The following is a 57,671-nucleotide window of genomic DNA, read 5'->3' on the forward strand; positions in this document are numbered from 1 at the left end:
TCGTGCGGATCGCCGGCCTGCGCCTGCAGCCACGGAAGACGGGGAGCACGACGACAGCGGGCACGCCGCCGCGCAGGAACGCGGGGCCGGCCAGGAGGGGACGCGGTGTTTGACATTCGGGTACGGCTCGGCACGGTGTTGGAGATCAGCGCGGCCGAGCGGCTGATGCCGTCGGAGGGGCCGATCACGTTGTGGGTGACCGGGGTACGGCTGGTGGCCCACCGTCCACCGGACGACGAGTGGGTCTGGATCGAGGGAATCAGACTCGGCCGGTCCGGCCGGCGCGGCCGGCAGGCGCAGATCCTGGTCCGCGCGAACACGTTCTCGGCCCGGGAGCAGACCGCCGCCTGACATATCGACCGGAACCTGCGTCGGAGCGCTCCCACCGGAAAGGGACGACCCCCGTCGGGGGGAGACGGGGGTCGTCGGGAGGTTCGGCTCCGGGGGGGTTGAGCCGAACCGGCCCGGCGGTCACGGGGGGTGCGACCGCCGAGGGTCTGTCAGCTTTCCGGGACGTGAATAGTCGTCGTGCGGACAAGTCTGCCCGAGCGGAGTGTTCACGTCGAGTGTTCTCGACCCCACTCCGTGCGAAATTGTGACCGCAGCGTGTGACCGCGCTCACGTTGAGCATTGGTGGTGGAGGTGCTCCCGCAGGTCGGGTGGGGTGTTGACCCCGGGGCACCCGCCGACCCTAGACCATCGGGCTAGACTTGCGCGCCGTGGGCCGAAGTGCCGCTTTTTTCGATCTGGACAAGACCGTCATCGCCAAGTCGAGCGCCTTGGCGTTCGGTCGGCCGTTCTACCGGGACGGGCTGATCACCCGACGGGATGTCGTGAAGTCGGCGTACGCGCAGCTGATGTTCCGGCTGGGCGGCACCGACGAGCAGACCATGGCCAGGACCAGGGACTATCTCGCCGCCCTCTGCAAGGGCTGGCAGGTGGAACAGGTCCGCCAGATCGTCGCGGAGACGCTCCACGAGCTGATCAACCCCTACGTGTACGCCGAGGCCGCCGTGCTGATCGAGGAGCACCAGGCAGCCGGGCGGGACGTCGTGCTGGTCTCCGCCTCGGGTGAGGAGATGGTCCGCCCGATCGGCGTGCTGCTCGGGGTGACCGACGTGATCGCCACCCGGATGAGCGTCCAGGACGGCCGGTACAGCGGCGAGGTGGAGTTCTACGCGGCCGGCCCGAGCAAGGTCGAGGCGGTCAACGAGCTGGCCGCCGCCCGGGGCTACGACCTGGCCGACTCGTACGCCTACTCCGACTCGTACAGTGACCGGCCGTTGCTGGAGTGCGTGGGTCACCCGAGCGTGGTCAACCCGGACCGGGCGCTGCGCCGGCTGGCGGTGGAGAACTCCTGGCCGGTGCTGGAGTTCCGGCACCCGATCCCGCTGGGCCGGCGGCTGCGGGAGCGCCCGGCGGTCCCGGTGGCCGCCGCCGCGCTCGGCGTCGGGGTCGGAGTGGCGATCGGCATCGCCTGGTACGGCCGGCACCGCCGGACCCGCGCCACCCAGGTCGCCTGACCCACCAGCACCACCCAGGTCACCGACCGGCCCGCACCACGCAGGTCGCCTGACCCACCCGCGCCACGCAGGGACTCTGACCGGCCCGCCCACGCACGTCGCCCGACCAACCCGCCGGCCCGGCCAACCACGTCACCTACCAGGTCACGGTTCCGACCCAACCCGAGATTGAGCGATTGCTCAAACACGCCTATGCTCGATTTTGAGCACCCGCTCAAAACCAGGAGGCAGGCATGACCGAGCCGGACCGACCGCCCCGCCAGACCGCCGCGAACTGGATTCTCGCCGGCCTGATCGCCGCCTTCGGGCTGGTGGTCTTCGTCGTCACCGTGCGCGACGGGCGCGCCGACAGCGCCCTGCTCTTCGTGGCACTCCCGACGACCCTCGCCGCCGCTCTCGCCCTGCTGCCCGGCCGCACCGCGCACGGCCGGGTCTTCGTGGTCACCACGATCGCCCTGCTGCTGTCGGCGGTCGCGCTGCACGAGGGGGCGATCTGCGTCATCCTCGCCGCCCCGCTCGTCTACGCGGTCTCCCACGGGACCACCGCCCTGATCCGCGCGCTGCGCGACACCTCCCGCTCGTACGCCGTCCTCGCGGTGCCGCTGCTGCTCCTGCCAGGGCTGGAGGGCAGCGGACTGGCCCCCCGGCTCGCCCCCGACCAGTCCGTCGAGGTGGTACGGGTGGTGGCCCTGCCGGCCGACCAGGTGACCGCCCGGCTCGCCGCCGGTCCCCGCCCCACACCGGTCCGCTCGGTGCCGCTGCGGCTGCTCGGCGTACCCACCCCCGGCCAGGTGAGCGGGGACGGGCTCGACCCGGGTGACCGGTGGATGTTCGGCTACCACGGCAGCGCGCACGGCCCCGGTGGGCACCTGCTCGCCGAGGTGGAGACGGCGGACGCGGGGCGGATCGGCTTCCGGTTCGTCGAGGACAGCTCGATCACCGCCCGCTGGTTCAGGTGGCGGCACGCCGAGCTGAGCTGGCGGGCCGTCGACGAGCGGCACACCGAGGTGCGGATCCGGGTGGACTACACCCGGGGACTCGACCCCTCCTGGTACTTCGGGCCGATCCAGCAGGTGCTGCTCGGCGCGGGGACGGGACACCTGCTGGACATGATGACGCTGCGATGACCGCCGCCCGCTACCTCAGCCTGGCGGTGCCGTTGCTGGCCGTGCTCGCCGCCGCCCGGGTCGACCGGAGCCGCGCCGGCCGCTCGGCGGCGCTGCTGGCCTTCCTCGCCGCCGGCATCGGCATCGCCGCCCTCGGCGAGGTGGCCCGACGTACCGGTTGGTACGCGTTCGCCCCGGTGCGGGGGAGCTACCGGGGCATGCCGGTCGACCTGTGGATCGGCTGGGCCGCCCTCTGGGCTCCGCTGCCGGTGCTGCTCCGCCGGGTGCTGCCGCTGCCGGTGGCGCTGGGCCTGCTGCTCTGGGTCGACGCGGTGGCCATGCCCGCGCTGCACCCGCTGGTCAGCCTCGGCCCGAACTGGCTGGTCGGCGAGCTGGTCGGGCTGCTCGTGGTGGCCCTGCCGGCGCAACTGCTCGGTCGCTGGTGTGCCGACCGACGGCACCTGGTGGCGCGCACGCTGCTCCAGGTCGGGGTCTTCACCGCCCTGCTGCTGTGGCTGATCCCCAGCCTGGCCTTCGAGGTCGGCGACGGGTCGTGGGCGGCGGTGACCGGGCTGCCCCGGCCCACCCTGCTGCTCCTCGCCCAGGTGGCGCTGGTGCCGGCCGCCCCGGCGCTCGCCGCGGTCCGCGAGTTCGTCACCCACGGTGGCGGCACCCCGTACCCGTGGGATCCGCCCGTGCGGCTGGTCACCACCGGGCCGTACGCCTATCTCGCCAACCCGATGCAGGCCGGCGCGGTGGCCCTGGTGCTGCTCACCGCGGCGCTCACCCGCAGCTCCGCACTGGTGGCGGCCGCGGTGGTGGCGGTCGCCTTCAGCGTGGCGGTGGCCCGGCCGCACGAGGAACACGACCTGGCCGACGGGTACGGCGAGGCATGGCGCGCGTACCGGCGGCAGGTGCGGGACTGGTGGCCCCGTCGGCGGCCGTACCACGCGGGACCGGCGGCGGTCCTCCTGCTCGACGACGCCTGCGGTCCATGCGCCGCGACCTGGCGTTTCCTCGCCCGGCGCCGCCCGGTGGGCCTGCGGATCCTGCCCGCCAGCTCGGCCGGCCGGGTGCTGTGGCGGGCGGAGTACGACGACGGCGGCGGTCGGTCGGAACGGGGGGTGGCCGCCGTCGCCCGCACGCTGGTCCACCTCCATCTCGGCTGGGCCGTGGTCGGCTGGATCCTGCGGCTGCCCGGGATCGCCTGGCTGGCACAGCTGGTGACCGATGCGATGATCACACCGCCACACCCGGCCGGCCCCCGAGGAGGACGATGTCCGGCACCAAGCAACGTCTCCTGGACGGCGCCATCGCCGCCATCCGGACGCACGGCATCGCCGGCGTGTCCGCCCGCACCATCGCCGCCGCCGCCGGGGTGAACCAGGCGCTGGTCTTCTACCACTTCGGCACGGTCGACGACCTGCTCACGGCAGCCTGCCGGGCCAGCACCGCCGACCGGATCGGGCACTGGTCGACCCGGCTGACCGAGGTCAGCTCGCTGCGGGAACTGCTCGCCGTCGGGCAGGAACTGCACGAGCGGGAACGCGAGCTGGGCAACGTCTCCGTCCTGGCCCAGCTGCTGGCCGGGGCGCAGGCCGACGAGCGGCTCGCCGCGCCCACCGCCGCCGCGCTCCAGCTCTGGGTGGACGAGATCGAGTCGGTCCTGCGCCGGCTGCTCGCCGGCTCACCGTTCGCCGAGATCGCGGACGTGCCCGGTCTGGCCCGCGCCGTCTGCGCCGCGTTCGTCGGGCTGGAACTGTACGACGGGGTGGACCGGTCGGCGGCGCGGCAGGCGACGGCGGCGCTCGACCAGCTCGCCGTGCTCATCGAGATCGTCGACGACCTCGGACCGGTCGCCCGCCGGGCGCTGCGCTCCCGGGTGAACCGGGCTACCCGCCGGGACTGACCGCACACCACCGGCACCGCCCGGCCACGGGGCGGGACCGACCGTGCGCCACCGGGACCGACCGGCCACCGGACGGGTCGGGCCGCCCGGCCGACGGCACCAGCACCGGGCCGGTCAGCCGGCGGCGACGATCTCGTCGGCGACGACGACGAGCTGGTCCGCACCGACCTCGACGGCGCTCAGGTAGTGCCGCAACCAGGAGCGCAGCCCGTCCGGGGTGCCGGTGGCGAAGGCCCCGGCCGCGCCGACGTACTCCGGCTCCCGCTCCCGGTGGCCGACGTCGACGGCGACCAGGCCGCGCGGGTCGAACCCCCGGGACATCAGCACCAGCCGCGCGGCGGCGCGGGCGACCACCCCGGACGGGCCGGCGAAGGGTCGCAGGTTGAGCAGTTCGCCGTGCACCACGGCGGCGAGGACCAGCGGGGAGACCGTCGTCCCGCCGGCGACCAGCCCGGCCAACCCGTCGAGCCGGGCCGCAACCACCGGATCGGCGACCGGCCGCCCCAGCTCGGCCTCGGCGACGACGTCCCGGGCGGCGAGCACGTGCAACCGGGCCAGCGCCTGCCGGGGGGCCTTCGGCCACAGCTCGGTCAACCCGGGCAGCGCCCCGGCCACCCGCAGCGCCCCCTGGAGCACCGGCTCGGTGACGGTGCCGGCGCGGACCGCCTCGCGCTCGTGGTCGTACCCCTCCAGGGCGGCGCTGGCCACCGCGCAGCGCAGGCCCACCTCGGCCGCGACCCGGCCACCCTGGCGGCGCAGCGCGCGGTGCCGCATCGCCTGGTCGACCCGCTCGCGGGCGCGCTCGACAGCGGGGGCGATGTCGGCGAGCGCGAGCAGCGGCGCGAGCGGGTCGGTGGTCACCCCGCCACGCTAACGACCGGGTGACTCCGGGCGGACGCCACCCACCGACGCGGCGTCCCGACCGATCCTGATCAGGTCGGGGCAGGTCGGGCCGTCGAGCGCGCCGGGACGGCCGCTGAGCGCGCCGGCCGACACCGGGGGTGTCGCGGGCACCAGCTGCCCGGACTAACCTCGGCCGGGTAGGAGACGCAGGTCACCCGACGAAGGAGTCACCGCATGAGCGAGGCCTTGGCCAACCTGCTGAACGAGACGCGCCAGTTTCCGCCGCCGGCCGCACTCGCCGCGGAGGCCAACGTCACCGCCGGCTCGTACGACGAGGCCGGCGCGGACCGGCTCGCCTTCTGGGAGCGGCAGGCCGGCCGGTTGGCCTGGGCCAGGCCGTGGGACGAGGTGCTCGACTGGTCGAACCCGCCGTTCGCCAAGTGGTTCGTCGGCGGCCAGCTCAACGTGGCGTACAACTGCCTGGACCGGCACGTGGAGGCCGGCCTGGGCGACCGGGTGGCGATCCACTGGGAGGGCGAGCCGGGCGACACCCGCACCCTCACCTACGCCGACCTGCACCGGCTGACCTGCCAGGCGGCGAACGCGCTGACCGACCTGGGGGTGGTCGCCGGCGACCGGGTGGCGATCTACCTGCCGATGGTCCCCGAGGCGGCGGTGGCGATGCTGGCCTGCGCCCGGATCGGCGCCACCCACAGCGTGGTCTTCGGCGGTTTCTCCGCCGACGCGCTGGGCAACCGGATCCAGGACGCCAGCGCCAAGGTGGTGATCACCGCCGACGGCGGCTACCGCCGGGGCAAGCCGTCGGCGTTGAAGCCGACGGTGGACGAGGCGGTGGCGAACTGCCCGTCGATCGAGCACGTGCTGGTGGTCCGGCGCACCGGCGAGGAGGTCGCCTGGTCGGCGAAGGACCACTGGTGGCACGAGACGGTGGAGACGGCCCCGGCGGAGCACACCGCGCAGCCGTTCGACGCCGAGCACCCGCTGTTCATCCTGTACACCAGCGGCACCACCGCCCGGCCGAAGGGCATCCTGCACACCACCGGCGGCTACCTGACCCAGGCGGCGTGGACGGCGCACGCGGTGTTCGACCTCAAGCCTGCGACCGACGTCTACTGGTGCACCGCCGACATCGGCTGGGTCACCGGGCACTCCTACATCGTGTACGGGCCGCTGGCCAACGGCGCGACCCAGGTGATGTACGAGGGCACCCCGGACACCCCGCACAAGGGCCGGTTCTGGGAGATCGTCGACAAGTACAAGGTCAGCATCCTCTACACCGCACCGACGCTGATCCGCACCATGATGAAGTGGGGCGAGGACATCCCGGCGGGCTTCGACCTGTCGTCGCTGCGCCTGCTCGGCAGCGTCGGTGAGCCGATCAACCCGGAGGCGTGGATGTGGTACCGCCAGCACGTCGGCCGGGGCGAGCTGCCGATCGTGGACACCTGGTGGCAGACCGAGACCGGTTCGATCATGATCTCCCCGCTGCCCGGGGTCACCGCGACCAAGCCGGGTTCGGCGATGACCCCGCTGCCCGGCATCGCCGCCGACGTGGTGGACGACCAGGGCCGGTCGGTGCCGAACGGCGGCGGTGGTTACCTGGTGCTGCGCGAGCCGTGGCCGTCGATGCTGCGCACCATCTGGGGCGACGACAACCGGTTCATCGAGACGTACTGGTCCCGGTTCGAGGGGATGTACTTCGCCGGGGACGGGGCCAAGAAGGACGACGACGGGCACATCTGGCTGCTCGGCCGGGTCGACGACGTGATGCTGGTGTCCGGGCACAACATCTCCACCACCGAGGTGGAGTCGGCGCTGGTGTCCCACCCGGCGGTGGCCGAGGCGGCGGTGGTCGGCGCGACCGACCCGACCACCGGGCAGGCGATCGTCGCGTTCGCCATCCCGCGCGGCACCGCCGACACCTCGGGCGAGGCGGGCGAGCAGCTCATCACCGAGCTGCGCAACCACGTCGCCAAGACGCTCGGCCCGATCGCCAAGCCCCGGCAGATCATGCTGGTGCCGGAGCTGCCGAAGACCCGCTCCGGCAAGATCATGCGCCGGCTGCTGCGGGACGTGGCGGAGAACCGGTCGCTCGGTGACGTGACCACGCTCCAGGACTCCTCGGTGATGGAGCTGATCTCCTCCGGGCTCAGCGGCGGCAAGTCCGACGAGGACTGACGCCGGGCGTACCCCCGTCGGTGGGTGCCGGTCCGCGTGGACCGGCACCCACCGACCTTTTTCCGGGGGTACGGATGGGTCGGTAGGCCGAGGCCACTCGGGCTGAACGGGCAGAGGCGACGCTCGCCCCTTCCGGTCGCGAACCCTTCTCATCTAGGTTCAGCGACATCGACCGGATTCGACGCACGTCCCCCGGCGATCCCTCTCCCATGCCCGAGAAACGGAGTGGCATGAACATTCTCCCGTCCACCGCGGCGCGCCGACGCCTCCTCGTCGCGCTGCCCACCCTCGCGCTCGTCGCCACCTCGCTGACCGTGACCGGCAGCGCCGCGGCCCGGCCCGCCGGCCCGGCGGTGCCGACCCGGATCGGGGCCGACGAGCACTACCTCAACTACGCGGAGCCGGAGGTGCAGCCGGACACCCCGGGCAAGGAGGTGCGGGGCGCCGACGGGATCCTCGCCTCGCCCGCCGACGAGGCCCGCGCGTACGACCGGAAGTTCGCCGGTGGCAACCCGTTGGCCGCCCGGGAACTGGCCCGCAACGAGGCGCGGGCGATCCGGACCGGGCAGAGCCCCCGCGCGTTCAAGAAGGCCAAGAGCACCCAGACGGCCAAGCTGCTCACCCTGCTGGTCGAGTTCAACGACCGGGCCGACGACGACTTCACCGGGGTGATGGTCCCGAAGACGGTCTTCGAGGACCGCACCTGCGTGCCCGGCACCGTCCAGAACGGGCCGAAGCACAACAACATCCCGAACCCGGCGACCCTGCCGCACGAGGACAACAACTCGATGTGGGTGCCGGACTTCTCGCCCACCCACTACGACAAGATGCTCTACACCAAGCAGGGCATCACCGAGCGGGTCCGCAAGGACCTCAAGGGACCGGACGGCAGGAAGGGCATCGACCTGTCCGGCCGCACCATGCACAACATGTACCTGGAGATGTCCAAGGGCGCGTACACGGTGGACGGGCAGGCCAGCCCGTGGATCACGGTGCCGCACTCGGAGGGCTGGTACGCGGCCTCGCGCTGCTTCCAGGACGACAGCGGGGCCTGGGTCGCCGGCCGGGAGCAGGCGATGAACGGCCACCCGGACAACCCGCAGGGCGCGGGCCGGCTCGCCACCGACGCGATCGACGCGCTGGCCGCGGCCGACCCGAACTTCCCGTGGGCCGACTACGACATGGAGGACCAGGGCGACCGGGACGGTGACGGCAACGTCAACGAGCCGGACGGGGTGATCGACCACCTGGTGCTGGTGCACGCCGGGCAGGGCAAGTCCCGCGGCGGCGGCGACCAGGGCGTGTACGCCGTCTGGGCGCACTCCTCCACGGTGGCCGGCGGCTACACCATCCCCGGCACCAACCTGAAGGTGTCCAACTACATCGTGCAGCCGGAGGACGCCGGGGTCGGGGTCTTCGCCCACGAGTTCGGTCACGACCTGGGCCTGCCGGACCTCTACGACACCTCCGGCAACGCCGACTCGGACGTCGACTTCTGGGACCTGATGGCGTCCGGCTCGCACAGCGGCGAGATCTTCCAGGCGCTGCCGGTGCACATGGGCATCTGGGACAAGTGGGTGCTCGGCTGGGCCGACCCGCTGACCCTCGCCCCCGGCACCCGGACCCGGACGGCACCGCTCGGGCAGAGCTCGCGTACCCCGGTGGGCACCCAGGACGGCATCAAGATCGACCTGCCGGACAAGGTGGTCACCCTCGCCGAGCCGCACAGCGGCACCGGGATGTGGTACAGCGGCGCCGACCAGGCCTGGGCGGACGTCCGGCTCACCCGGCAGGTCGCCGTCCCGAACGCCACCGACGCGAAGTTCTGGATGTGGAACAACTACGTCATCGAGGAGGACTGGGACTACGGCTTCGTCGAGGTCTCCACCGACGGCGGGGCCACCTGGGCCGAGCAGAAGGTGTACGACGCGGCGGGCGCGCTGGTCTCCACGAACGACGGTTACGCCGACCCGAACGGCCGTATGGTCGACTTCGGCAACAAGAAGTACGGCCTGACCGGCGCCACCGACGGCTGGCGGCACGACTGGATCGACCTGTCGGCGTACGCCGGGACGACCGTGCAGGTGCGGCTGCGGTACGCCACCGACGAGGCGTTCCAGGAGCGGGGCTGGTTCGCCGACGACCTCTCGGTCACCGGCGGCGGGGCCACCACCTTCAGCGACGACGTGGAGGGCGGCGCGAACGGCTGGACGCCGACCGTCGGCACCTTCACCGACACCACCGGCGCGGGCTGGCACATCGACCCGGGCACCCAGGTCAAGGCGCAGTACTACCTGGCCGAGTGGCGCAACTTCGACGGCTTCGACAGGGGCCTGAAGTACGCCTACGACACCATCTACTCGCACGAGGCGTGGAAGGTCGACCGGATCTCGTACAACGCGCCGGGCATGCTGGTCTGGTACCGGGACACCATGCTGGGCGACGTCAACCACGTCACCGGGCAGATGACCGCGCTGCCCAGCTACGGGGCCAAGGGCGGGCTGCTGATCGTCGACTCGCACTACGACCCGCTGCGGCGGACCGGTGAGGCGGCGGCGAAGGACCCGTCGGTGCTGGACAACCTGCCGAGCCGGCCGCAGTCGTCCAACGCGGCGTTCTCGCTGAACAGGACGTACCCGTTCACCGAGTGCCTGGAGGCGGCGGACGAGCCCTACAGCGCATACTGCACCAAGTTCGCCGGGCAGCGCCCGATGTCCACGTTCACCGACGCCAAGGGCTGGTACCCGGGCATCGAGATGCGCGACGGCTCCCCGTACGCGCGGGACAACGACGCCTCGGTGGTCGTCCCGTCGCGGCGGAACAAGCCGTACACCACCCGGGTGGTGAACCCGGACGGCACGCCGGCCACCGAGTTCTACGGTGTGACGCTGGGCGGCGGGGCGATCGTGCTCGGCACCGGCAACCCGTCCGACGCCGGGGTCCGGCACGGGGTCTCGATCAAGATCCTGTCGGCCGCGCCGGACAACTCGTACGCGGTCGTCCAGATCGTCCCGGCGAAGAACTGAGTACCGTGTCGGCCACTCCCGGCGATGCGGTGGTAAAGGTCATCGACTGACAGATCGGTGAACAGTGGGCCGGTGGCGGAGAAGCTACCGGCCCGCTGTTTCACACATCGCGGCAATCCAATCGAAATACATCACTACGATTCCCGGGTGGGGCGTCCGCGCTGCTCATGACCGTTGGTGAACACCCGGTGTGTGACGGTGAAAAGCGTTCCCATCAAAATCTTGCAACAAATCGACGCGGACATCTTCCCACCCGTCCCGGCAGTGTCTATGTTCACCATGGGTCCCACTAGTGGGACGTCCCATGCCGGCCCGTACCCCCGTTGGGCCGGTTCCCTCACACCGGAGGTACCACGTGCGCAAAGTCGCAGTGGGTCTGCTCGGGCTCTCGCTGACGGCGACAGGTCTGGTGACGGGTACGTCCGCCAGCGCCGCGCCGACGCCGAAGCTCCCGACGGCCGCCCCGTCGATCGCGGAGCCCGCCAACGCGGACCACGATCTGCCCAACCCGCTCGAAACCAAGCGGCGGGCACTGCGCCAGGAGGGCCTCAGCGAGGTCATCTCGGGCAAGACCAAGGCGCAGAAGATCAACGGAAGCACGGTCGTCAAGGTCGGCAAGACCCAGGCTGCGGGGCGGAACGCCCGGACGACGACCTCGGGCGTCGCCCAGACGCAGGACCAGTACGTCGAACTGGGCCGGGAGAAGACGGACAAGATCTTCGTCATCCTCGCGGAGTTCGGCAACGAGCGGCACCCGAGCTACCCGGACCAGGACACGGCTCCGTCCGTTCCCGGCCCGACCCGGTTCGACGGACCGCTGCACAACGAGATCCCGGCGCCCAACCGGGCGGTGGACAACTCCACCGTCTGGCAGCCGGACTACAACGCCGACTACTACCGGAAGATCTACTTCGGCACCGGTCAGGGTGACGAGTCGCTGAAGCAGTACTACGAGGCCCAGTCCTCGGGTCGCTACAGCGTCGAGGGCGAGGTCACCGACTGGGTCAAGGTGAAGTACAACGAGGCCCGGTACGGCCGCTCCAACGGCTACCCCTGCGCCTCGAACGTCTGCAACAACACCTGGGCGCTCGTCCGGGACGCCGCCAACCAGTGGGTCGCCGACCAGAAGGCGGCCGGCCGCACCGACGCCCAGATCGCCGCCGACGTCAAGTCGATGGACGAGTGGGACCGGTACGACTACGACGGCGACGGCAACTTCAACGAGCCGGACGGCTACATCGACCACTTCCAGATCGTCCACTCCGGCGGCGACCAGGCCGACGGCGACCCGATCCAGGGTGAGGACGCCATCTGGAGCCACCGGTGGTACGCCTTCGCCTCGGACCAGGGCAGCACGGGCCCGTCGACCTTCCCCGGCGGCGGCACCCAGATCGGCAACACCGGCGTCTGGATCGGCGACTACACCATCCAGCCGGAGAACGGTGGCCGGAGCGTCTTCTACCACGAGTACGGTCACGACCTCGGTCTGCCGGACGACTACAACGTCATCAACAGCGGTGACAACAACAACGAGCACTGGACCCTGATGGCCCAGAGCCGGCTCGGTGCCAAGAACGACCAGGGCATCGGCGACCGGGGCGGCGACCTCGGCGCGTGGAACAAGCTCCAGCTCGGCTGGCTCGACTACGAGGTCGTGGTGGCCGGCCAGCAGAAGACCCTCAACCTGGGCCCGCAGGAGTACAACTCCGACAAGGCGCAGGGTGCCGTGGTGGTGCTGCCCCAGCGGGAGTACACCTTCCAGAACGGCAAGCCGTTCGAGGGGACGAAGCAGTTCTTCTCCGGCAACGACGACGACCTGAACACCACGATGACGCGGACGATCGACCTCACCGGGAAGACCAGCGCCGCGCTCACCATGAAGGGTCGTTACTCGATCGAGGCGGACTACGACTACCTCTTCTTCGAGGCCAGCACCGACGGCGGCCAGACCTGGTCCACCCTGCCGGGTACCGCCAACGGCAAGGCCCTCAAGGAGATCTCCCCCGGGCGCTTCGCCCTGGACGGCACCAGCGGCGGCCAGTGGGTCGACGTCAACATCCCGATGAACGCGGCGGCCGGCAAGGTGGTGCAGTTCCGGCTGCGCTACCAGACCGACGGCGGTGTCTCCGAGGGTGGCTTCTACGGTGACGCGATCACCATCACCGCCGACGGGCAGACCGTGCTCAGCGACGGTGCGGAGGCCGGTGCCACCGGTTGGACCCTGAACGGGTTCAGCATCGTGGCCGAGACCTACATCCGTAAGTTCGACAACTACTACATCGCCGGCAACCGGTCCTACGTGTCGTACGACCAGTACCTCAAGACCGGCCCGTACTACTTCGGTTACGCGAACACCCGCCCGGACTACGTGGACCACTACGCGTACCAGGAGGGTCTGCTGATCTCCTACTGGAACCTCCGGTGGGCCGACAACGACACCTTCGACCACCCGGGCGAGGGTCGGAACATGATCATCGACGCGCACCCGGAGCCGCTGTACAACCTGACCGGTGCCCCGTGGCGGGCCCGCGTCCAGGTGTACGACGCGACCTTCAGCCTGAAGAAGGCGGACTCGTTCACGCTGCACATCAACAGCGTGCCGCAGTACGTCCGTGGCCAGGCCGCGCAGCCGCTGTTCGACGACACCAAGCAGTACTGGTACCCGGAGCTGCCGAACCACGGCGTCAAGCTCCCGGCCACCGGCACCAAGATCCGCGTGGTGGAGCAGAACGGCACCTCGGTGAAGGTTCGCTTCTCCTGATCCGCTGATCAGCGCACCACCCGTCACACCCGATGCCCCGGGCAGGTCTCCTGCCCGGGGCATCGGCCCTTTCCGGAGGCACCATGAGCGACGACCGGACCCCGACCACCCCACCCGCCGGCCCGTCCCCGAGCACCCGACCACCGGCCGGCGGTCCGGAAGGGACACCGGCGGCGACCGCCGGCCGGCCCGTCCCGCTCTCCGCCACCGTGCCGCCCGCCCCGCGCCGCCCGACCACGCCCCCACGACACCCCACCGACCGGCGCAGACCGGACCGGATCGCCGGCCGGATCACCCGGGGCGGCGACGGCCCGTGCTACGGCCTGGTCACCGACGACGGCCGGGAGTACGCGCTGCACGGCCCCGGCATGGGCACCTTCCCCACCGGCACCACCGTCCGGGTCACCGTCGGACCGGCCGATCCGAGGGCCACCTGCGGCCCCGGCACACCGGCCGGCATCATCGAGATCACCGCGGTCCGCTGACCCCGGTCAGCCATCCGCCGACGGCCCCGGACCGCCCCCGGCCAGCCGTGCGCCGACGGTCCCGGACCGCCCCCGGTCGACCCGGCCCCACCGCTCCGCCGCCACCGGCGTGGTCGGCCAGGCCATCGACCGGCGCGGAGGTCCTAGGCTGTGCCCCATGACCGAGCAGCGCGGCGGAGCCGTCGACGAGTCCCGCGTCCTCACCGAAGGACCGTGGACACACCGGTTCGTCGGCGCGAACGGCAGCCGGTTCCACGTCGTCGAGGCGGGCACCGGCCCGATGGTGCTCTTCCTGCACGGCTTCCCCGAACACTGGTGGGCCTGGCACGCGATGCTGCCGGCCGTCGCCGACGCCGGGTTCCGGGCCGTCGCGGTGGACCTGCGCGGCTACGGCGCCAGCGACAAACCACCCCGGGGATACGACGGCTACACCCTCGCCGCCGACGTCGCCGGCCTGATCCGCGGTCTCGGCGAACGCTCCGCCACCATCGTCGGCGCCGGCTCGGGCGGGCTCATCGGCTGGACGGCCGCCTCGTTCCACCCCACCCTGGTCCGCCGGCTGGTGGTGCTCGGCGCCCCCCACCCGCTGCGGCTGCGGGCGGCGATCTTCGCCGACCCGCGTGGCCAGTTCGCCGCCTCCACCCCGGCGCTGAAGTTCCAGCTCCCCCGGTACGAACACGTGCTCACCCGCAACGACGCCGCCGAGGTCGGGGAGATGCTGCGCCGCTGGGGCGGCCCGCAGTGGGTCACCGGCCCCGACTTCGCCGACTACGCGCAGCGCTGCCGGGAGGCGATGCTGATCCCGCAGGCCGCCTTCTGCGCCCTGGAAGGCTACCGGTGGGCCTTCCGCTCGGTGCTGCGGCTGCACGGGTACCGGTTCGTCCGGTTGATGCAGCGGCCACTGGTCACACCCACCCTGCAACTGCACGGGGCGGTCGACGTCGCCTCGCTGCCCCGCACCGCGCAGGGCTCCGGCCGGTACGTCAGCGCCCCCTACGAGTGGCGGCTGCTCGACGGCGTGGGGCACTTCCCCCACGTGGAGGCCGGCGAGCTGGTGCTCGGTGAGATCCTGCGCTGGACCAAGTCCTGACCCTGCCGACCGGCGGACAGCCGTCAGACCCGCTGCTCCCGCAGGTCGACGACCTCGGCGGCCGGTGCCCAGCCCTGGTAGACACCGAAGTCGAACACCTCCAGCCCCATCGCCCGCGCCACCGGCCAGCGACCACCGGTGTACTCGACCCGCAGCCAACCGTCGTGCTCGCCGAGCACCACGAACGGCTGCCCCTGCCAGGTGCAGGTGGTCCGCACGTACGCCAGCCCCTCGACCTCACCGGCCGGCACCACCCGCACGTACCGGCCGGGGCGTACCTCCTCGAAGCCGTCGGCGGGCTCCGGCTGGTAGATCCGCACGTGGTCGCCGTCCGGGCTGACCTGGTATTCCTTGCCCTGCCACCGGGCCACGTAACCGTCGCGCATCACGGCTGGTCCGTCCGTCGCCAGACCAGCGCGTCGGTGTCCAGCACGGCGATCACCCGTTCGGTGCCCTCCGTGCCGATCCGCCAGAGCTGCGCGCCGTGCGGCAGCCGGGCACTGTCCACCTTGAACTCGGCCACCACGTCGCTGCTCTCCCCCGGCGCGAACCCGTTGCCGCGGAACGGTGCGCGTTCGATCACCCAGCCCTCCATGGCCCGCATCGCCGCCTCGTTCTGCCCGCCGTAGGGGATGCGGTAGAGGCTCGGCCGGTACGCCGGCCAGCGCAGCACGTAGGCCGCCTCGGCGTCCCGGGTGAAGGGGGAGTCCGGGTAGCCCAGCCCCAGGGCGTCGTACAACTCGGCCGGGGTGGTCAGGTGGGCCAGCTCGCCGGCCCGGTGCACGAAGCCGGAGACCCGGTCGTAGCCACGTTCGAGGTAGTAGGCGAGCTGGCTCGGGGCGATGGCCTTCTGCATCACCACCGGACGGGACGGGTCGGTGGCCGGTGGGGCGTACCGGGTGCGCTCGGCCGGGGCCTCGGCGGCGGCCACCGGTTCGAGGTCCGCCTCGTCGCCGAGCCCGACCTCCGCCGCCCAACTGGCCAGCGCGACGATCTGCTCCCCGGGGAGCTTGGCCCCGACCGGGGTGCCCGGGTTGACGATGAACGCCCAGCTCGGGTCCGGCCAGCGCCGGATCAGCTGGACGAACCGGACCCCGATCGTCTGGACCGGGAGCACGTCGTGCTCGGCCAGCCGCTCCGGCGAGGTGTAGACCACCACGCACGTCTCGCCGTCCGTCGTGACGGTGCGCCAGGCGAAACCGGGCTCGCCGGGCCGGCTGCCGGACGCCGAGTCGGGATTGACCGGAAGCAGCACCCGGGCGAGCAGGAGGGTGGAGAGGAACCCGTCGGTGCTGCCGGTGCCCGCGGCGTCCAGCAGGTTCTCCTCGACCTCGTTGGCCGGCTGGAACAGCTCGTCGACACCGGTGGCGGCCGGGCCTTCCGAGCCCGCGGGCGGCGGAACCGGCGGCGCGGGCGTCGTACCCGACTGCGGCGGCGCGGACGTCGTACCCGACTGCGGCGGCGCGGACGTCGTACCCGACTGCGGCGGCGTTACGGTGGTCGGTCCGGTCGCCGGGGAGACCGGCGCGACCCGGTCGGCGGCCGGCCCGATCCGGCCGGCAGCACGTCCGGCCCGCTCGGCGGCCGGCGTCCACAGGTCGTCCGGGTCGGCGCGGACCATCGGCGCGGCGAGCGGCTCCGGCGACCCGGCGGGGGCCGCCGGCACGGGCTGGCCCGGGGCCGCCGCACCCGGCGCACCGGTCGCCGTCGGGGCGGGGCCGGCAGCCGGTGCGTTGACGGACGCGGCCACCGGCGGTGCGGCGCGGTCGGGCCGCACCCCGGCCGAGGGGGGTGCCGGCGCACCCTCCGGGAGGGTCGGTCCGCCCGCCGGGACGGATGCCACGTCCGGTGCTGCGGACCAGGCGTCCGGCACCGTGGCCGGCGTGTCCTCGACGGTGGACGCGGGTGCGGGCGCAGGGGCCGCCAGGTCGGTGGAGGGCGGCACCGATCCGTTCGCCGGGGTCCGCTCGGCGGCCGGGGTCCACAGGTCGCCGGGGGCGGGCCTGGGCCGGGCGGACGCCCCCGGGGAGACCGGTCCGGGGGTGACCGGCCGGGCGGGTGGGGTGAGCGGACCGGTCCCGTTCCGGGTGACCGTGCTCCCCGCGTCCGGCCCACCCACGATCGGCGGCAGGGAGACGACCGACGGAGCGGGCGGCGGCGTGGGGGCGACCGGCCGCGTGGCCAGCGGCAGCGTGGTGGCGACCGGCGGCGTGGCCGGCGGTGGGGGAACGGCCGACGGTCCCGGAACGACAGGCGGCGCGGGGGCCGGGGCGGGCACGACGGGCAGGTCGCGTGACTCCAGGATCACCCCCTCTATCACGATGGGCGTGAACCCCCGACGCGCTGCCGGCGGCGCGGAGACCGGTTCGGCGGCGGACGGCGCCAACTCCTCGGCCTCGTCCGGCACCGGGCCGGTCGGGGCCGCCGGGGCAGCGGCCGGGCCGGTCGGAGCCGCCGGGGCAGCGGCCGGGCCGGTCGACGGCTGGGACGGGCGTGCGCCGGACGCCCCGTCCGGGATCCGCCGACGGGGTAGCGCCTCCGCTGCCGGTGGCCCGACCCGGAACGCCCTGGTCGGCTCCTCTGCCAACGGGTCCGGTCGGCGGCCGACGGTCGTCGTGCCGTTGCCGGCGGCGGGCCGGACCGGCTGCTCGGCCGGGCTACCGACCCGGAACGCCCGGGTGGTCTCGTCCTCGGTCGGTGCGGCAGGTGCCGGGCGTCGCCGGGGGAAGGGCTGGCCGCTCAGGCCGGGTCGGGCCGGTGGGGTGGCCCGCTCGCCGGAGCGCAGCGGATTCTCACGCGGCGACCGGGACGCACCCCGGGTGCTGGACGGTTCGAAGAACGAGGCACGCCCGTTGGCCGGCCCGGTGGACTCCTCACCCAGCACCCGGCGACGCGGGACCGTCGTCGGCCGACCGGGCATGTCGGCGGGGCGCGCGGACCGGGCGTCGACGGGCACTCCGGTGGCGTCCAGCGGACCGGCGGCGGGTGGGGTGGCCGGACGACCCCGTTCCCCGGTCGACGTGGTACCCCCCGCCGGGTGGAGAACGCCCCCGCCGGGCGGGACGGCACCGACCGGCGGAACGGCACCGGCGGGCGGCACCGGCCGGGACGGTGCCCAGCCGGCGGGACCGGCCGACAGGTCGGCGGTCGGCTCCCCGTCGATCCCGTTCCGACCCGACGTCTGCTCGTGTTCCGGTCGGGACCGCACACCGGTGGCACGGCCGGGCAGCCGGACGTCACCCCGGGAGAGCTGGGAGACGAACCAGGCGGGCAGGTAGCCCTCGATCGGCAGGCCCGGGTTCACCGCCAGCCACCACTCGTGATTGGGCCACTCGACGGCCAGGTCGGCGTAGCGGCTGCGGCGGCACGGCCCGGCGGAGGCACCGAGACAGGCGTGCACGGCGGCGGTGGAGGTGAAGGCCAGCACGTGCGTCCGGCCGCCGGTGGTCCAGGTGCCCCAGCCCATCGGTGCCGCACCGGCCAGGGCCTGACCGGAGACCGGAAGGAAGAGGTCCGTCCCGGCGAGGATCCGGAAGTAGCGTTCCTGGTCTCCGACGCGCAGCGCGTCACGCATTCCCGCCTCGGCCTCGGTAGCCGGCTCCCAGTCGGTCACGGCCACCTCTCCTCCCCGGTTCAGGCCACAGGCGTCGCGTACAACCTACAAGGTGAAAACAAGATCACAATGGGCCGCTGCCGGCGGCCGACCCGACGGCCAGCCCGGGAGATAGCATCCGGTGGCCGAGTCGTCACGATACGGAGGCGGTCGATGTTCCGACCCGATGGTCGAGGGGCGCTGACGATCCTGGCCGCAGCCCTGCTCACCGCGCTACCGCTGGTCGCCGTGTCGTCGGTCACCCCGGCCCGCGCCGCCCCGACCTGCGCCACGTCGCCCGCGCCGGCCCGGCCGGTCGCCGCCGTGCCGTGGCCCCAGCAACGGTACGCCCCGCAACGGCTCACCCCGCTGGCCACCGGAGCCGGCGTCACCGTGGCCGTGATCGACTCGGGCGTCGACCGGCGGCACCCCCAGCTGCGGGGCCGGGTGCTAGACGGCGCGGACTTCCTCGACCCGGGCGGCGACGGCACCCGCGACTGCGCCGGGCACGGCACCGGCGTGGCCAGCATCATCGCCGCCGGGGAGGATGCCGGGGTGGCCTTCCGGGGGCTCGCGCCCGGGGTCCGCATCCTGCCGGTACGGGTCAGCGAACAGCAGGTCGTCGAGGGGCGGGAGTCTGGGCGCACGGTCAGCGCCGCCGGTTTCGCCGAAGCCGTCCGGTGGGCGGTGGACCACGACGCCGACGTGCTCAACCTCTCCGTCGTGTTGTACGCCGACGACCCGGACGTGCGGGACGCGATCGACTACGCGGTCCGGCGGGACGTGATCGTGGTGGCCGCCGCCGGCAACCTGCACGACAGCGGCGACCCGCTGCCCTACCCGGCCGCCTACGACGGGGTGCTCGGCGTGGGGGCGGTCACCCCGACCGGCACCCGGGCCACGTTCTCGCAGACCGGGCCGTACGTCGACCTGGTCGCTCCGGGCAGCGACGTGCTGATGGCCGCGCCGGGGCAGGGCCACCAGCGGGCCGAGGGAACCAGCTACGCCGTCCCGTTCGTGGCGGGTACCGCGGCGTTGCTGCGCGCGTACCGGCCGGACCTGAGCGCCCCGGAGGTGACCCGCCGGATCGTGGGCACCACCGACCCGGCACCCGGTGGGCCGCGGGACGGCTACGGAGCCGGGGTGCTCAACCCGTACCGGGCGGTGGTGGAGACCGGCACCGGCCCGCTGCCGACCACCCGGCCGGAGATGGCCCTGCCGGCGGAGCGGGCCGACCCGGCGCTACCGGCCCGGCGGAACCGCCGGGCGGCGGCCCGGGACCGGGCACTGCTGGTCGCCACGGTCGTCGGCGGGCTGGTGGGGGCGGCCGTCCTGCTGGCCGTGGTGCTTCCCCGGGGCACCCGCCGCCGCTGGCACCCCGCCCGGTCCACCTGACGGCGACGCCCGACGGCGGATCGTCAGGCGTCGCCGGCCGGTGGCACCGGCGCAGCCGACGTGGTCACTGGAACAGGCCGACGTTCCGCTTCTCGGTGTCGAGATAGTCGGCGGCGGAGTCGTCCACCGCGATCTTGATGTCGCGCAGCATGGCCTGGAGGTCCTGCGACGCCGAGCGCCACCGGGCCTGCCGCTGCTCGTACGCCTGCCGGGCCTCGCCGTCCCAGCCGGCGACCAGCGGCGCGGCGTCCCGTTCGAGCTGGCCGAGCTGCGAGTCGAGGGTGTTCAACGCCTTCTGGATGTCCGCGCCGGCCTGGTGCAGCGCGGCGAAGTTGACGACCAGCACACCGTGGTCCATCGGATGCTCCTTCCGGATCTGGTCAGAGCGGCAGTCGGATGCCGCGGTCGGTGCCGGCGACCCGGCCGGCGGCCTCGGTGTCCGAGACGTCGTACTGCCGGCCGGCGGTGCGGATGGCCGTGGCGGTCTCCCGCAGGGCCCGTTGCAGGGCAGCCTGGTCCCTTCCCCACTGCTGCTTGACCTGCTCGAACGAGCGCCCACCGGCACCCCGCCAGGCCTGCTGCAACACCGCCAGCTCGGCCATCAGGCCGGTCAGCATGGCCTGTAGGGACTGGTCCACCTGCTCGAACTTCGCGGCGGTGTGCTGCATCACCGCGGCTTCTGCCTGGGTCTGGGACACCCGGACGTCACCTCGTCTCCCCGGTAGACGCCGACCGTCACGCCGTCCACCCCGGACGGTCGTCGTGCGTCGGCGTCGGGCCTGGACGCAGCTGGTCGGCGGAACTCGTCGCTGACGGTAGTCGTCCGATCGCGGTTGTGCTACCCCGTCACCGCCCCCTGTGGACAACCACGTCCGGCCGGCCGACTCGGTCCCCGTCGGACCGCGCCGCCCCTTACCATGGGTCACGCTGTCGTAGCTTTCCGGTCCGATCCGGGGCCGGGCGACGACGCGACGGAGGAGATGCGGTGTCGGCGAGCACGACCGATCGTCCGGCCCGGCGTCAGCCGCCGCCGCGGGCACACCGGCGTCCGCCCCGTCCGGGCGCTGCCGTACGCCCCGGCCAGGTGGTCGCCGCGCAGGTCGCCCTGGCGTTGCCGGTGGCCGCGTACGGTCGCGGGGCCACGCCGGCCGTGCTCGCCGCCCTCGGTGCGGTGGTGCTGGTCGGCCTCGGCTGGGGGCGCTGGCGCGGGCGCTGGCTCTTCGACTGGTGGGGCACCGTCGCCGGGTACGTCAGCCGACGGCGCGGGCTGCCCGCCGACGCCTCCCCGGCGGCCCTGCTGGACCTGCTGGTCCCGGACGCCGCGCTGGGGTCGGTGGAGCTGGCCGCAGGTCCGGCCGGGATGGTCGACGACCCCGCCGGGCTGACCGTCCTGCTCGACCTCGGCGACCCGGGTGACCTGCTCGGCGACCGGTCCCAGCCGCTCCCCGCACCCGGCACGCTGCTGCCGCCCGCCGGGGCGGGGCAGCCACCCGTACGGGTGCAGTTGCTGCTGTGCGCGGTACCCGCACCGGCCGCGGCGGTGGCCGGCGGTCCGGCCGGCACGTCGTACCGGCAGTTGACCGAGGGGCGGCTCCCGGGACAGGAACGGGCCCTGCTCGCGGTCCGGGTGCTGCGGGTACCCGGCTGGGCCGACGCCGACCTGCGGCGGGCGCTCGCCGGCACGGTCCGGCGGATCGTCCGTCGGGTCGGGCCACTACCGGCCCGGCCGCTCGGCGAGCACGCCGTCCTGCGGGTGCTGGGCGAACTCGCCCACCGCGACGCCGGGCTCCCGGTCCGGGAGACCTGGTCGGTGCTGCACGTCGGTGAGCTCTGCCAGGCGACCTTCCGGTTGGACCGCTGGCCCGACGCCCGGGTCGATCCGGGTCGTCTCCTGGTGGCCCGGCTGCTGGCCCTGCCGGCGACCGCCACCACGGTGTCGCTCTGCGTCGGCCCGCACGCCGGCGACGACACCGCGCCGACGCCGGCCGAGCTGACGGTACGGCTGGCCGCCGCGACGCCGGCCGCGCTGGAGCACGCCGCCGAAGGGTTGTGCCGGCTCGCCGCCGACGCCGGGGGTGAGCTGCGCCGGCTCGACGGCGCGCAGCTGCCCGGCCTGACCGCCACCCTGCCGCTGGCGGTACCCGCGGTGGCGGAGGTGACCGCGCCGGGGGTCGAGCCACCGGAGCTGACCCTGCACCGGGCCGGGCTGGTGGTGGGGGGCGACCGGCACGGTGGCGCGGTGACGGTCCGGCTGTTCCGCGCCGAGGGCACCCGGCTGGTGCTGGTCGGCGGGCTGGCGGCGGCACAGCTGCTGGTGCTGCGGGCCGTGGCGTTGGGGGCGGGGGTGGTCGTGCAGACCGGTCGACCGCGGGCCTGGGAGCCGTTCGTCCGGGGGGTCGGCGGTCACCAGGGCGGGGTCGTGGTGGTGCCGACCGGCCGGGCGGTCGGTGCGGGCGGGGCACCGCTGCGACCGCTGCTGGTGGTGATCGACGCCGGCACCCCGGTGGGTGAGCCGGCTCCCGGGGTGGGTTGGGTGTCCACCCTGGTGGTCCGGGACGCGCTGACCCCGGCCGACCTGGACACGCTGGGCCGGGCCGACCTGGCGGTGCTGCAACCGCTCGACCCGGCGGAGGCCGCCCTGGCGGGCACGGCGCTGGGGCTGGGCGGTTCGGCGGAGTGGCTGACCCGGATCCGGGACGACATGGTGGCGGTGGTCAACCGGCGGGCGCTGCGCTGGGCGCTGCTCTCGCCGACCCCGATCGAGTCGCGGCTGGTCGGCCGGCCCGGACGGCGCTGACCGGGCTACCACCGCCGGGGGCGGCCGGACGGCGCTGACCGGGCCACGACCACCGGGGGCGGCCGGGCGGGCAACCACCCACCGAGGGCGGCCGGGCGGGGGCTGGACCCAGGTCCGGGAGGCCACGACGGTTCCCCCGGGTGGATCGCGCATGGCACGATCCCGGCATGGATCTTCTGAAGGGTCTCCTGATCCGCCTGGGTTCCACGGCGGTGGCCTTCTGGCTGGCGACACTGCTCATCCCGGGCATCACGCTCGACACCGACTCGGCCGGCGAGGCGATCGTCACCCTGGTACTGGTGTCGGTGATCTTCGGCGTGGTCAACGCGGTGCTCCAGCCGATCATCAAGACCGTCGGCTGCGGGTTCTACCTGCTCACCCTCGGGCTGATCGCCCTGGTCGTCAACGGCCTGCTGTTCCTGCTCACCAGCTGGATCGCCGACCAGGCGGACCTGCCGTTCCACGTGGACGGGTTCTGGCCGGAGGCGGTCCTCGGCGCGCTCCTCGTCGGCATCGTGACCTGGATTCTCGGCGCCATCCTCGACCGCGACTGACCCGACCGCCGGAGGCGGTGGTCGTCGGGAGCCGGGGCGCGGCCGCCGGGTGGGAATTGGCCGGCGGCACCGGCCCGGGGCAGGGCTGGCGTGACGGCGTGTTCACGCTGACCCACCCCGACGGCCACCAGCTCAGCACCGACCCGGGGCGGATCGACCGGGACCGGGTGCACCACTGGCTCTCCACCGACGCCTACCGGGCACTCGGCCGGGACCGGGAGGCGGTCCGGGACCACCTCGCCTCGTTCGGCGTACGCCGGATCGGGCTGGCGACCCTCGACGCCCACGGGGTGTACCCGAAACTGGGCTTCACCCCGGTCCCGCCGCAGCGGTGGATGGAGGGGGTGAGCGAACGGTGAGCCCGCTCACCGGAAAGGAGTCTGAGCCGGTCACACCCCTTACGGTGGGGTCGTGACTCCGCTGCGGCTCGGCTATCTCTACGGCTTCGGTTCGTACCTGATCTGGGGTTTCTTCCCGATCTACCTGAAGCTGCTCCGCCCGGCGGGGCCGGTGGAGATCCTCGCCCACCGGATCATCTGGTCGGTGCTCTTCGTCGCGCTGCTGCTCGCCGCGCTGCGCAACGTCGGTTTCCTGCGGTCGCTCGCCCGTCGTCCCCGGACCCTGGCCGGGATCGGGGTGGCGGCGGCGTTGATCGCGGTGAACTGGGGCAGCTACATCTACGGGGTGAACTCCGACCGGGTGGTGGAGACGGCGCTCGGCTACTTCATCAACCCGCTGGTGTCGGTGCTGCTCGGGGTGTTCGTGCTGCGGGAGCGGCTGCGCCCGGCGCAGTGGACGGCGCTCGGGGTGGGCGCGGCGGCGGTCGCGGTGCTCACCGTCGACTACGGTCGGCCGCCCTACCTGGCGTTGGTCCTGGCGGTCAGCTTCGCCGGCTACGGGCTGGCCAAGAAGCGGCTCGGGCTGCCGGCGGCGGAGGGGTTGTTCGTCGAGTCGGCGGTGCTCGCGCTGCCCGCCCTGGCCTACCTGGGCTGGCTGGCGGCCCGGGGCGGGTTGGCGTTCGGCCACGTCTCGGCCGGGCACACCGCGCTGCTGGTGGCGGCGGGCGTGGCGACCGCCGTCCCGCTACTGCTCTTCGCGGGCGCGGCCAACCGGCTGCCGCTGACCGCGCTGGGCATGCTCCAGTACGTGGCCCCGATCCTCCAGCTGGGCTGCGGCGTGCTGATCTTCCACGAACCGATGCCGCCGGCCCGGCTGGCCGGCTTCGCCCTGGTCTGGGCCGCTCTGTTGATCTTCACCCTGGACGCGCTGCGGCACGGCCGGCGGACCCGGGCCGTCGCCCGCGCCACCGCCCCGCTGACCGTCACCAACCACTGAGCCCGGTCCGTCCGCTCGTTCCGGGGGCCGGTCGGGCACCCGTCGTCGACGTCCGGCGGCACCGCACCCACCGGGTCCGGGACGTCAGCGGACGTCGTAGCTGAGCACCATCGTGCCGTCGGAACGCAGCAGTTCGAAGCGGACCAGTTCGGCGTCGGTGAAGCGGGTCGCACCGTGCAGGTTCACGTCGTCGCCGGGCGCGGCCAGCCACGAGGCGATCTGCTCCGTCGCGTCGTCCGGGCCGCGCGCCAGCAGCCGGAACGTGTACGCCTTGCCGTAGTCGGCCGTCGCGTCGTACCCGCAGTGCATGGTGACCTCGGTGCCCCACTTGGTGCCCCGCAGGCCGATCTCCGCGTGCACCGCCGGGGTCTTCGCGGCGACCGGCGCCATGGCGACCATCCGTACCGCCTGGGTGGTCGGCGTGGGCGTGGCCGGCGGGCGCAGGGCGGAGGCCCCACCGAAGCCGAGCACCAGGGCGAAGGCGGCGGCGACCAGCGCGGTCACGGCGTACCGGCGGCGGTGGCGGGTCCGCTCGCGGCGACGCCGCTCCCGGGCGACGGCGATCAGGTCGGGCACCCGGCTGATCTCCGGCGGTGGTGGGAGGAACTCCTCCAGCGTGGTCGGGTCGAGCCGACCGAGCAGGCCCGGCAGCACGGCGATCTCGGCCACCGCCTCCCGGCAGGCCGCGCAGCCGCCGAGGTGCCGTTCGTAGGCCGCCCGGTCGGCGGGAGCGAGCGCCCCCAGCACGTACGCGCCGTCGTCGTGCGCGAACTCGCAGCGGGTCATCCGGTCACCCCCATCTCGGCCAGGGCCAACCGTAGTGAACGCAGAGCGTAGTGGGTGCGGGACTTGACCGTCCCCGGTGGCACCCCCAGCCGGGCTGCCGCCTCGGCCACCGAACGGCCCTGGTAGAAGCACTCGACCAGCACCTCCCGGTGGGTGGGGCTGAGCCGGCTCAGCGCCTCCGCGACGGTCCAGGCCTCCACCGCGCGCTCCGCCTCGTCGACCGTCTCCGACGGCTCGGGCAGGTCGTCGGTGTACACCTCGCCGACCCGGGTCGACCGTCGTCGCCACGCGTCGATGGCCAGGTTGCGGGCGGTGGTGAAGAGCCAGGCCCGGACCGAGCCGCGGCGCGGGTCCAGTGACTCGGGATGCCGCCAGGCCCGCAGCAGGGTCTCCTGCACCAGGTCCTCGGCCCGGGTCCGGTCCCCGTTGACCAGCCGCAGCGCATGCGTGTAGAGCGCCTCGCCGTGCTCGTCGTGCAGGGCGCGCAGCAGTTGGGCGTCGTGGTCGCTGATGGTGGTCCCTCCGCTTCCCGCGACGAGTCCGGCGAACGTGTCCGCCCGTTATTACGGTTCGTGACGCTGATCGGTTCACCGGCCACTGCTGTTCACATCCGGTTCACACCGAGTCCGGTGCCCGCTCACCCCGTCCTGGCAGCGTCCGCCCGGTACGCACGTCGAGCAGGTGACAACGGCGTGCCACCGACCTGCTTCCAGGAGGCTCCAACCCATGAGCGACCGTCCCCGGCTGCTCCCGCTGCTCGGTGCCACCCGGCACGGCAGCCGCGACGCGATGACCTGTCTGTACCGCTGCGGCAACGCCTGCGACCATCCGGTACCCAACACCTCCGGCAACACCTACTTCGGCGACCTGGTCGAGGGCGAGGTCTCCCGGCGGGGCGTGGTCCGGGCGGGCGCGGTGGGCGCCCTGGTGCTCGGCTTCGGCGGCGCGCTGGCCGGAGCGGCTCCCGCCGGTGCCGCGCGGGCCACCCCGGTGGTGCCCGAGGTCAGCGACCCGACCGCGCCGCAGCGCGGCGTCGGCAGCGGGGCGCTGACCTTCAAGCCGATCCCGCCGAACCAGCTCGACACCCTGGTCGTCCCCAACGGGTACGACCACAGCGTGGTCATCCGCTGGGGCGACCCGGTGCTGCCCGGTGCGCCCCGGTTCGACCTGCACGGGCAGACCGCCGCCGCCCAGGCCAAGCAGTTCGGCTACAACAACGACTTCGTCGGGGTGCTGCCGCTGGACCGGCGGGGCAAGCGGGCGCTGCTCGTGGTCAACCACGAGTACACCAACGAGGACCTGATGTTCCCCGGCTTCACCGGCCTGGACAACCTCACCGTCGAGCAGCTGCGCACCGCGATGGCCGCGCACGGCATGTCCGTGGTGGAGCTGGAGCGGGTGGACGGCAGCGGGCAGTGGCGGCCAGTGGGTCAGGGCCGGCGGCCGTACAACCGGCGGGTCACCGCGCTGGCCACGAAGTTCGAGCTGACCGGTCCGGCCGCCGGTTCGGCCTGGCTGCGGACCGCCGCCGACCCGAAGGGCCGCACGGTGGTCGGCACCCTGAACAACTGCGCGGGCGGGGTCACCCCCTGGGGGACGGTGCTCTCCGGCGAGGAGAACTTCAACCAGTACTTCGTCGGCGCCGACGCCGCGCCCGCCGAGCTGAAGCCGAGGTTCGACCGGTACGGCATCAGCACCACCGCCCGCTACCCGAGCGGCAGCCGTAAGTGGGAGCGGGCCGACGAGCGGTTCGACCTGGCGAAGCACCCCCACGAGGCGCACCGGTTCGGGTGGATCGTGGAGATCGACCCGTTCGACCCGGAGAGCCGCCCGCGCAAGCACACCGCGCTGGGCCGGTTCAAGCACGAGGGCGCCAACGTGATCGTGGCCCGCGACAAACGGGTGGTCGCGTACATGGGTGACGACGAGCGGTTCGACTACCTCTACAAGTTCGTCTCCGACAAGAAGTTCATGCCGGGCGACTCCTGGGTGGCCCGCAAGAACAACCTGACCCTGCTGGAGTCGGGCACCCTCTACGTGGCGCAGTTCAGCCAGACCAGCGCCGCCGAGATCGACGGCTCGGGCAAGCTGCCCGCCGACGGCGCGTTCAACGGCACCGGTCGGTGGATCAGGTTGGTCAGTGGCAACCGCTCGTACGTCGACGGGATGACCGCCGCGGACGTGCTCACCTTCACCCGGCTCGCCGGGGACAAGGTCGGCGCGACCAAGATGGACCGGCCGGAGGACGTCGAGCCGAGCCTGCTCACCGGCAAGGTGTACGTGGCGCTGACCAACAACTCCGACCGGGGCAAGGCCGGCAAGCCGGCCGCCGACGAGATCAACCCGCGTAACCTCAACAAGCACGGGCAGGTCCTGGAGCTGGTCGAGGACCGGGGCGACAACACGGCGGAGTCCTTCGCCTGGTCGCTGCCGATCGTCGCCGGTGACCCGACCGACCCGTCGACCTACTTCGCCGGGTACGACAAGACCAAGGTCTCCCCGATCTCCTGCCCGGACAACGTCGCCTTCGACGCCACCGGCAACCTCTGGATCTCCACCGACGGCAACGCGCTGGGCAGCAACGACGGCCTCTTCGCCACCGCCGTCGAGGGGCCCGAGCGGGGGCACCTGAAGCAGTTCCTCACCGTTCCGCTGGGCGCGGAGACCTGTGGGCCGTTCATCACCGGCGACAACCGGTCGGTCTTCGTGGCGGTGCAGCACCCCGGCGAGATCACCGGTGCGTCGGTGGAGAAGCCGGCGTCGACCTGGCCGGACGGCGACTACGCCAAGCCGGGCGTGGTGGTCACCTGGCGGCTCGACGGCGGCCCGATCGGCAGCTGACGCACCCACCCCGGGCCGGCCCTCCGCCGGGCCGGCCGCGAAGGCCCCCTTCCGCTTCGGTCCGGGAGGGGGCCTTTCGCCTTGGCGGGTCCGGAAGGGTCCTGCCCTGCGCCGGACCAGAGAGGGATCTCGCCGGTTCCGGCAGGAGAAGTCACCGGGGCGGCGGCCGGAGCAGGGCCTCGCCCGTGGTGGGTCAGGCGTCCGCGGCGATGCCGTCGGCGACGGCGCGGGCGGCGGTGAGCAGCTTGGCCCGGACCACCCGGGCGGAGGTCATCATCTCGCTGGCCGGCAACGCGCAGGCCAGCACCACCCGACGTTCCAGGTCCTTGTCCGGGGTGACCAGCACGGCGGCGCAGGCCACCCCCTGCCGGAACTGGCCCAGCTCCAGTTGCATCCCCCGCCGGTCACCGGCGGCCAGGTCCGCCTCGAACGCCTCGGGGCTGGTGAGGGTGGCGGTGGTGAACGGCCGCATGCCGTAGTCGCGCAGGTAGCGCAGGCGCTGCTCGGAGGTGAGGGTGGCCAGCAGCGCCTTGCCCAGGGCGGTGGCGTGCGCGCCCTCGTCGAAACCGGGGACCATGTCCTCCAGGTACGGCGAGCGGACCCCTTCGGCGACGGCGGTGACCGCCACCTGGCCGCCGACGAACCGGCCCAGGTAGTGGCTCCACCCGGTGTCGACGGCTACCCGCCGCAGCGACTCACCGACGGCGACCGGCCCACGGAACGCGGTGACCAGTTCGCGGTAGCGGTCGGCGATCTCCAGGCCGACGATGTAGGTGCCGTCCTCCCGGCGGATCACGTAACCCTCGTAGGCCAGGGTGCGGACCAGGTGGTAGGTGGTGGCGACGGTCAACTCGCACCGCCGGGCGATCTGTTTGACGGTCAGCCCCTTCGGGGCACGACCGACCGACTCGAGCACGCGTAGTGCGCGGGAAACGCTCCGGATCAGATCCGAAGGTTCCGCCAGGGGGTCACGCACAACCACCTCCGCAGCCGGGGATTACACCATATGAAAAACCAGCCCGAGACGGAACGCCCGTTCGGGTGGAGGATGCCAGATCAGGCGGTATACGGCGGGTCACCCGGCGACACGCCGACGGTTGTCAGGAACTCGACTCGCGTAGGTTGGGCCACGATGACCGACACCGCGCTCAGCCCTACGCCGAGCCGACCGGCCGTCCGCCCCCTGCGGGCCAGCGTCGGAGCGGTCGCCACCACCGTCGCCAGCGTCCTGCCGGTCTTCCTGGTCGGCGGGCTCGCCGTGCAGATGGGCGACGATCTCGGCTTCTCCCCCGCCGGGCTGGGCCTGGCGGTCTCCGTGTACTTCGGGGTCAGCGCGCTGGCCTCGTTGCCGTCCGGCCGGCTGGTGGAGCGGGTCGGCCCGGTCGTGGTGGCCCGGGTCGCCACCGGGCTCGCCGCCGGTTGCCTGCTCGCCATCGCCGGGCTGGCCCGGTCGTACCCGGTGCTGGTGGCACTGCTCGCGCTGAGCGCCACCGCGAACGCGCTGGGCCAACTCGCCAGCAACGCCGCGCTGGCCCGGCACGTGCCCGCCCGGCGGCAGGGCCTGTCGTTCGGGGTGAAGCAGGCGGCCGTCCCGGCCTCCACGCTGCTGGCCGGGGCGGCGGTGCCGGCGGTCGCCCTCACCGCCGGGTGGCGGTGGGCGTTCGTGGCCGCCGCCGTCGCCGCGCTGGCCGCCCTGCCGGCCGTACCGCCGGGGACGGCCGCACCGGCGCGGGAGCGTGCGGCGGAACGCGGTGGCGGGGCCACGGTGGCGCTGGTGGTGGTCGGGGTGGCGGCCACCCTCGCGGCCGGGGCCGCCAACGCGCTGGGCACCTTCGTGGTCGACTCGTCGGTGCACCGGGGACTCGCCCCCGGCCCGGCCGGGCTGGTGCTCACCCTGGGCGGCGCGGTCTGCGTGGCCGCCCGGATCGGCGTCGGCTGGCTGGCCGACCGGCAGGCCACCGGCCACGTCACGCTGATCGCCGCGATGCTGGTGGTCGGGGCCGTCGGGTTGGGCCTGCTGGCGGTCGCCGGCCCGGGGCCGCTGACCGTCGGGGTGGTGCTCGGCTTCGGACTGGGCTGGGCCTGGCCGGGGTTGCTGAACTTCGCGGTGGTCCGGCTGCACCCGCGGGCTCCGGCCGCCGCCACCTCGATCACCCAGACCGGGGTGTACGCGGGCGGCTGCGTCGGCCCGCTCGGCCTCGGTGCGCTGGCCGGAGCGTACGGCTATCCGGCGATGTGGCTGACCGCCGCGGTCGCCATGGTCGTCGCGGCCGTCCTCATGCTCACCGGCAGCCGGCTGCTCACCCGGTCCGCCGTCGGCTGACGCGGGCCGGGCGGCCGGATCCGCTGGTGCACCCGACGGCCGGTGGGCCGGGGTCAGCTGGTGCGGTCGGGTCAGCTGGTGCGGTCGGCGATGTAGTCGCAGAGGGATTCCAGCGCGCGGCGGGCCGGGATCCGCGGCAGCGGGGCCAACTGCGCGCGGGCGTCCTCGGCGTAGCTCCGGACGGTCTCCCGGGCGCGCTTGAGCGCGGCGGACTCCCGGAGCAGGCCGAGCGCCTCGGCGTGCAGCGCATCGTCGACCAGCGGGCCGGTGGCCAGGATCTCCCGCAGCCGCACCGAGGCCGCGTCGGAGTCGTCGCCGGCCAGCGCGTAGAGCACCGGCAGGGTCGGCACCCCCTCGCGCAGGTCGGTGCCGGGCGTCTTGCCCGACTGGGTCGACTCGGAGGCGATGTCGAGCAGGTCGTCGGAGAGCTGGAAGGCCACCCCGATGGTCTCGCCGTAGCCGGCGAGAGCCTCGGTGTGCAGCTCGGTCGCCCCACCGAACATGCCGCCGAAACGGGCCGAGGTGGCGATCAGCGAACCCGTCTTGTCGGCGATCACCCGCAGGTAGTGGTCGACCGGGTCCTCGGTACGGGGACCGACGGTCTCGGCGATCTGCCCGTGCACCAGCCGGGCGAAGGTGCGGGCCTGGAGGCGGACCGCCACCGGCCCCAGGTCGGCGGCGATGTCGGCGGCCCGCGCGAAGAGGTAGTCGCCGACCAGGATGGCCACCGAGTTGGTCCAGCGGGAGTTGGCGCTCGGGGCACCCCGCCGCACGGCCGCCTCGTCCATCACGTCGTCGTGGTAGAGGGTGGCCAGGTGGGTGAGCTCCATCACCACCGCAGCCGGCACCACCTGCGGACCGGCCGGGTCGCCGAACTGCGCGCCCAGGGCCACCAGCAACGGGCGGAACCGCTTGCCGCCCGCCTCCACCAGGTGCCGGGCCGCCTCGGTGACGAGCGGATCGGCGCTGGACACGCTGGCCCGCAACTCCACCTCGACGTCGTCCAGCAGGCCCAGCACGGACGCCTCGACCTGCGGATCGGCCAGATGCACGCCGAGCGCGCCGACCTGACTCGTGCCCGCCCGGCCCCGACGCCCGCCGGAACCGACGACGCCTGAACGCTCCCCCGCCGGAATCACCACACCATCAACCATGCCACACCCGTTCGACCTGCTCCGGACGGGGGATACGGCCGTGGGGCCGGCGCGCTCCAGCGCACCGGCCCCACGATCCGGGCGGAAAGGTCACCTGACGAAGGCCGCGGCATCCGTCGCCAGGTCGAGCAGGGGTGCCGGCAGCACGCCGAAGATCAGCGTGGCAGCCACCCCGATCATCAGCGCGGTGGCGGTCAGCCCACCGGGCACCGCGACGGTCGGGGTCGACTCGCCCGGCTCGGAGAGCCACATCATCACCACCACCCGCAGGTACGGGAAGGCCAGCACCATGCTGGTCAGCACACCGGCCACCACCAGCCAGGCGTGCCCGCTCTCCAGCGCCGGGCCGAAGACCGCGAACTTGCTCATGAAGCCGCTGGTCAGCGGGATACCGGCGAAGGCCAGCAGGATGAAGGTGAAGACCCCGGCGTAGAACGGCGAACGGCGGCCCAGCCCGGCCCAGCGGGACAGGTGGGTGGCCTCGCCGTCGGCGTCCCGGACCAGGGTCACCACGGCGAACGCGGCGAGCACCGAGAAGCCGTAGGTGGCCAGGTAGAACATCGTGCCGGAGACGCCCGCACCGGTCGGGGCGAGCACCCCGACCAGGAGGTAACCGGCGTTGGCGATCGACGAGTACGCCAGCAGCCGCTTGATGTCGGTCTGGGTGACCGCCAGCACCGCGCCGACCAGCATGGTGAGCACCGCCACCACCCCGAGCACCGGGGTGAAGTCCCAGGCGGCCTGGTCGAACGCCACGTGGAAGACCCGCAGCAGGGCACCGAACGCGGCCACCTTCGTGCAGGCCGCCATGAGGCCGGTGACCGGGGTGGGTGCGCCCTGGTAGACGTCCGGGGTCCAGACGTGGAACGGCGCGGCGGCGGCCTTGAAGAGCAGACCGATCGCGATCAGCGCCATCCCGGCGAAGAGCAGCACCTCGCTGGAGGGGGACTCGCTCACCGCGACGTGCACGGTGGCGAAGTCGACCCCGGCCGAGCGGCCCGGGATGCCGGCGGTGAAGCCGTAGACCAGAGCCACCCCGAACAGGAAGAACGCCGAGGCGTACGCGCCGAGCAGGAAGTACTTCATCGCCGCCTCCTGGCTCAGCAGCCGCCGGCGACGGGCCAGCGCGCAGAGCAGGTAGAGCGGCAGGGAGAAGACCTCCAGCGCGATGAACATGGTCAGCAGGTCGTTCGCCGCCACGAAGATCAGCATGCCGCCGATCGCGAAGCTGGTCAGCGGGTAGACCTCGGTGGCCCCGTTGCGCCCCTCGGCCTGCTTGCGGTCGTCGGCCGACTCGGCGGTCACCGCCGCCTGGGCGACGAACGCGCCGCCCCGCTCGACCGACCGCTCGCCGATCAGCAGCAGCGACATCGCGGCGAGCACCAGGATGGTGCCCTGGAGGAACAGGGTGGGACCGTCCACCGCCAGCGCCCCGCCCGCCGTGACCAGCCGGGCGTCGGCGTTGAGCACCACCATCACCAGCGCGGCGAGCACCGCCAGCAGGGAGAGCGTGAGCTGCACCAGGTGCCGGCGGCGGCGCGGCACGAACGCCTCCACCAGGACGCCCAGCAGGGCCACCCCCAGCATGATCAGGATCGGGGCGATCGCCGGGTAGTCGATCGACGGCAACTTGAGTTCGGTCACTGCGGATGCCGCCTTTCGTTCGCGACTGCGGGGCTCACTCGCTGCGCTCGTCCGCTCCCCGCGCTCACTGCGCAGCCTCCTGGACGCTGCCGACCTCGGGGGCGGGATCGGTCTTGCCGACGTCCTGCATGGTGGCCTGGACGGCGGGGTTGATCACATCGGTGACCGGCTTGGGGTAGAAGCCGAGCAGCACGATCAGGGCGATCAGCGGGGCGACCACGACCTTCTCGCGCAGGGTGAGATCGCGGTGCATCGCCTTGACCTCGGTCAGCTCCGGGTTGAGCGTGCCCTGGGTGGTGCGCTGCACCATCCACAGCACGTACGCCGCCGCCAGGATGATGCCCAGGGTGGCGATCACCGCGACCGGCTTGTTCACCGTGAAGGTGCCGATCAGCACCAGGAACTCGGAGACGAACGGCGCGGTGCCGGGCAGCGCCAGCGAGGCGAGACCCGCGAAGAAGAGCACCCCGGCCAGCAGCGGGACCAGCTTGCCCGCCCCGCCGAAGTCGGAGATCAGCGACGAGCCCCGGCGGGCGATGAGCATCCCGACCACCAGGAAGAGCAGGCCGGTGGCGAGCCCGTGGTTGAGCATGTAGAGCACCGCGCCGGTGCCCGCCTGGGTGGTGAAGGCGAAGATGCCGACCCCGATGAACCCGAAGTGCGCGATCGAGGTGTACGACACCAGCCGCTTCAGGTCGGACTGGCCGACGGCGAGCAACGCGGCGTAGAGGATGCCGATCAGGCCCAGCGCCAGCGCCCACGGCGCGAACCACTTCGACGCCTCCGGGAACAGCGGCAGGCAGTACCGCAGGATGCCGAACGTGCCGACCTTGTCCAGCACGCCGACCAGCAGCGCGGCGGCACCCGCCGGGGCGGCCCGACCGGCGTCCGGCAGCCAGGTGTGGAACGGGAAGAACGGTGCCTTGATCGCGAAGGCGAGGAAGAAGCCGAGGAACAGCCAGCGCTCGGTGCCGGTGGAGATGTCCACCTGGGTGAGCGCCTGCCAGTCGAAGGTCTTGCCGCCGACCACCCACAGGCCGATCACCGCGGCCAGCATGAACAGGCCGCCGACCAGCGAGTACAGGAAGAACTTCACCGCCGCGTACTGCCGCTGGTGGCCGCCGTAGCTGCCGATCAGGAAGTACATCGGCACCAGCATGACCTCGAAGAACACGTAGAACAGGAAGACGTCGGCGGCGGCGAAGACGCCGATCATCGTGGATTCGAGGACGAGCAGCAGGGCGAAGTAGGCCGGCACCGAGCGCTTCGACGCGTCGGCGTCGTGCCAGGACGCCAGGATCACCAGCGGCACCAGCACCGCGATCAGCATCAGCATGACCAGCGCGATGCCGTCGACGGCGAAGGTGAAGTTGACGTCCCAGGTGGGGATCCATGGGTACGACTCGCGGAACTGGAGCCGGTCACCGTCCGCCTGGAAGGTGACCCACATCACCACCGAGAGCGCCAGCACCAGCAGCGACCAGCCGAACGCCACCTGCTTGGCCAGGTCGGGCCGGCGACGCGGCAGGAAGGCCACGACCAGGGCGCCGACCAGCGGTGCCACGGTCAGCACCGAGAGGAACGGGAAGTTGGACATTATGCGGCCTTACCTCCGTCGTGGATGCGGGGTCCGCCGGCGGGGGCGGTCGCCTTGAGGTCGATCACGCCAGCCACCCCGCCTGCACCGCCAGGAACGCCGCCACCACGAGCAGCGCGCCGGTCAGGATCGAGGTCGCGTACGACCGGACGAAGCCGGTCTGCCAGCGCCGGAGCCGACCCGACCCGCCGCCGACCCCGGCGGCCAGGCCGTTGACCAGGCCGTCGACGCCCCGGTTGTCCAGGAAGACCAGCGCCCGGGTGAGGAAGATGCCCGGCTTCTCGAAGACCACCTCGTTGAAGGCGTCCGTGTAGAGGTTGCGCCGGGCGGCGGTGACCAGCACCCCGGCCGGCTGCGGCGCGACGGCGGTGCCGTTGCGGAACAGCGCCCAGGCCAACCCGGCACCGAGCACCGTCACCACCAGCGACAGCGCGGTCAGCAGCCAGTGCGGCAGCACCGCCGCGTGCTCGGCGTGCTCGCCGCCCAGCCCGGCGGTGGCGGTCAGCCAGTCCGGCACCGAGGTGGCGAGCAGGAAACCCGCGCCGACCGAGCCGATCGCCAGCAGGATCAGCGGGATGGTCATCAGCTTCGGCGACTCGTGCGGGTGCTCGATGTCCTCGGTCCACCGCTTCGGGCCGTGGAAGGTCAGCACGAACAGCCGGGTCATGTAGAACGCGGTCAGCCCCGCGCCGAGCAGCGCCGCCCCGCCGAACAGCCAGGCCGTCCAGCCCTCCCGCTCGAACGCGGCCACGATGATCGGCTCCTTCGAGAAGAAGCCGGAGAACGGGAACATGCCGATGATGGCGAGCCAGCCCATCATGAAGGTGATCCAGGTGATCTTCATGTACTTCGACAGCCCGCCGAAGCGGCGGATGTCCACCTGGTCGTTCATGCCGTGCATGACCGAGCCGGCGCCGAGGAACATGTTGGCCTTGAAGAAGCCGTGCGCCAGCAGGTGCACGATGGCCAGCGCGTACGCCGCGCCGCCGAGGCCGACACCGAGGAACATGTAGCCGATCTGGCTGACCGTCGACCAGGCCAGCACCCGCTTGATGTCGTCCTTGGCCGCGCCGATGACGCAGCCCATCAGCAGGGTCAGCGCGCCGACGCTGACCACCACGAGCTGGAGGGTCTCGTTGGCCGAGAAGATCGGGTTGGACCGGGCGATCAGGTAGACGCCCGCGGTGACCATGGTGGCCGCGTGGATCAGCGCCGACACCGGGGTCGGGCCCTCCATCGCGTCCGGCAGCCACGCCTGGAGCGGGAACTGACCGGACTTGCCGGCCGCCCCGAGCAGCAGCAGCAGGCCCAGCACCAGCACCGTGCCGCTGGCCAGTCCGCCGACGGAGGAGAAGACCTCGTCGTACTGGGTGGTGCCGAGGGTGGCGAACAGGATGAAGATGCCGATCGCCAGGCCGGCGTCGCCGACCCGGTTCATCAGGAACGCCTTCTTGCCGGCGGTGGCCGCGCTCGGCCGCCCGTACCAGAAGGAGATCAGCAGGTACGACGCCAGACCGACGCCCTCCCAGCCGAAGTAGAGCATCACGTAGTTGTTGCCGAGCACCAGCAGCAGCATCGCGGCGACGAACAGGTTGAAGTACGCGAAGAACCGTCGCCGGCCCTCGTCGTGCGCCATGTACTCGACCGCGTAGAGGTGGATCAGGAAACCCACCCCGGTGATCAGCAGGACGAAGACCGCGGCCAGCGGGTCGAAGAGCAGACCGAAGTCCACCCGCAGGTCGCCGACCGTGATGAAGTCCCAGAGGCTCAGCTCGACGGACTTGTTCTCCAGTCCGCGCAGCTGGAAGAACGAGGTGAGCCCCAGCACGAACGCGGCACCGATCGCGGCCACGCCCAGCCAGTGCCCCCAGCGGTCGGCCCGCCGGCCGAGCAGCAGCAGGATCGCCGCGCTGGCCAGCGGGATCGCCACCAGCAGCCAGACGCTGCTCAGCAGGCCGTCCGCCGCCGCGTAGGTGACGGCGCCCGCCGGCTCTGCCTGGGCGTACGTCAGAATCTCATCCACCGCAGGGCCCCTTTAGTACTTCAGCAGGTTGGCGTCGTCGACGCTCGCGGAGCGCCGGGTCCGGAAGATCGACATGATGATCGCGAGCCCGACCACGACCTCGGCCGCCGCCACCACCATCACGAAGAACGCCATGATCTGTCCGTTGAGGTCACCGTTGATCCGGCTGAAGGTGACCAGCGTCAGGTTGGCCGCGTTGAGCATCAGCTCGACGCACATGAACAGCACGATCGCGTTGCGCCGCACCAGCACGCCGACCGCGCCGACGGTGAACAGCACCGCCGCCAGGATCAGGTAGTAGTCGGGGGTCACCGGACCGACCTTTCGTTTGCGACTGCGGGGCTCCGCTTCGCTGCACTCCTCGCGCTCACCGTTCCGTCCCCTTCAGGGTGGTTTCCTCGGCGGTCAGCTCGCGCTGCGGCAGGATCGCCGGGGTGCTGCGGTCGGTCAGCCGGCCGTCGGGCAGCCGGGCCGGGGTGGCCACCGAGGAGGAGGTGGCGAAGACACCCGGGCCGGGCTTCGGGCCGGGGTAGTTGCCGGGGCGGAACCGGGCCTTCATGGTGGCGACCTGGTCCATCTTGTCTTCCTTGCGCCGCTCGACGTGCGCCAGCACCATCGCGCCGATGGCCGCCGTGATCAGCAGCGCGGAGGTCAGCTCGAAGGCGAGGACGTACTTGGTGAAGAGCAGCCGGGCGATGCCCTGCACGTTGCCCTCCGCGTTGGGCTGCTCCAGCCCGACCGCCGTGACGCCGTCCAGCGCCCGGTACAGGCCGGTGCCGACCAGCCCGGCGAAGCCGAGCCCGAGCACCACCGCGGCGACCCGCTGGCCGCGCAGCGTCTCGATCAACGAGTCGGAGGCGTCCCGGCCGACCAGCATCAGCACGAACAGGAACAGCATCATGATCGCGCCGGTGTAGACGATGATCTGCACCATGCCGATGAACGGCCCGGCCTGGAGTACGTAGAACACGCCCAGGCAGAGCATGGTGAGCACCAGGAACAGCGCCGAGTGAACCGCGTTGCGCGCCCACACCATGCCGATCGCGCCGATCAGCGCCAGCGGGGCGAGGATCCAGAAGGTGACCTCCTCACCCCCGGACACCTGGCCCGCCGCAGCGAGCACCGTGGACGTGTTCATGCTCCGGCTCCCTTGCCCGCCGCCCGCTGGGCCGCCTGCTCGGCACCCGGGAAGGTCACCCCGGGGTGCTCCTCGACCCGGTACCGACCGGGGCCCATCGGCGACTGCTCGGCACCGGCCGAGGTGCCCGGGTTGGTCAGCGCGCCGACGTAGTAGTCCTTCTCGCTGTCACCGAGCCGCATCGGGTGCGGCGGCTGCTCCATACCTTCGAGCAGCGGAGCGAGCAGCTGCTCCTTGGTGAAGATCAGATCCTGCCGGTTGTCCCGGGCCAGCTCGTACTCGTTGCTCATGGTCAGCGAACGGGTCGGGCAGGCCTCGATGCAGAGCCCGCAGAAGATGCACCGGGCGTAGTTGATCTGGTAGACGCTGGCGTACCGCTCACCCGGCGAGAAGCGCTGCTCGTCGGTGTTGTCGCCACCCTCGACGTAGATCGCGTCCGCCGGGCAGGCCCAGGCGCACAGTTCGCAGCCGATGCACTTCTCCAGGCCGTCCGGGTGCCGGTTGAGGATGTGCCGCCCGTGGTAGCGCGGCGCCGAGACCGGCGGCTTGAACGGGTAGTCGGTGGTGACGACCTTCCTGAACATGTGCGAGAAGGTGACACCGAAGCCCTTGAACGTTCCGGTGATCGCGCCCACGTCACACCTCCTGAGAGTCGGAGCCGGTGGCGATGTTGGCCGGCTCCCGCTCGGCGACCACACGCTTGGTGCGCGGGCTCGGCGGTACCTGTAGATCCAGCGGGGGCAGCGGGAAGCTGCCGTACGGCCGGTTGTCGGCCTGTTCCTGCGGGGTCGGCTTCGGGGCCGGCTTGCGGCTCGGCCACAGCAGCGTCGCCAGCAGCAGCACGCCCGCGCCGATGGCGGTGGCGAGCAGCCGGTCCCGGGACTGCCAGTCCTCGATGGAACGCAGCCCGGCCAGGACGAGGATCCAGACCAGGTTGATCGGGAGCAGCACCTTCCAGCCGAAGCGCATGAACTGGTCGTAGCGCAGCCGGGGCAGAGTGCCCCGGAGCCAGACGAAGACGAAGACCAGCATCAGCACCTTGCCGAAGAACCAGAGCATCGGCCACCAGCCGGTGTTGGCGTCCGCCCACAGCGTGATCGGCCAGGGTGCCCGCCAGCCGCCGAGGAAGAGCGTCGTGGTGACCGCGGACATGGTCACCATGGCCACGTACTCGGAGAGCATGAAGAGCGCGAACTTCAGCGAGCTGTACTCGGTCATGAAGCCGGCGACCAGCTCCGACTCCGCCTCGGGCAGGTCGAACGGTGCCCGGTTGGTCTCCCCGACGGTGGCGATGAAGAAGATGATGAAGCTGGGCAGCAGCAGGATCGCGTACCAGCCGGGGGCCGGGATCTCGGTGCCGGCGATGGTGAGCCGGGTGGCGTCCCCCTGGGCCGCGACGATCCCGCTGGTCGACATGGTGCCGGCGGTCATGAACACCGCGACGATGCTCAGCCCCATCGCGACCTCATACGAGATCATCTGAGCGCTGGAGCGCAGGCCGCCGAGCAGCGGGTACGTCGAGCCGGAGGCCCAGCCGCCGAGCACGATGCCGTAGACCGCCAGCGACGAGCAGGCCAGCAGCACCAGCACCGCCACCGGCACGTCGGTCACCTGCAACGGCGTCCGGTGGCCGAAGATGCTCACCATCGGGCCGAACGGGATCACCGACAGCGCGGTGACCGCGCAGACCACGGAGATGACCGGGGCGAAGAAGTAGACCACCTTGTCGGCGGCCTTCGGGAGGATGTCCTCCTTGAAGGCCATCTTGAGGCCGTCGGCGAGGGTCTGGAGCAGGCCGAACGGGCCGACCTGGTTGGGGCCGGGCCGGACCTGCATGTAGCCGACGACCCGCCGCTCGAACCAGACGCCGAGCAGGGTGGCGAGCAGGCCGAAGACGAACGCGAAGACGATCTTGATGAGGACCAGCCACCACGGATCCCGGCCGAAGTCGGCCAGCGTCGGGTCCTGCGCCAGGAGGGTGTTCACCGTGCACCTCCGGAGATCCGTACCACCGTGCCGGACGCGGTGCCGAGGCTGCGCCGGACGGTCGAACCGGGCGAGTTGGTCGGCAGCCAGACAACGCCGTCGGGCATCTCGGTGATGGCCGCCGGCAGGGTGACCGCACCGCGGTCGGTGCCCACCGTGACCGGGTCACCGTCGGCCACCCCGAGCGTCTCGGCGGTGCCCTTGCCCAGCCGGACCACCGGCGGACGGGCGGTGCCGGCAAGGTGCTCGTCGCCGTCGGTGAGGCTGCCCAGGTCGACCAGCTGGTGCCAGGTCGCCAGCACCGCCTCGCCGGCACCCGGCTGGGGCACCGCCCCCGGGGCGACCGACGGGCTGACCGGCCGGTCCGCCCGGGTCGGCGGCAGCGCGCCCAGCTCCCGGCGGATGCCCGACACGTCACCGGTGCCGAGCCGCACGTCGAGCTGCGCGGCGATCGCGTCCAGCACCCGGGCGTCGGTCATCGCGGCGGTGTGCAGCACCGCCTCGAAGGTGCGCAGCCGGCCCTCCCAGTCCAGGAAGCTGCCGGCCTTCTCGACCACCGGGGCCACCGGCAGCACCACGTCCGCCCGGCGGGCCACCGCCGAGTGGCGCAGCTCCAGGCTGACCAGGAAGGGCACCGCGTCGAGGGCCTGCTCGGCCAGCCTCGGGTCGGCCAGGTCGGCCGGGTCCACCCCGGCCACCACCAGCGCGCCGAGCTGACCGTTCGCGGCGGCGGCCAGGATCTGGTCGGTGTCCCGACCGGCCTGGCTGGGGATCACCCCGGCCGGGATGTCCCACGCCTCGCCCAGCTCGGCGCGGGCCGACGGCTCGGTCACCGGACGCCCGCCGGGCAGCAGGTTGGGCAGGCAGCCCGCGTCGACCGCACCCCGGTCGCCCGCGCGCCGCGGCACCCAGGCCAGCTTCGCGCCGGTACGCCGGGCGACGTCCGCCGCCGCGGAGAGGCCACCGGGCACGCCGGCCAGCCGCTCGCCCACGAACAGGATCGCGCCCTCGGCGCTCAGCGCCTCGGCCACCGTGTCGTGCTCGGCGAGCACGCTCGCCTCCTCGCCCGGCACCACCCGGGCCAGCTTGGCCCCGAGCTTCTCCAGGCCCCGGGTGGCGAAGGGGGCGATCGCGTAGACCGTCAGCTTCTTCTTCAGGTACGCCTTGCGCAGCCGCAGGAAGAGGATCGGGCACTCCTCCTCCGGCTCCAGGCCGACCAGCACCACCGTGGACGCCTTCTCCACGTCGGCGTACGTCACGTCGGTGACCCCGGCGACGGTGCTGGCCAGGAAGTCGGACTCCTCGCGGGAGACCGGCCGGGCCCGGAAGTCGATGTCGTTGGTGTTCAGGGCGACCCGGGCGAACTTCGCGTACGCGTAGGCGTCCTCGACGGTCAGCCGGCCGCCGGTCAGCACCGCCGTGCCGCGTCCCTCGTCGCGGGCGGCCCGCAGCCCGTCGGCGGCCCGGGTCAGCGCCTCGCTCCAGGACGCCTCCCGCAGTTCACCGGACTTCTCGTCGCGGACCAGCGGGGTGGTGAGCCGGTCGAAGGCGCGGGTGTACTGGAAGCCCCACCGCCCCTTGTCGCAGTTCCACTCCTCGTTGACCTGCGGGTCGTCCCCGGCGAGCCGGCGCAGCACCTTGCCCCGCCGCCAGTCGGTGCGCTGCGCGCAGCCGGCCGAGCAGTGCTCGCAGACGCTCGGGCTGGAGACCAGGTCGAACGGGCGGGCCCGGAACCGGTACTGCGCCCCGGTGAGCGCCCCGACCGGGCAGATCTGCACGGTGTTGCCGGAGAAGTACGAGTTGAACGGGACGTCGCCGGAGTCGCCCTCGGCGCCGTACGCGTCGTCCCGGTAGATGTTGATCTCCTCGGCGGACGACCGGCCCATCAGGTCGATGAACTTGTCGCCGGCGATCTCCTCGGAGAACCGGGTGCAGCGCTGGCAGAGCACGCAGCGCTCCCGGTCCAGCAGCACCTGGGTGCTGATCTCCATCGGCTTGACGTACTCCCGCTTGTGCTCGTGGAAGCGGGAGTCGGTGCGGCCGGTGGACATCGCCTGGTTCTGCAGCGGGCACTCACCACCCTTGTCACACATCGGGCAGTCCAGCGGGTGGTTGACCAGCAGCAGCTCCATCACCCCCTCCTGCGCCTTCTTGGCGACCGGGGAGCTGAGCTGGGTGCGGACCACCATGCCCTCGGCGACGGTCTGGGTGCAGGAGGCGACCGGCTTACGCTGGCCCTCCACCTCGACCAGACACTGCCGGCAGGCGCCGGCCGGGGCCAGCAGCGGGTGGTCACAGAACCGGGGGATCTCGGTGCCCAGCTGCTCGGCGACCCGGATCAGCAGCGCCCCCTTGGGGGCGGTGACCTCGACACCGTCGATGGTGAGCGTCACGGTCTCGGTCTGCTTGGCTACGTCAGTCATCAGAGTCGCCTTCCCTTCGCGACTGCGGGACTCGCAAGCTCGTTCCTCGCGCTCATCAGTGGGCTCCAACCAGAGACTTGTCGGAGAGCTTCGGCGCGGTACGCCCCTCGATGTAGTCGAGGTAGTCCTGCTTGAAGTACTGCAACGACGAGGTCACCGAGCTGGTCGCACCGTCACCCAGACCGCAGAACGAGCGGCCGAGGATGTTGTCGCAGGTGTCGAGCAGGGTGTCCAGGTCCTCGTGGGTGCCCTGGCCGGCGAGGATGCGCCGGTAGACCCGGACCATCCAGTAGTTGCCCTCCCGGCACGGGGTGCACTTGCCGCACGACTCGTGGTGGTAGAACTCCAGCCACCGGTAGGTCGCGTAGACCGGGCAGTCCTGGTCGGAGAAGATCTGGGTGGCCGTGGTGCCCAGGATCGAGCCGGCCGCCGCCACCCCCTCGAAGTCCAGCGGCACGTCCAGGTGCTCGGCGGTGAGCAGCGGGGTCGACGATCCCCCCGGCGTCCAGAACCTGAGCTGGTGACCGGGCTGCATGCCGCCGGCCAGCTCGATCAGCTCGCGCAGGGTGACGCCCAGGCCGCACTCGAACTGGCCGGGGTTGACGATCCGGCCGGAGAGCGAGTAGATCATCGGCCCGGAGGACTTCTCGGTGCCCATCGACTTCCACCAGTCCGCACCGCCCAGCACGATGTACGGCACGCTGGCGATGGTGCCGACATTGTTGACCACCGTCGGGCTGGCGTACAGGCCGTGGGTGGCCGGGAACGGCGGCCGGAGCCGGGGCTGACCCCGGAACCCCTCCAGCGAGTCGAGCAGCGCCGTCTCCTCGCCGCAGATGTACGCCCCGGCACCCGAGTGCACCACCAGCTCCAGGTCGAACCCGGTGCCCAGGATGTTGCGGCCGAGGTAGCCCTTGGCCTGCGCCTCGGCCACCGCGTTGCGCAGCCGGCGGGCGGCGTGCACCGCCTCGCCCCGGATGTAGATGTAGGCCCGGCTGGCCCGGATCGCGTACGAGGCGATGATGACCCCCTCGACCAGCGAGTGCGGGTCGTGGGTCATCAGCGGCAGGTCCTTGCAGGTGCCCGGCTCGCCCTCGTCGGCGTTGACCACCAGGTAGTGCGGCTTGCCGTCGTTCTGCGGGATGAAGCCCCACTTCAGGCCGGTGGGGAAGCCCGCGCCACCCCGGCCGCGCAGCCCGGAGTCCTTGATCAGCTGGATCAGGTCGTCCGGGTGGGCCTTGAGGGCCTTGCGCAGCGCGGCGTAGCCGTCGAGCTTCTCGTAGCCGCCGATCCGCCAGGCGTCCGGGGAGATCCAGCGCCGGGTCAGCACCGGGGTCAGCTTGGCCAGGGTCTCCGGCCGGGGAGCGGTCACTTCTGGACCCCCGTCTCACTCGCGGCGGCGGAGCCCGCGCCGGCAGCGTCCGTCTCCGCCTCGGCTTCCTTGAGGTTGCGCTGCTGCGCCCCGGCCTCGTCGCCGGCGGGCTTGCCGTCACCGGCGGGTGGGTTCGCGGCCACCCCGGCCGCCTGCGCCGCCTGCGCGTCGCGGGACGCCGGCGGTGCGCCGTCGGTCGGGACCTTGGTGCCGGGGGCGTCCGGCGCGGCGGTCGCCGCGTCGGGCTGCCGGGTCTCGGCGGTACGCACCTGCGGCGACTTGTCGTCGGGTGCCTTCACGTCCGGCGCGGTGCTGCCGGTGACCTGCTCCGGCTTCGCCGCCGGGGCGGCCTTGTCGGCCTCGGCCTTCGCCTTGGCCTCGGCGGCGGCCCGGTCGGCCTCGGCCTTGCTGCGGATCGGGGTCTTCGGGTCGTACGTCGGTGCGGTGATGCCATGCTGCTCGGCCAGGCGCAGGCCGCGCAGGGTGGCCGCACCCGGCCCGCCGTCGGCGACCGCGCCGTCGCGCTCGTCGGCGAACCCGGCGAGCTGGACGGCCATCTCCTTGAGCGTGCAGAGCCGGGCACCCCGGGTCGGCATCGGCCGGCCCCCGGCGCGCAGCTCGTCGACCACGCCGACCGCGCCCTGCGGGTCCACGCCGTCGAAGAAGTCGTAGTTGACGGTCATCACCGGGCCGTAGTCGCACGCCGCCAGGCACTCGGCGTGCTCCAGGGTGATCTTCCCGTCGGCGGTGGTCTCGTCGTGCCCGACGCCCAGGTGCTCGACCAGGGTGTCGTAGACCTCCTGGCCGCCGAGCACGTTGCACATCGTGTTGGTGCAGACGCTGACCAGGTAGTCACCGGTGGGCCGGCGCTTGTACATGGTGTAGAAGGTGGCCACCGCACCGACCTGGGCCTTGTTCAGCCCCAGCACCTCGGCGCAGAACGTCACCCCGGCCGGCGAGACGTAGCCCTCCTCGGCCTGCACCAGGTGCAGCAGCGGCAGCAGCGCCGAGCGGGACCGGTCGGCCGGGTACCGGGCGATGATCTCCCGCGCCCGGACCCGGGTCTCTTCAGTAAACGTCGTCATCAGAGTCGCCTCCCGTTCGCGACTGGGCATGCCTCGGCCCCCGACTGCGGGGCTCGCTGCGCTCTCTCCTCGCGCGGGCGACTGGGGCTCCGCTTCGCTGCACTCCTCGCGCTCATCGGTCACAACCACCCATCACGGGGTCCAGCGAGGCGCCACCGGCGATCACGTCGGCGATCAGGCCGCCCTCGGCCATGGCCGGAAGGGCCTGGAGGTTGACGAAGCTCGGCTCCCGGTAGTGCACCCGGTACGGCCGGGTGCCGCCGTCGGAGACCGCGTGCACCCCCAGCTCGCCCCGGGGCGCCTCGATGCCGACGTACACCTGGCCCGGCGGAACCCGGAAGCCCTCGGTGACCAGCTTGAAGTGGTGGATCAGCGACTCCATCGACTGACCCATGATCTTGGCGACGTGCTCCAGCGAGTTGCCCATGCCGTCCACGCCGATGGCGAGCTGTGCCGGCCAGGCGATCTTGCGGTCGGCCACCATCACCGGGCCCGGCCGCAACCGGTCCAGCGCCTGCTCGACCAGCTTGAGCGACTCCCGGATCTCGGCCAGCCGGACCAGGTAACGGCCCCAGACGTCGCCGTCCGGGTGGGTCGGCACGTCGAACTCGTAGTTCTCGTAGCCGCAGTAGGGCATGGTCTTGCGCAGGTCCCAGGCGAGGCCGGCAGAGCGCAGCACCGGGCCGGTGACACCGAGCGCGACACAGGCGGTCACGTCGAGCACCGCGACGCCCTGGGTGCGTTCGGTCCAGATCGGCTGGCCGGAGAGGAGGTCCTCGTACTCCTTGAGCTTCTTCGGCATCATCTTGAGGAACTCGCGGATCTTGACGATCGCGGCGTCCGGGACGTCCTGGGCCACCCCGCCCGGCCGGACGTACGCGTGGTTCATCCGCAGGCCGGTGATGGTCTCGAAGATGTCGAGGATGTACTCCCGCTCGCGGAAGCCGTACAGCATGATCGAGATCGCGCCCAGCTCCATGCCGGTGGTGGCCAGCCAGACCAGGTGCGAGGAGATCCGGTTCAGCTCCATCATCAGGACCCGGATCGTGGTGGCCCGCTCGGTGATGTCGTCGGTGATGCCGAGCAGCTTCTCCACCGCGAGGCTGTACGCCGTCTCGTTGAAGATCGGGGCGAGGTAGTCCATCCGGGTCACGAAGGTCGAACCCTGCACCCAGTTGCGGTACTCGATGTTCTTCTCGATGCCGGTGTGCAGGTAGCCGACGACCGACCGGGCCTCGCGGACCGTCTCGCCCTCCAGCTCCAGGATCAGCCGCAGCACGCCGTGCGTCGACGGGTGCTGCGGACCCATGTTCACGACGATCCGCTCGTCGTTGATCGGGTCGGTGCCGGAGACGACCTGGTCCCAGTCTCCACCGGTGACGGTGAAGACCCGGCCCTCGGTGGTCTCCCGCTCGGTCGCGTAGTTGGACGTGGTCACTGGTACGACCTCCGGCGGTCCGGCGGCGGGATCTCCGCGCCCTTGTACTCGACGGGGACGCCGCCGAGCGGGTAGTCCTTGCGCTGCGGATGGCCCTCCCAGTCGTCCGGCATCAGGATCCGGGTCAGGTTGGGGTGGCCGTCGAAGACGACGCCGAACATGTCGTACGCCTCGCGCTCCTGCCAGTCGGCCGTCGGGTAGACGGCGGTGACGCTGGGCAGGTGCGGGTTCTCGGCGGAGACGGCCGCCTCCAGCCGGACCCGACGCCGGTAGGTCATCGAGGTGAGCAGGTAGACGACGTGCAGCCGGCGCTCGTCGGCACCGAGGTAGTCCACCCCGGACACCGAGGAGCACAGCTCGAAGCGCAGCGCCAGGTCGTCCCGCATCACCTGGCAGACCTCGGCGATCCGCTCCGGGCGGACGTGCAGGGTCAACTCGCCCCGGTCGACGACGACCTTCTCGATCGCGTCGCCGAACTGCGGGTACGCCTCCTCCAGCGCGTCGCGCACCTCGTCGAAGTAGCCCCCGTACGGCCGGGGGGCCTCCTCGATCGGGGTGCGGTGGCGGACCAGGCCGCCGTAGCCGGAGACGTCGCCGCTGCCCTGCATGCCGAACATGCCGCGCCCGGCGGGGCTGGACGGCGGCAGCTCGGCGGGAGCGCCGCTGGTCGCACCGGCCGGGGTGACCGGCACCGGCACCCCGCCGTCGTTCTTCCTGTCGTTGCTCATTTGGGGCCAGCCTGGGTCTGGAGGTGGTTCTGGGCGTTCATCCAGTTCTCGATCCGCAACTGCTCCTCGCGGCCCTCGCGGACGGCCTTCGTCCACTCGGCACGGCGGGCCTTGTCGTTGCGGTACGACGACGGCATCGAGCCGTACGGCACCACGGGGACGTCACCGCGCTCCAGGCGGGCCGCCTGCATCTTGCGGCCGTTGGGGCCGAGCGGCTCGTACATGATCTTCTCGCGGAGCTTGAGGATCGCGTCGATGAGCATCTCGGGGCGGGGCGGGCAGCCCGGCAGGTACATGTCGACCGGGACGACGTGGTCGACGCCCTGGACGATCGCGTAGTTGTTGAACATGCCGCCGCTGCTGGCGCAGACGCCCATGGAGAGCACCCAGCGGGGCTCGGCCATCTGGTCGTAGATCTGGCGCAGGACCGGGGCCATCTTCTGGCTCACCCGGCCGGCCACGATCATCAGGTCGGCCTGGCGCGGCGAGGCGCGGAAGACCTCCATGCCCCAGCGGCCCATGTCGTAGTGCGGGCCACCGGCCGCCATCATCTCGATGGCGCAGCAGGCCAGGCCGAAGGTGGCGCCCCAGACGGACGACTTCCGCGACCAGTTGACCAGCTTCTCCACGGAGGTGAGCAGGACGCCGGCGGGGAGTTTCTCCTCGATGCCCATCTGACGTTCCTCCCTCAGTCCCAGTCCAGGCCGCCGCGCCGCCACACATAGGCGTACGCGACGAAGACCGCGACGATGAACAGGACCATCTCCACGAAGCCGAAGATCGGCAGGGCGTCGAAGGAGACCGCCCAGGGGTAGAGGAAGATGATCTCGATGTCGAAGACGATGAAGAGCATCGCCGTCAGGTAGAACTTGATCGGGAACCGTCCGCCGCCCACCGGCTGGGGGCTGGGCTCGATCCCACACTCGTACGCCTCGAGCTTGGCCTTGTTGTAGCGCCGGGGACCGGCGAAGCGGGCGGCGGCCACGGAGAACAGCGAGAACGCCGCGGCGAGGGCGAACAGCCCGATGATCGGTGCGTAAGGCGAGAGCGACATCTTTTCTCCTGCTCGTCCTTCCCCTGCCCCAGGTGCTTGACAAAATTCACACTATTCACGTCCCTCGTGACTGCCGTCAGCGGGGGTCGATCCCTGCCCGCGCCGGGGCCGTCGTTGGCCCTGGCCCGGCCACGCCTCACACGGCCGGGGCCGCCTTCGTCATCGCGTTGATGACCCGGTCCATCGCGTCCCCGCCGCGCGGGTCGGTCAGGTTGGCCAGCAGCTTGAGGACGAAGCGCATCAGCATCGGGTGCGGCATGCCGTGCCTGGTCGCCATCCGCATCACCTCGGGCCGGCCGATCAGCTTGACGAAGATCCCGCCGAGCCGGTAATAGCCGCCGAACCGGGCCTTCAGCTCCTGCGGGTACGCGGTCAGCGCCCGCTCCCGCTCCGCGCCGGCCGGTCGGGCCAGCGCCTGCACGATGACCTCGGCGGCCAGCTCGCCGGACTCCATCGCGTACGCGATGCCCTCGCCGTTGAACGGGTTTACCATGCCGCCGGAGTCGCCGACCAGCAGCACCCCGCGGGTGTAGTGCGGCACCCTGTTGAAGCCCATCGGCAGCGCCGCGCCGAGGATCGGGCCGTCGGCGTTCGTCTCGTCGGTCATCCCCCAGTCCGCGGGGGTGTTGGCCAGCCAGTCGGTGAGCAGCCGCCGGTAGTTGGTCTTGCCGAAGGCGGAGGAGGAGTTGAGCACGCCCAGGCCGACGTTGACCCGGCCGTCACCGAGACCGAAGATCCAGCCGTAGCCGGGCAGCAGCGCGTCGCTGTCCTTGCTGCGCAGCTCCAGCCAGGACTCCAGGTAGTCGTCGTCGTGCTTGGCCGGCGAACGGTAGTAGCGGCGCACGGCCACCCCGATCGGCCGGTCCTCCCGCTTGGCCAGGCCGAGGGCGAGCGGGAACCGGCCGGAGACGCCGTCGGCGGCGACCACCAGCGGGGCGTGGAAGGTGGCGGGCTCCCGGCCCGGACCGACCTCGGCGGTCACCCCGGTCACCCGGTCGTCCGCGTCGAGCACCGGGCCGATGACGTTGACGCCGGTACGCAGCTCCGCGCCGGCCGAGACCGCCCGCTTGGCGAGCAGGTCGTCGAAGTCCAGCCGGGTCCGGACCAGACCGTAGTTGGGGAAGCTGGCCAGGTCGGGCCAGTCCAGTTCGAGGCGTACCCCGCCGCCGATCACCCGCAGGCCCTTGTTGTGCAGCCAGCCGGCCTCGGGCGAGGTGTCCACGCCCATCCGGATGAGCTGCCGGGTCGCCCGGGGGGTGAGCCCGTCCCCGCACACCTTCTCGCGGGGGAACTCGGTCTTCTCCAACAGCAGCACGCGTACGCCGTGCCGCGCCAGGTGGTACGCCGTCGCCGATCCACCGGGACCGGCGCCCACGACGATCACGTCGGCGTCGTTCTCCACCGAAGTCATCTGCGCCCCCTCCCGCACGCTCGTGAAATGCTTCACAAGCCGATCGGGTTGGAGTCTATGACCGTGGCTGGCCCGCTGCCGGGTGAGGCATACCTAACTTCCTGGAAACATGCGGGTCGGAGTCGGTCCGGGGCTCAGCCGCGGGCGGTGTCGAGCCCCGCGTCGGCCCGGATCGCGGCCGGGAGCTGGTCACGCAGCGCTCCACCGGCCGCCCGGTCGAGCGCGCCCAGCACCTCGGCCACCACCTGGCGGATCTCCGCCGGGTCGACACCGGCCAGCTCTCTGAGCTGGGCAGCCAGCGCGGCGGCATCCCCGTCGGTGGGGGCGGGTGGGTCGGTCGGCACTGCTCCCGTCATGCAGCCGACTTTACCGGCAAAACCTCTCAAAAGCAGACATCAACCGGAAAACGTCAGGCACGGAGGGTCACCCCCGGACGGCCCGGTGCAGGGCCACCACCCCGCCGGTCAGGTTGCGCCACGCCACCCGCCCCCACCCGGCCGCGCCGACGCGGGCCGCCAGCGCCGCCTGGTCCGGCCAGACCCGGATCGACTCGGCGAGGTAGACGTACGCGTCGGGGTTGCTGGACACCGCCCGGGCCACGACCGGCAACGACCGCATCAGGTACGACAGGTAGACGGTACGGAAGGCCGGGTGCACCGGGGTGCTGAACTCGCAGACCACCAGCCGGCCGCCCGGCCGGGTCACCCGGGCCAGCTCCCGCAGCGCCGCGTCGGTGTCGTTGACGTTGCGCAGGGCGAAGGAGATCGTCACCGCGTCGAAGGAGGCGTCGGCGAAGGGTAGCCGCAGCGCGTCCCCGGCCAGCAGCGGCACCTCCGGCCGGACCCGCTTGCCGGCGTGCAGCATGCCCTGCGACAGATCCACCCCGACCGCGTACGCCCCGGAGCGGGCCAGCTCCTGCGTCGACACCCCGGTGCCGGCACCCACGTCCAGCACCCGCTCACCCGGGAGCAGCCCGAGCGCCGCCCGGGTGGACCGCCGCCAGGACCGGTCCTGCCCGAAGGAGAGCACGGTGTTCGTCAGGTCGTAACGGGCCGCCACCCCGTCGAACATCGCGGCGACCTCGGGTGGGGACTTGTCCAGGCCGGCGCGCTGGCCCTGCGGGGTACGGCTCACCCCTCCACTCTGCCAGCCACCGCCCACCCACCCGGCGCGGGGTCGTCCTCCGGCACGGGGCCCGTCCGCCGTGCCGCACACCCCGGCCCCACCGGCCCGCCCGTCACGTCGAGCGCCCCGGTCCGGCCGTCCCGGTCCGGGCGGGTGACCCGGACAGGCCGCGGGCGGGGTGGATGACCACCCCGCCCGCCCTACGTCCTACCGCTCAGCCGTGCGCCGACCCGTCGTCGTTCAGCCCTGCGGCTTCTCGTCGCCCGGGGCCACCAGCACGAGCCGACGCCGACGGGCGAGCATCAGCAGCGCCCCGCCCGCGAGCAGCACGACGGCACCGATGCCGCCGATCAGGGTGGCCTGCGCGCCGGTCACCGGCAGACCGCCGTCGCCGCCACCCGTGCCACCACCGGTGGTCGGGCTGACGCTGGTGCTCGGGCTCGGGCTCGGCTCCCCGGTCGGGCTGGGGCTCGGGCTCGGGCCGGTGCTCAGGTCGACGAAGACGTCGAACAGCGACGTGTTGTCGCCGTCGTCGGTCTCGGTGAAGACCTTGCGCTGCGCCTTGCTGGCGACCTGCGGCTTCTCCTCCGGCGTACCCTCGGCCTCGGTCAGCCCCATGCCGAACAGGACGCCCGGGGTGAGCACCTTCTCGGTGACGTCCGCGCCGACCTTCACCCGTACGTCGGCGGTGTAGAACTCACCCGGCCGCAGCACCGCGCCGGTGTCCTCGCAGTACGCCTGCGCGATGCCGCCCAGTTCCTGCTGCACGCAGCCCTCGGGCACCTCGACGAAGCTCACCCCGGCCGGCAGGGAGATGCCGTACGCGATGCCGGTGGCCCGGCGGCTGCCGCCGTTGTAGACCGCCCAGTCCAGCGGGGCGGTCCCGCCGGGCTTGACGCCGGCCAGCCCGCTCTCGCCGGCCTCGTCGCCGTCGACCACCACGTCGGCGTAGACGTCCTGCACCCAGGTGGTCAGGTCGTAGCCGGGCTTGACGACCATGATGTCGTGGTCGACCGAGTCCGAGGTGGCGTTGGGCGCGCTCACCGTCACCGTCAGCACGCCCCCCTTGCCGCGGGTGTCGGTGCCGAACAGCGGGATGCCGAACTCCTCGGTGGTGCCGCCGGCGATGTCGTCGGTGGTGCCACCCAGGTCGGACAGCGAGCAGGTGAAGGCGGTGCCGGAGACGGCACAGCCGTCCGGCACGAGCACCCCGACCTTGTTCGGCCTGAGGCCCGCGGTCTCGACGGTGACCTTCACGTCCTTGGCGTCGACCGAGCCCCGGAGGTTCTGGACGGAGAACTTGAACGGCTTGGCCTTGGCCTCCTTGACCCCGAGCGCCAGCTCGTAGCTGAGCGGAACGAGGTCGAGTTTCGCCTGGTCGGCGGCGCTGGCCGGGGCGGCGACGGTGGCCACGCCACCGACGGCGAGCAGGGCCACGGCGCCGACGCGGGCCAGGGCCGAGCGGTGGAACAGAGTCATCGATCCCCCGGGGGGCTAGGGACTGCTGGGAAAGGTGGGGCTGATGTGGCGAACCGAGCGGACGTTATCCGAGATCGACGCCGGTGCGCCAGCCGTGACGTGCGTTTTCGTTCCAGACGGGGCCGAACGGAGGAGGAGCGGGGGCGGGACGGTCACCCGTCCCGCCCCCGTTTTATATGAACGGCCCTCCCGGGCCGATGGAGGACCCACGGCGCTCGTACGGGCTTCCCGACGGGGAAGCGGAAGGTACGTCGGGCGCACGTTAGCGGGCACCGTCGCGCCGCGCCAACCCCCGCGCCGGAGCAGCACCGGGTACGTCTCCGTCCAGCGCGCCGCAGCCCGCCCCAATTGCCGCGTCTTGTGGTGGCTGATCCCCCGACACCTCGCCCGAACGGCGACCACGAATATCCCCAGGGCCGACGCCCGGACCCGTTCAGCCAGTCACCGCACCAACCCGAGCGATCACCCTCAGTGATGGCCGGGGCGGGTCAGCGGGCCTCGACGAGTGGCAGGGAGCGGCCGGCCCCGCCACCGGGCATGGCGATCGAGGAGAAGTGCGAGACCACCCGGTCGTCGGTCGGGTCGTCGGCCGGGGTGTGGTGCACCGCGAGCCGGCGGTAGAGGGTGTCCCGCTGGGCCGGGATCCGGTCGGCCGAGCGGATCATGCCGATCAGCTCGTGCAGGTTGGACCGGTGCCGCGCGCCGGCCGAGGAGATCACGTTCTCCTCCAGCATGATCGAACCGAGATCGTCGACGCCCATGTGCAGGGAGAGCTGGCCGACGTCCTTGCCGGTGGTCAGCCAGGACGCCTGCAGGTGCGGCACGGTCTCGAAGAACAGCCGGGCCACCGCCACCAGGCGCAGGTACTCCAGCGTGGTGGCCTGGGTGCGACCCTTCAGGTGATTGTTCTCCGGCTGGTACGTCCACGGGATGAACGCCCGGAACCCCCGGGTACGGTCCTGCACGTCGCGGATCATCCGCAGGTGCTCGATCCGCTCGGCGTTGGTCTCGCCGGTGCCCATCATCATCGTCGCGGTGGACTCCAGGCCCTGCCGGTGGGCCAGCTCCATGACCTCCAGCCAGCGGGCGCCGGACTCCTTCAGCGGGGCGATCGCCCGGCGCGGCCGGTCCGGCAGCATCTCGGCCCCGGCACCGGCGATCGAGTCCAGCCCGGCCGCCTTGATCCGGGCGATGGCCTCGTCCAGGCTCACCTGGGAGACCTTCGCCATGTGCAGGATCTCACTCGGCCCGATGGAGTGGATGGCGAGCTGCGGGTACGCCTTCTTGACCGAGGAGAACAGCTCCTCGTAGTACTCCACCCCGTAGTCCGGGTGGTGGCCGCCCTGGAGCATGACCTGGGTGGCCCCCAGCTCGACCGCCTCGCCGCAGCGACGCAGGATCTCCTCGGTCGGGTGGGTCCACCCCTCGGCGTGCTTCGGCGCCCGGTAGAAGGCGCAGAACTTGCACGCCGTCACGCAGACGTTGGTGTAGTTGATGTTGCGGTCGATCAGGTAGGTGACGACGTTGTCCGGGTAGCGCCGCCGGCGTACCGCGTCCGCCGCCTCGCCCAACGCGTGGAAGGGCGCCTCGGTGTAGAGCAGCAGCGCCTCCTCGGGCGTGATCCGCCCGCCGTCCGCGCCACGCTGCAGGATGTCGTCGATCTCCCGGTTCGCCGTCACATCCCGAGCGTACGCCGACCCGCCGTCCCGGCCCCGGGTGGTGCGTCGACCCGTGACGCACCCCGCACACCACCAGCGTCGGGCACCCTCCCAAGCCCGCGCGAGGAGCAGAGGCCTGCGCAGGTCCCTCATCGCCCGAGTCGGCGGTCTCCCCCCGCGAGGATGCGGATGAACGCCCGCGCTGGTCCCTGCCCGGTCGTCGAGTTTCTTATCAGTTTTGACCAACCCTTCCCAGGAAGGGTTGGTCAAAACTCTTCGAGCAGATCCGCAGGGCAGGGATGTCGAGCATCTTCCGCTACGAACAATTACGAGCGCACGAAGAGTGCCTGCTCGCCATCCCCGATGCACTGGCCTGGTGCCGGGCCAGGGGCGGACGATGGAAGAACTCCGTCCGGCGCATGGTCAGTGAGTGACGGCAGGTCTGGCAGAGCCGAGGAAGCGCGAAACCCGGCCCACCCACCGTCCGGAAGGCTGCCGGGTCCACTTCCAAGGGGCTACTGCCCCCGGCTATAGCAGGTTAGCCCGGAGCTCAGCACCCGGACACCCAGAAATCAAGATCCAATTGCGAAAAGGGAGAAGACACGCCGACGACGATGCGCGAAACAGCAATGTGATCACGCATCCCCACCCCTCACCCGCCCATGCCCGACGTCAGAACCCGGAACGCACCGGCGGATGAGCGACGAACGCGGCCCACGACCGACGCTCGAAAGCCAGCACCGGCCCCGCCGGATCCTTCGAGTCGCGTACGCCCACCACCTGAGCCACCCCGGCCACCTCGACACAGTTGGCATTGGAACCGCTACAGGCCGACTTACGCCAGGCCACACCGGAGAAGTCGGGGACGATCATCCGAGGCTCACTCTCGCTCGTGCTCCGTTGCGTACCGCGCAACGAGTTCCACCGAATCGACGGGGCTCAGTGCCACCTCGACCAGCCTATCCACCTCCCGCCGGAAGTGCGCCACCTGCGGAGCCTCCTCCAGAAACAGCCCGGTCAGCTTGTGGTCGAGGAAGACCACCGACCGGTTACGCGGAAAGTCGAAGAGCGCGAACGACCCGTCCAGCCCGGTGTGCCCGCCGACGGCCAGCGGCACCACCCGCAGGGTCAGGCCCGGCCGGTCGGCCGCCTCCACGAGGTGCCGCAGTTGCCGGCCCATCACCCGAGCCCCGCCGAGCGCCCGACGTAACACCATCTCGTCAAGCAGCACGTGCAGGGTCGGCGGGGTGGGCCGGGTCAGGACCGCCTGCCGGCCGAGTCGGGCGGCCACCCGCCCCTGCGCTTCCTCGGCCGGCACCCCGCAACCGACCATCACCGCCTGCGCGTAGTCCGCGGTCTGCAACAGGCCGGGCACCAGCATCGGCTCCCAGTTGACGATGGCGGTCGCCTCCGCCTCCAGCCGGATCAGGGTGCGCGACTCTTCGGAGAGTCCGCCGATCGCCTCCCACCAGCCGACCTCGGCCGACCGCTCGGCCATCCCGAGCAGTCGCTTGCGGGCGTCCCCGGTGACCCCGTAGATCACCAGCAGGGACGCGACGTCGGCGGCCGAGACGCCCTGGATGCCGTTCTCGATCCGCGACAGTTTGGACGGTTGCCAGCCGAGCCGGATGGCCACCCGCCGTTGCGCCATGCGACGAGCGTCCCGCAGCTCACGCAGTTCTCCACCGAGCCCTCGGCCGACCACAGTGGGCTGACTCGCCTTGGCCATGGTGATCCTCCCGATCTCACCGTGATCCGCCTGATCAACGGTCCCGGCAGCAGCACGCGACCGAGCCACCACACCATCACCGTGGCGACACGGGCAGTGACGTTGAGTATTGACTCTCGCTCGATCTCACGCAAGCATGAGTAGCAACGTTGCTATCCCGTGCAGAGCTTGGAGGCCGCCATGCAGATCCCTCAGCCCACCTGGCTGCGGCCGTACGACCCGGCCGACTCGCCCGGCCCGATCCCGTCGGTGGTCGAGCGGTTCCGGCGGCGCAGGCGGGACGAGCCGGAGCCGCCCAGCGAGGCCGAGCGGGAGGCCGCCCGCTACACGGTGGTGCTGGTGTCGCCCGAGGGCGCGCAGGCCCTCGGCGACGACCGGGGCGAGGTCGGGCTGCACCTGTTCCGTGACGAGGACTGGGACGGCAATCCGCCGCACCTGGACGAGGCGGTCAAGCTGATCGAGGAAGCCTGCGGCGAGCGGGTCGCCCTCACCGAGCACCACTCCGACCTCACCTACTGGACCGCCCACCTCCGCACCGACTGACAGGTCGCCGCAATGGCGAACCCGGCGCAAACCGGCCGATCCGGGTGAGTCGGGTGAGTCGCCAAGGTCATCAGCTCGACAGGACCCGCAACAGACATCAGACCCACCGGCCGGGGCGGGACATGGCCGGACCTCGACGCGCCGATCACCAACCGCGAACCGAGATCGGGCCGGGCCGAGCCGGGCCGGGCCTCGGTCCACCGGCCCACAGCGCTATCCGTCGTAGTCGACAGTCAGCGTGTCGGTGGTCGGGCTGGACTGGCAGGTCAGCACGTATCCGGCGGCCACCTCGTCCGGCTCGAGCGCATAGTTGCGGGCCATCGTCACCGCACCGGAGACCACCTTCGCCCGGCAGGTCGAGCAGACCCCGCCCTTGCAGGCGTACGGCAGCTCGCCACGCACCTTCAGCGCCGCGTCCAGCACCCGCTCGTCCCGCCCCATGGTGAACCGCGACGACCGGCCGTCCAGCACGATCGTCACCTCCGCGCCACCGGCCGCCGCGTCGGCCCGGCGGACCGGCTCCGGTGGGGCCTCGACGTGGAACAGCTCGGTGTGCACCGCCGACTCGGGCAGCCCCCGGCCGGTCAGCACCGCCTTCGCGTCCAGCACCAGCTGGTACGGCCCGCACAGGAACCATTCGGAGATCGTGTCGCCCGGCACGATGGTGTCCAGCAGCCGGCCCAGCCGGTCGGCGTCGATCCGGCCGGACAGCAACGGCGACTCGCCCGGCTCCCGAGACAGCACGTGCACCAGGTGCAGCCGGGTCGGGTAGCGGTCCTTCAGGTCGGCCAGCTCCTCGGCGAACATCACCGTGCTCGCCGTACGGTTGCCGTACACCAGGGTGAAGGTGCTGGCCGGCTCGACGGCCAGGGCGGTCGCGACCAGCGCGAGCACCGGCGTGATGCCGGAGCCGGCGGCCACCGCGCCGTAGTGCCGCACCCGCTGCGGGGCGAACGCGGTGGTGAAGTGCCCCAGCGGGGGCAGCACGTCGACGGTGTCGCCGTGCCGCAGCGCGCCGCAGGCGTAACCGGAGAACGCGCCGCCGGGGATCTCCCGCACCCCGATCCGCAACCGGCCGTGCCGGGCCAGGTCGTCCGGCGTCGAGCAGATCGAGTACGACCGCCGCACGTCCGCACCGGCCGCGCCCGACCCGCCCGGCGCGCTGGCGGCCGGGACAGTGCCGGCGGGCATGGCGGCGGCCGGGACGGCGCCGGCGGGCAGCCGGACGGTCAGGTGCTGGCCGGCGGCGAACGCGAACGTCGCCCGCAGCTCCTCCGGCACCGCGAAGGTGATCGCCACGGCGTCGTCGGTGAGCCGCTCGACGGCGGTGACCGCCAGCGGATGGAACGACGGCCGGCGACGGACCGGGCGGGTGATGGTGACAGTCACAGCGCCTTCAGGTGGTCGAAGGGTTCGGAGCAGGAACGACAGCGCCAGAGCGCCTTGCACGCGGTGGAGCCGAACCGGCTGACCTGCTCGGTCTCCGGCGAGCCGCACCGCGGGCAGCGCACCGCCAGGG

Annotated in this window: 51 protein-coding genes (2 of these 51 only partly in view); 19 read left to right on the plus strand and 32 right to left on the minus strand. The window is 72.3% G+C overall.

Translation table 11 applies throughout. The features are described 5' to 3' along the window. The 6 genes from GA0070623_RS16310 to GA0070623_RS16335 form a co-directional block, all read left to right on the plus strand. Positions 1-113 carry the final stretch of a hypothetical protein gene (locus GA0070623_RS16310; RefSeq protein WP_231932391.1) on the plus strand. 163 nt of this gene lie to the left of the window's left edge, so the window shows 113 of its 276 coding nt (coding positions 164-276); its start codon lies beyond the left edge, outside the window; the stop codon is at positions 111-113. Then, entirely contained in the window at positions 106-351 is a 246-nt protein-coding gene (locus GA0070623_RS16315) for a hypothetical protein (RefSeq protein ID WP_067300414.1), read from the plus strand. The genes GA0070623_RS16310 and GA0070623_RS16315 overlap by 8 nt, the downstream gene beginning before the upstream one ends. Positions 352-710: 359 nt before the next feature. Further along, positions 711-1,523, plus strand: a complete 813-nt coding sequence (locus GA0070623_RS16320) for an HAD family hydrolase (protein WP_172898412.1) — start codon at positions 711-713, stop codon at positions 1,521-1,523. Positions 1,524-1,756: 233 nt separating this feature from the next. Next, positions 1,757-2,650: a hypothetical protein gene (locus GA0070623_RS16325; protein WP_067300420.1), complete on the plus strand. Its 894-nt coding sequence runs from the start codon at positions 1,757-1,759 to the stop codon at positions 2,648-2,650. Continuing rightward, positions 2,647-4,011, plus strand: coding sequence for a methyltransferase (locus tag GA0070623_RS16330; RefSeq protein WP_067300423.1), 1,365 nt, complete (start codon positions 2,647-2,649; stop codon positions 4,009-4,011). The genes GA0070623_RS16325 and GA0070623_RS16330 overlap by 4 nt, the downstream gene beginning before the upstream one ends. After that, on the plus strand, positions 3,906-4,538 hold the full coding sequence (locus tag GA0070623_RS16335; protein WP_067300426.1) for a TetR/AcrR family transcriptional regulator: 633 nt from the start codon (positions 3,906-3,908) through the stop codon (positions 4,536-4,538). Before GA0070623_RS16330 ends, GA0070623_RS16335 begins: the two co-directional genes overlap by 106 nt. 114 nt (positions 4,539-4,652) lie before the next feature. Here the strand turns inward: GA0070623_RS16335 and GA0070623_RS16340 are convergent, their stop codons facing one another. Beyond that, entirely contained in the window at positions 4,653-5,399 is a 747-nt protein-coding gene (locus GA0070623_RS16340) for a Fic family protein (RefSeq protein WP_067300429.1), read from the minus strand. 216 nt (positions 5,400-5,615) lie between these two features. Here GA0070623_RS16340 and acs point away from each other — a divergent pair, with 216 nt between their 5' ends. The 5 genes from acs to GA0070623_RS16365 all read left to right on the plus strand — a co-directional run bounded on the left by acs (position 5,616) and on the right by GA0070623_RS16365 (position 14,942). Further along, positions 5,616-7,580 carry an acetate--CoA ligase gene (acs, locus tag GA0070623_RS16345; RefSeq protein ID WP_067300433.1) on the plus strand — a complete coding sequence of 655 codons (1,965 nt, stop codon included), beginning with the start codon at positions 5,616-5,618 and terminating at the stop codon, positions 7,578-7,580. A 230-nt stretch (positions 7,581-7,810) separates the two neighbouring features. Beyond that, the gene (locus GA0070623_RS16350; protein ID WP_231932392.1) at positions 7,811-10,606 is read left to right on the plus strand and encodes an immune inhibitor A domain-containing protein; all 2,796 of its coding nucleotides are present in this window, start codon (positions 7,811-7,813) and stop codon (positions 10,604-10,606) included. Positions 10,607-10,976: 370 nt separating this feature from the next. Further along, complete coding sequence (locus GA0070623_RS16355; RefSeq protein WP_084260970.1) at positions 10,977-13,367, plus strand: immune inhibitor A domain-containing protein; 2,391 nt, start codon at positions 10,977-10,979, stop codon at positions 13,365-13,367. Positions 13,368-13,450: 83 nt separating this feature from the next. Then, the gene (locus GA0070623_RS16360; RefSeq protein WP_067300441.1) at positions 13,451-13,852 is read left to right on the plus strand and encodes a hypothetical protein; all 402 of its coding nucleotides are present in this window, start codon (positions 13,451-13,453) and stop codon (positions 13,850-13,852) included. Between the two features lie 157 nt (positions 13,853-14,009). Further along, entirely contained in the window at positions 14,010-14,942 is a 933-nt protein-coding gene (locus GA0070623_RS16365) for an alpha/beta fold hydrolase (RefSeq protein ID WP_067300444.1), read from the plus strand. A gap of 23 nt (positions 14,943-14,965) precedes the next feature. Here GA0070623_RS16365 and GA0070623_RS16370 read toward each other — a convergent pair whose 3' ends face one another. Beyond that, positions 14,966-15,331, minus strand: coding sequence for a hypothetical protein (locus tag GA0070623_RS16370; RefSeq protein WP_067300448.1), 366 nt, complete (start codon positions 15,329-15,331; stop codon positions 14,966-14,968). Continuing rightward, the gene (locus GA0070623_RS30390) at positions 15,328-18,561 is read right to left on the minus strand and encodes an SseB family protein (protein WP_407937935.1); all 3,234 of its coding nucleotides are present in this window, start codon (positions 18,559-18,561) and stop codon (positions 15,328-15,330) included. Before GA0070623_RS30390 ends, GA0070623_RS16370 begins: the two co-directional genes overlap by 4 nt. A gap of 147 nt (positions 18,562-18,708) precedes the next feature. Between GA0070623_RS30390 and mycP the strand changes: the two genes are divergently transcribed. After that, a complete protein-coding gene (mycP, locus tag GA0070623_RS16380) occupies positions 18,709-19,929 on the plus strand; it encodes a type VII secretion-associated serine protease mycosin (RefSeq protein ID WP_067300451.1) in 1,221 nt (406 codons plus the stop codon). 64 nt (positions 19,930-19,993) lie between these two features. On the opposite strand, the gene GA0070623_RS16385 is transcribed toward mycP, so the two are convergent. Both GA0070623_RS16385 and GA0070623_RS16390 read right to left on the minus strand, forming a co-directional pair. Next, positions 19,994-20,287 (minus strand): WXG100 family type VII secretion target, encoded by a 294-nt coding sequence (locus GA0070623_RS16385; protein ID WP_067300455.1) that lies wholly within the window; start codon positions 20,285-20,287, stop codon positions 19,994-19,996. A 22-nt stretch (positions 20,288-20,309) separates the two neighbouring features. Beyond that, positions 20,310-20,627, minus strand: a complete 318-nt coding sequence (locus GA0070623_RS16390; protein WP_067300459.1) for a WXG100 family type VII secretion target — start codon at positions 20,625-20,627, stop codon at positions 20,310-20,312. A 287-nt stretch (positions 20,628-20,914) separates the two neighbouring features. On the opposite strand from GA0070623_RS16390, the gene eccE reads away from it, so the two are divergent. The 4 genes from eccE to rarD all read left to right on the plus strand — a co-directional run bounded on the left by eccE (position 20,915) and on the right by rarD (position 24,615). Then, positions 20,915-22,726, plus strand: a complete 1,812-nt coding sequence (gene eccE, locus GA0070623_RS16395; RefSeq protein WP_067300462.1) for a type VII secretion protein EccE — start codon at positions 20,915-20,917, stop codon at positions 22,724-22,726. Between the two features lie 167 nt (positions 22,727-22,893). Further along, complete coding sequence (locus GA0070623_RS16400) at positions 22,894-23,280, plus strand: phage holin family protein (RefSeq protein ID WP_067300465.1); 387 nt, start codon at positions 22,894-22,896, stop codon at positions 23,278-23,280. Between the two features lie 98 nt (positions 23,281-23,378). Next, positions 23,379-23,639, plus strand: a complete 261-nt coding sequence (locus GA0070623_RS16405; protein WP_084260975.1) for a hypothetical protein — start codon at positions 23,379-23,381, stop codon at positions 23,637-23,639. 52 nt (positions 23,640-23,691) lie between these two features. Next, positions 23,692-24,615 (plus strand): EamA family transporter RarD, encoded by a 924-nt coding sequence (gene rarD / locus GA0070623_RS16410; protein WP_067300471.1) that lies wholly within the window; start codon positions 23,692-23,694, stop codon positions 24,613-24,615. An 84-nt stretch (positions 24,616-24,699) separates the two neighbouring features. Here rarD and GA0070623_RS16415 read toward each other — a convergent pair whose 3' ends face one another. Both GA0070623_RS16415 and GA0070623_RS16420 read right to left on the minus strand, forming a co-directional pair. Further along, positions 24,700-25,401 carry an anti-sigma factor family protein gene (locus GA0070623_RS16415; protein ID WP_067300475.1) on the minus strand — a complete coding sequence of 234 codons (702 nt, stop codon included), beginning with the start codon at positions 25,399-25,401 and terminating at the stop codon, positions 24,700-24,702. Further along, positions 25,398-25,892, minus strand: a complete 495-nt coding sequence (locus GA0070623_RS16420; protein ID WP_231932840.1) for a sigma-70 family RNA polymerase sigma factor — start codon at positions 25,890-25,892, stop codon at positions 25,398-25,400. The genes GA0070623_RS16415 and GA0070623_RS16420 overlap by 4 nt, the downstream gene beginning before the upstream one ends. A gap of 235 nt (positions 25,893-26,127) precedes the next feature. Between GA0070623_RS16420 and GA0070623_RS16425 the strand changes: the two genes are divergently transcribed. Continuing rightward, on the plus strand, positions 26,128-28,242 hold the full coding sequence (locus GA0070623_RS16425; RefSeq protein ID WP_067300480.1) for a PhoX family protein: 2,115 nt from the start codon (positions 26,128-26,130) through the stop codon (positions 28,240-28,242). Between the two features lie 193 nt (positions 28,243-28,435). Here GA0070623_RS16425 and GA0070623_RS16430 read toward each other — a convergent pair whose 3' ends face one another. Beyond that, positions 28,436-29,218 (minus strand): IclR family transcriptional regulator, encoded by a 783-nt coding sequence (locus GA0070623_RS16430; protein WP_067300483.1) that lies wholly within the window; start codon positions 29,216-29,218, stop codon positions 28,436-28,438. 156 nt (positions 29,219-29,374) lie between these two features. Here GA0070623_RS16430 and GA0070623_RS16435 point away from each other — a divergent pair, with 156 nt between their 5' ends. Further along, positions 29,375-30,565, plus strand: coding sequence for an MFS transporter (locus GA0070623_RS16435; protein WP_067300486.1), 1,191 nt, complete (start codon positions 29,375-29,377; stop codon positions 30,563-30,565). A gap of 71 nt (positions 30,566-30,636) precedes the next feature. Here the strand turns inward: GA0070623_RS16435 and GA0070623_RS16440 are convergent, their stop codons facing one another. From GA0070623_RS16440 to GA0070623_RS16545, 22 genes are all read right to left on the minus strand, one after another. Next, positions 30,637-31,719: a polyprenyl synthetase family protein gene (locus tag GA0070623_RS16440; RefSeq protein WP_067300489.1), complete on the minus strand. Its 1,083-nt coding sequence runs from the start codon at positions 31,717-31,719 to the stop codon at positions 30,637-30,639. Positions 31,720-31,809: 90 nt separating this feature from the next. Further along, complete coding sequence (nuoN, locus tag GA0070623_RS16445; RefSeq protein WP_067300492.1) at positions 31,810-33,363, minus strand: NADH-quinone oxidoreductase subunit NuoN; 1,554 nt, start codon at positions 33,361-33,363, stop codon at positions 31,810-31,812. A 64-nt stretch (positions 33,364-33,427) separates the two neighbouring features. Next, the gene (locus tag GA0070623_RS16450) at positions 33,428-34,960 is read right to left on the minus strand and encodes an NADH-quinone oxidoreductase subunit M (protein WP_067300495.1); all 1,533 of its coding nucleotides are present in this window, start codon (positions 34,958-34,960) and stop codon (positions 33,428-33,430) included. Between the two features lie 64 nt (positions 34,961-35,024). Further along, a complete protein-coding gene (gene nuoL / locus GA0070623_RS16455; protein ID WP_067300499.1) occupies positions 35,025-36,983 on the minus strand; it encodes an NADH-quinone oxidoreductase subunit L in 1,959 nt (652 codons plus the stop codon). A 12-nt stretch (positions 36,984-36,995) separates the two neighbouring features. Next, the gene (nuoK, locus tag GA0070623_RS16460) at positions 36,996-37,295 is read right to left on the minus strand and encodes an NADH-quinone oxidoreductase subunit NuoK (RefSeq protein WP_067300503.1); all 300 of its coding nucleotides are present in this window, start codon (positions 37,293-37,295) and stop codon (positions 36,996-36,998) included. Positions 37,296-37,350: 55 nt separating this feature from the next. Further along, positions 37,351-38,121, minus strand: a complete 771-nt coding sequence (locus tag GA0070623_RS16465; RefSeq protein WP_067300506.1) for an NADH-quinone oxidoreductase subunit J — start codon at positions 38,119-38,121, stop codon at positions 37,351-37,353. Further along, a complete protein-coding gene (gene nuoI, locus GA0070623_RS16470) occupies positions 38,118-38,756 on the minus strand; it encodes an NADH-quinone oxidoreductase subunit NuoI (RefSeq protein WP_067300509.1) in 639 nt (212 codons plus the stop codon). Before nuoI ends, GA0070623_RS16465 begins: the two co-directional genes overlap by 4 nt. A 1-nt stretch (position 38,757) precedes the next feature. Next, positions 38,758-40,107 (minus strand): NADH-quinone oxidoreductase subunit NuoH, encoded by a 1,350-nt coding sequence (nuoH, locus tag GA0070623_RS16475; RefSeq protein ID WP_067300512.1) that lies wholly within the window; start codon positions 40,105-40,107, stop codon positions 38,758-38,760. Next, entirely contained in the window at positions 40,104-42,530 is a 2,427-nt protein-coding gene (locus GA0070623_RS16480; protein WP_067300515.1) for an NADH-quinone oxidoreductase subunit G, read from the minus strand. Before GA0070623_RS16480 ends, nuoH begins: the two co-directional genes overlap by 4 nt. Before the next feature lie 55 nt (positions 42,531-42,585). After that, positions 42,586-43,902 (minus strand): NADH-quinone oxidoreductase subunit NuoF, encoded by a 1,317-nt coding sequence (gene nuoF / locus GA0070623_RS16485; protein WP_067300519.1) that lies wholly within the window; start codon positions 43,900-43,902, stop codon positions 42,586-42,588. Next, positions 43,899-44,987 carry an NADH-quinone oxidoreductase subunit NuoE gene (gene nuoE / locus GA0070623_RS16490; protein ID WP_067300522.1) on the minus strand — a complete coding sequence of 363 codons (1,089 nt, stop codon included), beginning with the start codon at positions 44,985-44,987 and terminating at the stop codon, positions 43,899-43,901. Before nuoE ends, nuoF begins: the two co-directional genes overlap by 4 nt. 112 nt (positions 44,988-45,099) lie before the next feature. After that, positions 45,100-46,425: an NADH-quinone oxidoreductase subunit D gene (locus GA0070623_RS16495; protein ID WP_067300526.1), complete on the minus strand. Its 1,326-nt coding sequence runs from the start codon at positions 46,423-46,425 to the stop codon at positions 45,100-45,102. Continuing rightward, positions 46,422-47,153 (minus strand): NADH-quinone oxidoreductase subunit C, encoded by a 732-nt coding sequence (locus GA0070623_RS16500; protein WP_067300529.1) that lies wholly within the window; start codon positions 47,151-47,153, stop codon positions 46,422-46,424. Before GA0070623_RS16500 ends, GA0070623_RS16495 begins: the two co-directional genes overlap by 4 nt. Further along, positions 47,150-47,827, minus strand: a complete 678-nt coding sequence (locus GA0070623_RS16505) for a NuoB/complex I 20 kDa subunit family protein (protein WP_067300532.1) — start codon at positions 47,825-47,827, stop codon at positions 47,150-47,152. The genes GA0070623_RS16500 and GA0070623_RS16505 overlap by 4 nt, the downstream gene beginning before the upstream one ends. A gap of 14 nt (positions 47,828-47,841) precedes the next feature. Then, positions 47,842-48,207 carry an NADH-quinone oxidoreductase subunit A gene (locus GA0070623_RS16510; protein WP_067300536.1) on the minus strand — a complete coding sequence of 122 codons (366 nt, stop codon included), beginning with the start codon at positions 48,205-48,207 and terminating at the stop codon, positions 47,842-47,844. Positions 48,208-48,343: 136 nt separating this feature from the next. Further along, positions 48,344-49,618, minus strand: coding sequence for a geranylgeranyl reductase family protein (locus tag GA0070623_RS16515; RefSeq protein ID WP_067300657.1), 1,275 nt, complete (start codon positions 49,616-49,618; stop codon positions 48,344-48,346). 134 nt (positions 49,619-49,752) lie between these two features. Continuing rightward, complete coding sequence (locus GA0070623_RS16520) at positions 49,753-49,974, minus strand: hypothetical protein (protein ID WP_067300539.1); 222 nt, start codon at positions 49,972-49,974, stop codon at positions 49,753-49,755. Positions 49,975-50,041: 67 nt separating this feature from the next. Beyond that, positions 50,042-50,689, minus strand: a complete 648-nt coding sequence (locus tag GA0070623_RS16525) for a demethylmenaquinone methyltransferase (RefSeq protein WP_231932841.1) — start codon at positions 50,687-50,689, stop codon at positions 50,042-50,044. Between the two features lie 294 nt (positions 50,690-50,983). Further along, on the minus strand, positions 50,984-52,222 hold the full coding sequence (locus GA0070623_RS16530; RefSeq protein ID WP_067300544.1) for an LPXTG cell wall anchor domain-containing protein: 1,239 nt from the start codon (positions 52,220-52,222) through the stop codon (positions 50,984-50,986). Between the two features lie 488 nt (positions 52,223-52,710). After that, complete coding sequence (gene mqnC, locus GA0070623_RS16535) at positions 52,711-53,901, minus strand: cyclic dehypoxanthinyl futalosine synthase (protein WP_067300547.1); 1,191 nt, start codon at positions 53,899-53,901, stop codon at positions 52,711-52,713. 651 nt (positions 53,902-54,552) lie between these two features. After that, a complete protein-coding gene (locus tag GA0070623_RS16540; RefSeq protein WP_067300549.1) occupies positions 54,553-54,753 on the minus strand; it encodes a DUF397 domain-containing protein in 201 nt (66 codons plus the stop codon). A 7-nt stretch (positions 54,754-54,760) separates the two neighbouring features. Continuing rightward, positions 54,761-55,609: a helix-turn-helix domain-containing protein gene (locus tag GA0070623_RS16545; RefSeq protein WP_067300551.1), complete on the minus strand. Its 849-nt coding sequence runs from the start codon at positions 55,607-55,609 to the stop codon at positions 54,761-54,763. Positions 55,610-55,789: 180 nt separating this feature from the next. On the opposite strand from GA0070623_RS16545, the gene GA0070623_RS16550 reads away from it, so the two are divergent. Further along, positions 55,790-56,152: a hypothetical protein gene (locus GA0070623_RS16550; protein ID WP_157517420.1), complete on the plus strand. Its 363-nt coding sequence runs from the start codon at positions 55,790-55,792 to the stop codon at positions 56,150-56,152. Between the two features lie 213 nt (positions 56,153-56,365). Here GA0070623_RS16550 and GA0070623_RS16555 read toward each other — a convergent pair whose 3' ends face one another. Together GA0070623_RS16555 and paaD are read right to left on the minus strand one after the other, a co-directional pair. Continuing rightward, a complete protein-coding gene (locus tag GA0070623_RS16555; protein ID WP_067300555.1) occupies positions 56,366-57,541 on the minus strand; it encodes a 2Fe-2S iron-sulfur cluster-binding protein in 1,176 nt (391 codons plus the stop codon). Next, positions 57,538-57,671 carry the 3' portion of a 1,2-phenylacetyl-CoA epoxidase subunit PaaD gene (paaD, locus tag GA0070623_RS16560; RefSeq protein ID WP_067300557.1) on the minus strand. It continues 343 nt past the right edge of the window, so only the last 134 of its 477 coding nucleotides appear in the window; its start codon lies beyond the right edge, outside the window; it ends in the stop codon at positions 57,538-57,540. Before paaD ends, GA0070623_RS16555 begins: the two co-directional genes overlap by 4 nt.

Origin of the sequence: Micromonospora rifamycinica, from assembly GCF_900090265.1 — a bacterium.
Classification (GTDB): domain Bacteria; phylum Actinomycetota; class Actinomycetes; order Mycobacteriales; family Micromonosporaceae; genus Micromonospora; species Micromonospora rifamycinica.

Coding starts and splice junctions, on each gene's coding strand:
- GA0070623_RS16515 (WP_067300657.1), bottom strand. CDS start 49,618: ATGACTTCGGTGGAGAACGACGCCGACGTGATCGTCGTGGGCGCCGGT.
- GA0070623_RS16545 (WP_067300551.1), bottom strand. CDS start 55,609: ATGGCCAAGGCGAGTCAGCCCACTGTGGTCGGCCGAGGGCTCGGTGGA.
- GA0070623_RS16415 (WP_067300475.1), bottom strand. CDS start 25,401: ATGACCCGCTGCGAGTTCGCGCACGACGACGGCGCGTACGTGCTGGGG.
- GA0070623_RS16540 (WP_067300549.1), bottom strand. CDS start 54,753: ATGATCGTCCCCGACTTCTCCGGTGTGGCCTGGCGTAAGTCGGCCTGT.
- GA0070623_RS16385 (WP_067300455.1), bottom strand. CDS start 20,287: ATGGACCACGGTGTGCTGGTCGTCAACTTCGCCGCGCTGCACCAGGCC.
- nuoE (WP_067300522.1), bottom strand. CDS start 44,987: ATGACGACGTTTACTGAAGAGACCCGGGTCCGGGCGCGGGAGATCATC.
- GA0070623_RS16360 (WP_067300441.1), top strand. CDS start 13,451: ATGAGCGACGACCGGACCCCGACCACCCCACCCGCCGGCCCGTCCCCG.
- GA0070623_RS16500 (WP_067300529.1), bottom strand. CDS start 47,153: ATGAGCAACGACAGGAAGAACGACGGCGGGGTGCCGGTGCCGGTCACC.
- acs (WP_067300433.1), top strand. CDS start 5,616: ATGAGCGAGGCCTTGGCCAACCTGCTGAACGAGACGCGCCAGTTTCCG.
- mycP (WP_067300451.1), top strand. CDS start 18,709: ATGTTCCGACCCGATGGTCGAGGGGCGCTGACGATCCTGGCCGCAGCC.
- GA0070623_RS16400 (WP_067300465.1), top strand. CDS start 22,894: ATGGATCTTCTGAAGGGTCTCCTGATCCGCCTGGGTTCCACGGCGGTG.
- GA0070623_RS16505 (WP_067300532.1), bottom strand. CDS start 47,827: ATGGGCATCGAGGAGAAACTCCCCGCCGGCGTCCTGCTCACCTCCGTG.
- GA0070623_RS16440 (WP_067300489.1), bottom strand. CDS start 31,719: ATGGTTGATGGTGTGGTGATTCCGGCGGGGGAGCGTTCAGGCGTCGTC.
- GA0070623_RS16365 (WP_067300444.1), top strand. CDS start 14,010: ATGACCGAGCAGCGCGGCGGAGCCGTCGACGAGTCCCGCGTCCTCACC.
- GA0070623_RS16450 (WP_067300495.1), bottom strand. CDS start 34,960: ATGTCCAACTTCCCGTTCCTCTCGGTGCTGACCGTGGCACCGCTGGTC.
- GA0070623_RS16525 (WP_231932841.1), bottom strand. CDS start 50,689: ATGTTCGACGGGGTGGCGGCCCGTTACGACCTGACGAACACCGTGCTC.
- GA0070623_RS16550 (WP_157517420.1), top strand. CDS start 55,790: ATGCAGATCCCTCAGCCCACCTGGCTGCGGCCGTACGACCCGGCCGAC.
- GA0070623_RS16480 (WP_067300515.1), bottom strand. CDS start 42,530: ATGACTGACGTAGCCAAGCAGACCGAGACCGTGACGCTCACCATCGAC.
- GA0070623_RS16435 (WP_067300486.1), top strand. CDS start 29,375: ATGACCGACACCGCGCTCAGCCCTACGCCGAGCCGACCGGCCGTCCGC.
- GA0070623_RS16530 (WP_067300544.1), bottom strand. CDS start 52,222: ATGACTCTGTTCCACCGCTCGGCCCTGGCCCGCGTCGGCGCCGTGGCC.
- GA0070623_RS16520 (WP_067300539.1), bottom strand. CDS start 49,974: ATGACGGGAGCAGTGCCGACCGACCCACCCGCCCCCACCGACGGGGAT.
- GA0070623_RS16510 (WP_067300536.1), bottom strand. CDS start 48,207: ATGTCGCTCTCGCCTTACGCACCGATCATCGGGCTGTTCGCCCTCGCC.
- GA0070623_RS16325 (WP_067300420.1), top strand. CDS start 1,757: ATGACCGAGCCGGACCGACCGCCCCGCCAGACCGCCGCGAACTGGATT.
- GA0070623_RS16350 (WP_231932392.1), top strand. CDS start 7,811: ATGAACATTCTCCCGTCCACCGCGGCGCGCCGACGCCTCCTCGTCGCG.
- GA0070623_RS16425 (WP_067300480.1), top strand. CDS start 26,128: ATGAGCGACCGTCCCCGGCTGCTCCCGCTGCTCGGTGCCACCCGGCAC.
- GA0070623_RS16330 (WP_067300423.1), top strand. CDS start 2,647: ATGACCGCCGCCCGCTACCTCAGCCTGGCGGTGCCGTTGCTGGCCGTG.
- GA0070623_RS16465 (WP_067300506.1), bottom strand. CDS start 38,121: ATGAACACGTCCACGGTGCTCGCTGCGGCGGGCCAGGTGTCCGGGGGT.
- GA0070623_RS16335 (WP_067300426.1), top strand. CDS start 3,906: ATGTCCGGCACCAAGCAACGTCTCCTGGACGGCGCCATCGCCGCCATC.